This window comes from Micromonospora sp. WMMA1976 (assembly GCF_027497335.1).
GTDB lineage: Bacteria > Actinomycetota > Actinomycetes > Mycobacteriales > Micromonosporaceae > Micromonospora > Micromonospora aurantiaca.
On record NZ_CP114912.1, the window covers coordinates 2,727,769 to 2,784,291 of the forward strand.

The 56,523-nt window shown below is 74.4% G+C and carries 52 protein-coding genes (1 of these 52 only partly in view); 31 read left to right on the forward strand and 21 right to left on the reverse strand.

Translation table 11 applies throughout. The annotated features are described in order from the left end of the window. A protein-coding gene (locus tag O7546_RS12550) for an NAD(P)/FAD-dependent oxidoreductase (RefSeq protein WP_269696847.1) crosses the window boundary here: on the forward strand, positions 1–71 show its 3' end. Its footprint begins 1,228 nt before the window's first position; only the last 71 of its 1,299 coding nucleotides appear in the window; the start codon falls outside the window, past its left edge; its stop codon occupies positions 69–71. A 27-nt stretch (positions 72–98) separates the two neighbouring features. On the opposite strand, the gene O7546_RS12555 is transcribed toward O7546_RS12550, so the two are convergent. The 3 genes from O7546_RS12555 to O7546_RS12565 all read right to left on the reverse strand — a co-directional run bounded on the left by O7546_RS12555 (position 99) and on the right by O7546_RS12565 (position 3,111). Further along, entirely contained in the window at positions 99–1,241 is a 1,143-nt protein-coding gene (locus O7546_RS12555) for an AI-2E family transporter (RefSeq protein WP_281600943.1), read from the reverse strand. Between the two features lie 38 nt (positions 1,242–1,279). Continuing rightward, complete coding sequence (locus tag O7546_RS12560; RefSeq protein WP_194801688.1) at positions 1,280–2,068, reverse strand: fused MFS/spermidine synthase; 789 nt, start codon at positions 2,066–2,068, stop codon at positions 1,280–1,282. Between the two features lie 71 nt (positions 2,069–2,139). Further along, complete coding sequence (locus O7546_RS12565) at positions 2,140–3,111, reverse strand: DUF2267 domain-containing protein (RefSeq protein ID WP_194801687.1); 972 nt, start codon at positions 3,109–3,111, stop codon at positions 2,140–2,142. A gap of 184 nt (positions 3,112–3,295) precedes the next feature. Here O7546_RS12565 and O7546_RS12570 point away from each other — a divergent pair, with 184 nt between their 5' ends. After that, on the forward strand, positions 3,296–3,610 hold the full coding sequence (locus O7546_RS12570) for a hypothetical protein (protein WP_281600944.1): 315 nt from the start codon (positions 3,296–3,298) through the stop codon (positions 3,608–3,610). Positions 3,611–3,701: 91 nt separating this feature from the next. Here O7546_RS12570 and O7546_RS12575 read toward each other — a convergent pair whose 3' ends face one another. Beyond that, positions 3,702–4,049, reverse strand: coding sequence for an STAS domain-containing protein (locus O7546_RS12575; RefSeq protein ID WP_281600945.1), 348 nt, complete (start codon positions 4,047–4,049; stop codon positions 3,702–3,704). A 43-nt stretch (positions 4,050–4,092) separates the two neighbouring features. After that, complete coding sequence (locus O7546_RS12580) at positions 4,093–4,437, reverse strand: STAS domain-containing protein (RefSeq protein ID WP_281600946.1); 345 nt, start codon at positions 4,435–4,437, stop codon at positions 4,093–4,095. Between the two features lie 255 nt (positions 4,438–4,692). Between O7546_RS12580 and O7546_RS12585 the strand changes: the two genes are divergently transcribed. The 5 genes from O7546_RS12585 (at position 4,693) to O7546_RS12605 (ending at position 9,041) form a co-directional block, all read left to right on the forward strand. Further along, on the forward strand, positions 4,693–6,453 hold the full coding sequence (locus O7546_RS12585) for a PP2C family protein-serine/threonine phosphatase (RefSeq protein WP_281600947.1): 1,761 nt from the start codon (positions 4,693–4,695) through the stop codon (positions 6,451–6,453). Next, on the forward strand, positions 6,450–7,496 hold the full coding sequence (locus O7546_RS12590; RefSeq protein WP_281600948.1) for a cobalamin-dependent protein: 1,047 nt from the start codon (positions 6,450–6,452) through the stop codon (positions 7,494–7,496). Before O7546_RS12585 ends, O7546_RS12590 begins: the two co-directional genes overlap by 4 nt. Positions 7,497–7,571: 75 nt before the next feature. After that, positions 7,572–7,919: an STAS domain-containing protein gene (locus O7546_RS12595; RefSeq protein WP_194801682.1), complete on the forward strand. Its 348-nt coding sequence runs from the start codon at positions 7,572–7,574 to the stop codon at positions 7,917–7,919. A gap of 71 nt (positions 7,920–7,990) precedes the next feature. After that, positions 7,991–8,437: a response regulator gene (locus tag O7546_RS12600; protein ID WP_120570165.1), complete on the forward strand. Its 447-nt coding sequence runs from the start codon at positions 7,991–7,993 to the stop codon at positions 8,435–8,437. A 118-nt stretch (positions 8,438–8,555) separates the two neighbouring features. Then, on the forward strand, positions 8,556–9,041 hold the full coding sequence (locus tag O7546_RS12605; protein ID WP_194801681.1) for an ATPase: 486 nt from the start codon (positions 8,556–8,558) through the stop codon (positions 9,039–9,041). Between the two features lie 10 nt (positions 9,042–9,051). Here the strand turns inward: O7546_RS12605 and O7546_RS12610 are convergent, their stop codons facing one another. Continuing rightward, the gene (locus O7546_RS12610) at positions 9,052–9,798 is read right to left on the reverse strand and encodes a hypothetical protein (RefSeq protein WP_281600949.1); all 747 of its coding nucleotides are present in this window, start codon (positions 9,796–9,798) and stop codon (positions 9,052–9,054) included. A gap of 450 nt (positions 9,799–10,248) precedes the next feature. On the opposite strand from O7546_RS12610, the gene O7546_RS12615 reads away from it, so the two are divergent. Further along, positions 10,249–11,187, forward strand: coding sequence for an endonuclease/exonuclease/phosphatase family protein (locus O7546_RS12615; protein ID WP_269696852.1), 939 nt, complete (start codon positions 10,249–10,251; stop codon positions 11,185–11,187). Positions 11,188–11,191: 4 nt separating this feature from the next. Here the strand turns inward: O7546_RS12615 and O7546_RS12620 are convergent, their stop codons facing one another. After that, positions 11,192–11,620, reverse strand: coding sequence for an OsmC family protein (locus tag O7546_RS12620; RefSeq protein ID WP_013285994.1), 429 nt, complete (start codon positions 11,618–11,620; stop codon positions 11,192–11,194). Between the two features lie 80 nt (positions 11,621–11,700). Beyond that, entirely contained in the window at positions 11,701–12,648 is a 948-nt protein-coding gene (locus tag O7546_RS12625) for a serine/threonine-protein kinase (RefSeq protein ID WP_269696853.1), read from the reverse strand. Positions 12,649–12,776: 128 nt separating this feature from the next. Between O7546_RS12625 and O7546_RS12630 the strand changes: the two genes are divergently transcribed. After that, on the forward strand, positions 12,777–13,001 hold the full coding sequence (locus O7546_RS12630) for a hypothetical protein (protein WP_194801678.1): 225 nt from the start codon (positions 12,777–12,779) through the stop codon (positions 12,999–13,001). Between the two features lie 27 nt (positions 13,002–13,028). Here the strand turns inward: O7546_RS12630 and O7546_RS12635 are convergent, their stop codons facing one another. Next, positions 13,029–13,826, reverse strand: a complete 798-nt coding sequence (locus O7546_RS12635; protein WP_194801677.1) for an alpha/beta fold hydrolase — start codon at positions 13,824–13,826, stop codon at positions 13,029–13,031. Then, complete coding sequence (locus O7546_RS12640) at positions 13,823–14,716, reverse strand: SDR family oxidoreductase (protein ID WP_194801676.1); 894 nt, start codon at positions 14,714–14,716, stop codon at positions 13,823–13,825. Before O7546_RS12640 ends, O7546_RS12635 begins: the two co-directional genes overlap by 4 nt. A gap of 142 nt (positions 14,717–14,858) precedes the next feature. On the opposite strand from O7546_RS12640, the gene O7546_RS12645 reads away from it, so the two are divergent. The 5 genes from O7546_RS12645 (at position 14,859) to O7546_RS12665 (ending at position 21,530) form a co-directional block, all read left to right on the forward strand. Continuing rightward, entirely contained in the window at positions 14,859–15,599 is a 741-nt protein-coding gene (locus O7546_RS12645) for a response regulator transcription factor (RefSeq protein ID WP_194801790.1), read from the forward strand. Then, positions 15,577–17,109, forward strand: a complete 1,533-nt coding sequence (locus O7546_RS12650) for an ATP-binding protein (RefSeq protein WP_269696854.1) — start codon at positions 15,577–15,579, stop codon at positions 17,107–17,109. Before O7546_RS12645 ends, O7546_RS12650 begins: the two co-directional genes overlap by 23 nt. 45 nt (positions 17,110–17,154) lie before the next feature. Further along, positions 17,155–19,467 carry a glycosyltransferase family 39 protein gene (locus tag O7546_RS12655; RefSeq protein ID WP_281600950.1) on the forward strand — a complete coding sequence of 771 codons (2,313 nt, stop codon included), beginning with the start codon at positions 17,155–17,157 and terminating at the stop codon, positions 19,465–19,467. A 3-nt stretch (positions 19,468–19,470) separates the two neighbouring features. Further along, on the forward strand, positions 19,471–20,694 hold the full coding sequence (locus O7546_RS12660; RefSeq protein WP_269696856.1) for a dolichyl-phosphate beta-glucosyltransferase: 1,224 nt from the start codon (positions 19,471–19,473) through the stop codon (positions 20,692–20,694). Positions 20,695–20,798: 104 nt separating this feature from the next. Beyond that, positions 20,799–21,530 (forward strand): helix-turn-helix domain-containing protein, encoded by a 732-nt coding sequence (locus O7546_RS12665; RefSeq protein ID WP_281600951.1) that lies wholly within the window; start codon positions 20,799–20,801, stop codon positions 21,528–21,530. 64 nt (positions 21,531–21,594) lie between these two features. On the opposite strand, the gene O7546_RS12670 is transcribed toward O7546_RS12665, so the two are convergent. Next, positions 21,595–21,996 carry a VOC family protein gene (locus tag O7546_RS12670; protein ID WP_194801671.1) on the reverse strand — a complete coding sequence of 134 codons (402 nt, stop codon included), beginning with the start codon at positions 21,994–21,996 and terminating at the stop codon, positions 21,595–21,597. A gap of 181 nt (positions 21,997–22,177) precedes the next feature. On the opposite strand from O7546_RS12670, the gene O7546_RS12675 reads away from it, so the two are divergent. The 4 genes from O7546_RS12675 to O7546_RS12690 all read left to right on the forward strand — a co-directional run bounded on the left by O7546_RS12675 (position 22,178) and on the right by O7546_RS12690 (position 27,246). After that, positions 22,178–22,336 carry a hypothetical protein gene (locus O7546_RS12675; RefSeq protein ID WP_013286005.1) on the forward strand — a complete coding sequence of 53 codons (159 nt, stop codon included), beginning with the start codon at positions 22,178–22,180 and terminating at the stop codon, positions 22,334–22,336. Then, the gene (locus tag O7546_RS12680) at positions 22,333–23,748 is read left to right on the forward strand and encodes a methyltransferase domain-containing protein (protein WP_281600952.1); all 1,416 of its coding nucleotides are present in this window, start codon (positions 22,333–22,335) and stop codon (positions 23,746–23,748) included. Before O7546_RS12675 ends, O7546_RS12680 begins: the two co-directional genes overlap by 4 nt. Further along, positions 23,741–25,786 (forward strand): sulfatase-like hydrolase/transferase, encoded by a 2,046-nt coding sequence (locus O7546_RS12685; protein WP_281600953.1) that lies wholly within the window; start codon positions 23,741–23,743, stop codon positions 25,784–25,786. Before O7546_RS12680 ends, O7546_RS12685 begins: the two co-directional genes overlap by 8 nt. Before the next feature lie 176 nt (positions 25,787–25,962). Next, complete coding sequence (locus O7546_RS12690; RefSeq protein ID WP_194801668.1) at positions 25,963–27,246, forward strand: citrate synthase; 1,284 nt, start codon at positions 25,963–25,965, stop codon at positions 27,244–27,246. A 178-nt stretch (positions 27,247–27,424) separates the two neighbouring features. Here the strand turns inward: O7546_RS12690 and O7546_RS12695 are convergent, their stop codons facing one another. Next, complete coding sequence (locus O7546_RS12695) at positions 27,425–28,822, reverse strand: glycosyltransferase family 4 protein (RefSeq protein WP_269696858.1); 1,398 nt, start codon at positions 28,820–28,822, stop codon at positions 27,425–27,427. A 320-nt stretch (positions 28,823–29,142) separates the two neighbouring features. Between O7546_RS12695 and glgX the strand changes: the two genes are divergently transcribed. Genes glgX through treZ form a run of 3 tightly spaced genes read left to right on the forward strand, consistent with a single transcriptional unit; the run spans position 29,143 to position 35,297 of the window. After that, on the forward strand, positions 29,143–31,263 hold the full coding sequence (gene glgX / locus O7546_RS12700) for a glycogen debranching protein GlgX (protein WP_281600954.1): 2,121 nt from the start codon (positions 29,143–29,145) through the stop codon (positions 31,261–31,263). A gap of 3 nt (positions 31,264–31,266) precedes the next feature. Beyond that, complete coding sequence (gene treY / locus O7546_RS12705; protein ID WP_281600955.1) at positions 31,267–33,567, forward strand: malto-oligosyltrehalose synthase; 2,301 nt, start codon at positions 31,267–31,269, stop codon at positions 33,565–33,567. Beyond that, complete coding sequence (gene treZ, locus O7546_RS12710; protein WP_281600956.1) at positions 33,564–35,297, forward strand: malto-oligosyltrehalose trehalohydrolase; 1,734 nt, start codon at positions 33,564–33,566, stop codon at positions 35,295–35,297. The genes treY and treZ overlap by 4 nt, the downstream gene beginning before the upstream one ends. 4 nt (positions 35,298–35,301) lie before the next feature. Here treZ and O7546_RS12715 read toward each other — a convergent pair whose 3' ends face one another. Further along, positions 35,302–38,130 (reverse strand): AfsR/SARP family transcriptional regulator, encoded by a 2,829-nt coding sequence (locus tag O7546_RS12715; protein ID WP_281600957.1) that lies wholly within the window; start codon positions 38,128–38,130, stop codon positions 35,302–35,304. Positions 38,131–38,251: 121 nt separating this feature from the next. Further along, positions 38,252–38,866: a hemolysin gene (locus tag O7546_RS12720; RefSeq protein WP_194801662.1), complete on the reverse strand. Its 615-nt coding sequence runs from the start codon at positions 38,864–38,866 to the stop codon at positions 38,252–38,254. A gap of 235 nt (positions 38,867–39,101) precedes the next feature. On the opposite strand from O7546_RS12720, the gene O7546_RS12725 reads away from it, so the two are divergent. Further along, positions 39,102–39,749 (forward strand): maleylpyruvate isomerase family mycothiol-dependent enzyme, encoded by a 648-nt coding sequence (locus O7546_RS12725; RefSeq protein ID WP_194801661.1) that lies wholly within the window; start codon positions 39,102–39,104, stop codon positions 39,747–39,749. Positions 39,750–39,779: 30 nt separating this feature from the next. Here O7546_RS12725 and map read toward each other — a convergent pair whose 3' ends face one another. Continuing rightward, positions 39,780–40,553 (reverse strand): type I methionyl aminopeptidase, encoded by a 774-nt coding sequence (map, locus tag O7546_RS12730; protein ID WP_281600958.1) that lies wholly within the window; start codon positions 40,551–40,553, stop codon positions 39,780–39,782. Positions 40,554–40,619: 66 nt separating this feature from the next. On the opposite strand from map, the gene O7546_RS12735 reads away from it, so the two are divergent. From O7546_RS12735 to bla, 3 genes are all read left to right on the forward strand, one after another. Further along, on the forward strand, positions 40,620–40,910 hold the full coding sequence (locus tag O7546_RS12735) for a helix-turn-helix transcriptional regulator (RefSeq protein WP_194801659.1): 291 nt from the start codon (positions 40,620–40,622) through the stop codon (positions 40,908–40,910). A gap of 48 nt (positions 40,911–40,958) precedes the next feature. Beyond that, positions 40,959–41,567 carry a DUF6518 family protein gene (locus O7546_RS12740; RefSeq protein ID WP_269696863.1) on the forward strand — a complete coding sequence of 203 codons (609 nt, stop codon included), beginning with the start codon at positions 40,959–40,961 and terminating at the stop codon, positions 41,565–41,567. A gap of 157 nt (positions 41,568–41,724) precedes the next feature. Further along, positions 41,725–42,663 (forward strand): class A beta-lactamase, encoded by a 939-nt coding sequence (bla, locus tag O7546_RS12745; protein ID WP_281600959.1) that lies wholly within the window; start codon positions 41,725–41,727, stop codon positions 42,661–42,663. A 13-nt stretch (positions 42,664–42,676) separates the two neighbouring features. On the opposite strand, the gene O7546_RS12750 is transcribed toward bla, so the two are convergent. Beyond that, positions 42,677–44,155: a glutamate--cysteine ligase gene (locus O7546_RS12750; protein WP_194801656.1), complete on the reverse strand. Its 1,479-nt coding sequence runs from the start codon at positions 44,153–44,155 to the stop codon at positions 42,677–42,679. A gap of 187 nt (positions 44,156–44,342) precedes the next feature. Between O7546_RS12750 and O7546_RS12755 the strand changes: the two genes are divergently transcribed. Further along, on the forward strand, positions 44,343–44,684 hold the full coding sequence (locus tag O7546_RS12755) for a DUF3817 domain-containing protein (RefSeq protein WP_194801655.1): 342 nt from the start codon (positions 44,343–44,345) through the stop codon (positions 44,682–44,684). Here the strand turns inward: O7546_RS12755 and O7546_RS12760 are convergent. Both O7546_RS12760 and O7546_RS12765 read right to left on the reverse strand, forming a co-directional pair. After that, positions 44,665–45,555, reverse strand: a complete 891-nt coding sequence (locus O7546_RS12760; RefSeq protein ID WP_194801654.1) for an alpha/beta hydrolase — start codon at positions 45,553–45,555, stop codon at positions 44,665–44,667. The genes O7546_RS12755 and O7546_RS12760 overlap by 20 nt on opposite strands. A gap of 36 nt (positions 45,556–45,591) precedes the next feature. Continuing rightward, the gene (locus tag O7546_RS12765; protein ID WP_281600960.1) at positions 45,592–46,140 is read right to left on the reverse strand and encodes a hypothetical protein; all 549 of its coding nucleotides are present in this window, start codon (positions 46,138–46,140) and stop codon (positions 45,592–45,594) included. 142 nt (positions 46,141–46,282) lie between these two features. Here O7546_RS12765 and O7546_RS12770 point away from each other — a divergent pair, with 142 nt between their 5' ends. The 3 genes from O7546_RS12770 to O7546_RS12780 are packed head-to-tail and all read left to right on the forward strand — an operon-like array spanning position 46,283 to position 50,247. Then, the gene (locus tag O7546_RS12770; protein ID WP_135239893.1) at positions 46,283–47,407 is read left to right on the forward strand and encodes a Vms1/Ankzf1 family peptidyl-tRNA hydrolase; all 1,125 of its coding nucleotides are present in this window, start codon (positions 46,283–46,285) and stop codon (positions 47,405–47,407) included. After that, positions 47,400–49,148: a thiamine pyrophosphate-binding protein gene (locus O7546_RS12775; RefSeq protein WP_194801652.1), complete on the forward strand. Its 1,749-nt coding sequence runs from the start codon at positions 47,400–47,402 to the stop codon at positions 49,146–49,148. Before O7546_RS12770 ends, O7546_RS12775 begins: the two co-directional genes overlap by 8 nt. A gap of 52 nt (positions 49,149–49,200) precedes the next feature. Beyond that, positions 49,201–50,247 (forward strand): iron-containing redox enzyme family protein, encoded by a 1,047-nt coding sequence (locus O7546_RS12780; RefSeq protein ID WP_269696865.1) that lies wholly within the window; start codon positions 49,201–49,203, stop codon positions 50,245–50,247. Between the two features lie 120 nt (positions 50,248–50,367). Here O7546_RS12780 and O7546_RS12785 read toward each other — a convergent pair whose 3' ends face one another. Then, positions 50,368–50,592 (reverse strand): CDGSH iron-sulfur domain-containing protein, encoded by a 225-nt coding sequence (locus tag O7546_RS12785; protein WP_194801650.1) that lies wholly within the window; start codon positions 50,590–50,592, stop codon positions 50,368–50,370. 170 nt (positions 50,593–50,762) lie between these two features. Here O7546_RS12785 and O7546_RS12790 point away from each other — a divergent pair, with 170 nt between their 5' ends. Together O7546_RS12790 and O7546_RS12795 are read left to right on the forward strand one after the other, a co-directional pair. Beyond that, complete coding sequence (locus tag O7546_RS12790) at positions 50,763–52,172, forward strand: hypothetical protein (protein WP_194801649.1); 1,410 nt, start codon at positions 50,763–50,765, stop codon at positions 52,170–52,172. A 243-nt stretch (positions 52,173–52,415) separates the two neighbouring features. Then, a complete protein-coding gene (locus O7546_RS12795) occupies positions 52,416–53,549 on the forward strand; it encodes a SigB/SigF/SigG family RNA polymerase sigma factor (protein ID WP_194801648.1) in 1,134 nt (377 codons plus the stop codon). A gap of 99 nt (positions 53,550–53,648) precedes the next feature. On the opposite strand, the gene ctaD is transcribed toward O7546_RS12795, so the two are convergent. Both ctaD and O7546_RS12805 read right to left on the reverse strand, forming a co-directional pair. Then, positions 53,649–55,652: a cytochrome c oxidase subunit I gene (gene ctaD / locus O7546_RS12800; RefSeq protein ID WP_194801647.1), complete on the reverse strand. Its 2,004-nt coding sequence runs from the start codon at positions 55,650–55,652 to the stop codon at positions 53,649–53,651. Positions 55,653–55,739: 87 nt separating this feature from the next. Continuing rightward, a complete protein-coding gene (locus tag O7546_RS12805) occupies positions 55,740–56,471 on the reverse strand; it encodes an ATP-binding protein (RefSeq protein WP_194801646.1) in 732 nt (243 codons plus the stop codon). Between the last annotated feature and the right edge of the window lie 52 nt (positions 56,472–56,523).

A 56,523-nucleotide genomic window follows, 5' to 3' on the forward strand; every position in this document is an offset into this window, starting at 1 on the left:
AGCTCGGGCTGGTCCCGGCGAACGCGGTGCCGCTGGAGAGCGAGTCACCGGAGCTGGCCCGCCGCCGCTGAACCGCACACGCACCCGCCGGCCGGCCCTCACCCGCCGGCCGGCGGCCGTTCCGGCGTCTCCAGCAGCTGCGGGACAGTCGCGCCGTCGGCCGAGCCCGTGTCGGGCGGACCCGCCGGACCACCGTCGGCGGGCTGCGGCAGCGCCTGCCGCCCGGCCGGCGCGAACTCGCGCAGCAGCACCTGCACGATGCCGGCGGCCGGGATCGCCAGCAGCGCCCCCACCAGCCCGGCCAGCTCGACCGACAGCAGCACGCTGACCAGCACGGTCAACGGGTTCAACCGCACCGCGCGGCCCATGATGACCGGTTGCAACAGGTGGTTCTCCACCTGCTGGTAGACCACGAAGAAGACGAGCACCACGAGGCCGGCGGTGGGGGAGTGCAGGAACGCCGCGCCGGCCGCGGCGAGCGCGCCGAGCGTGGCGCCGACGAGCGGGATCAGGTCGAACACGGCGACCGTCAGCGCGATCACCGCGGCGAACGGCACACCGAGCAGGAACAGCACGACGAAGGTCAGACCGCCGCAGATCACGCTGATCAGCAGGTTGCCGCTCAGGTAGCCGGTGACGATCCGGGACGAGCCACGCCCGATGCGCCGCAACCGCGCCGCCGCGCCGTCGCCGGTGAGCCGCAGCGTGGCGGCCACGATCTTCGGCGCCTCCAGGACCATCAGGTACGCCAGCACCACCACTGTGACCAGCGCGGCGACCGCCTGGGCCACGCTGCGGACCACCCCTACGGTCGGGTCGCCGAGCCGGGCGCCGTACCGGCGCAGCTGGCCGGGTTCGGCGTACCGGAGCAGGTGGAAGCGGTCCAGCAGCCGCCCGAGCGGCCCCTGCCCGGCCTGCGCCTCGCGTACCAGCTCCGGTGCCCGGTCGGCGAAGCGGCCGACCTCGTCCACCAGCGGCACCACGATCAGCGCGCCCACGGCGGCGAACAGCGCGAACGCGGCCAGGAACACCAGGAGCGTGGCGAGCGCACGGCGGCGTACCCGGCGTTCGAGACGGTCCACGAGCGGTTTGAGGGCGACCGCGAAGAACACCGCCACCAGCCCCCACACCAGCACCCGCCGGGTCGCCCAGACCAGCGCCAGCCCGACCCCGGTGGCGAGGACCAGACCGATCACGATCAGCGTCCGGCGCGCGATGGACCGATCGTCGGCGGCGCTCATCCGGCGCGGCTACCCGCGCTGGGGGTACGAAAACCGGCTCAGCCCAGGTCGGCGTCGGTGACCGGGTGGGCGCCCGCGGCGAACGCGTCGAGCGTCGTGCCGTGCAGCACCGTTCCGGGCACCGGGTCGGCGGCGACGCGGGTGGCGAGCCGGATCACCGGGATCCGGCCCGCCGTGGGCGTGGCGGCGAGCACCACGTTGCCGTAGCGGCGTCCGCGCAGCATCCGCCGGTCGGCGACCAGGCAGACGTCGGCGAACACGGCACGCAGCGTGGCCACCTGGGCCCGGGTGTGCGCCAGCGGCGGCAGATCGGTGAGGTTGATCAGGTAGAGGCCGTCCGGGCGCAGCACCCGGGCCACCTGCGCCGCGAACTCGACCGCCGCCACCTGCGGCGGCATCCGGGCCGCCCGGTACACGTCGGCCACCACCACGTCGTACGTTCCGGACGGCTCCCCGGTGACGGCCTCCCGGGCGTCGCCGAGCGCCACCACCACCTCCGGCGGCAGCCGCGGCAGCCTCCGCCGGACCAGCTCGACCACGCCCGGATCGCGCTCGATCACCCGCTGCACCGAACCGGGCCGGGTGCTCGCGAGCCAGCGCGGCAGCGTGAGCGCGCCGCCGCCCAGGTGCAGGGCGGTCAGCGCCACGCCGCGCGGGGCGGCCAGGTCGATCGCGGCGGCGATCCGCCGCACGTACTCGAAGTGCAGGTACCGGGCGTCGGCCACGTCCACGTACGACTGCTCGACCCCGTCGGCCAGCAGCGTGCGCCCGGACGGGCGGGCCGGGTCCACCACGATCTCCAGCGTCTCGGTGTCGTCGTGATCCACGGCGGGACACGGTACCGCGCGGCCACGGGCGGCCCCGGCCCGCGTGGGACCGGGGCCGTTCCGCCGCCGGGTCAGCCGGCCGCCATCCCGGCGCCGGCCTCGTCGACCGCCGCGTCCACCCGGTGCGCGAGGTCCACGTCCGCCGCCGTCACGCCGTCGACCTGCTGGGTCCGGACCGTCAGCACGGCGTTGTCCGGGTCCGGCCGCCCGATCTGCGGCGACCGCCCGACGTCGGACTTGAGCCGGTCCAGCCGGTCGAGCACCCGGTCCAGGTTGCCGCCGGGCAGCTCGATCGTGCGCACGAGTGAGCGCCGGTCGCTGGACCAGTAGGGCAGCGTCGCGAGCGCGTCGCGCAGCTCGGCCTCGGTCAGCGGCGCGGTGGCCGAGGACGCGCCCACCAGGCCGCCGCCGAAGTCGGTCGGCCCGAGCAGGTCGCGCAACTCGTCGGGTACGTGCAGCGACTCGACCAGTTCCGCGTCGGCCTCGGCGAGCGCGGCGAGCGTCGCCTCGGCCTGGTAGCGGGCCTGCTCCGGGGTGAGGCGGCTGTACCGGCCGACCTCGGCCAGGAAGCCGGGCAGGTCGCGGCGGGGCTCCAGGCCGTACACCGGCACCACGTCGTGCAGGGTCAGCGGCACCGCCTCCAGCAGCCGCTCCCGTTCCGCCTCGTCCAGCGCCTGGGCCAGGGCCAGCACGGTGCCCTCGGCCGCGACCTTGGCCGTGGTGAAGTCCACCCCGGCGCGCCGGCTCACGTCGTCGACGAGATCCCGGTAAGCCATCGAGACCCCGGGTGACGGCGTCGGTTCCGGCAGCGGGCGCTGCTGCTCCGCGACGGCGACCGGCGGCGGCGCGGGACCACCCCGGGTGGTGTCCGGCTTGTGCCGTCCGGCCGGCGGCGGGCCGGACCGGTCGTGCTGGTCCAGCGAGGTGACCTGCTTGGACGCGCTCAGGCTGGCGCCGGTCTGGCTCGGCCGCAGCCCTCGTTCGCGGGCCTCGCGGGCCAGGGCCCGGCGGCGCTGGTTGTCGCCCTCCATCTGCTTGCGCATCGTCGCACCTCGTTCCTGGGTCGGTTGCGCTTGCGCCCACCGCGTTCCCGGCGCTGCCGGGAAGGTAACGGCGGACCGCCGGGGCGGACGCTTCATTCGCTGCGGGTGAGGAGCGCTCACCCCGGCGGGCGGCAGGCTCGGACGGACCGGACAACTTCCGACGCACGCGGAAGGGCAGGTCGACATGAAACGGATCGTGGAGATCGTCCCCGCCCGTCCCGGCTGGTACGCCCGTTGGCGCATCGGCCCGGACGACACCCGCTCCTACCCGGTGACCCTGTGGGCGCTGCTGGAACACCACGACGGCAGCGGACGCGAGGTGGTCGGTGTCGACTGTGTCGGGCAGTGGCCCGGCGCGGACGACGACGACATGAGTGGGGACTTCGTCCGTTATCTGTTCCAGACGCCTGATTCCGGCGCGCCGGAGGACGTCGAGCCTCCGCTCGCGGGGCAGTCGCACGACGAGACGCGGCACCGGCAGGCCGAGCCTGCCGCCTGAGCCATCCTCCCGGCCCCCGGCCCCTGGTCCCAGGGTCGGGGGCCACCCCTGTCCGCCTGTCGCTCAGCCCGCCCGACGGGGTCTGGCCGGGTCAGCCGACCTCGCGGACGCCGCCGGTCAGGTCACGCGGCGGAGCGGCGAGCAGTTCGGCCAGGCCGGTGCGGTCCAGCAGGTGCCTGATCTGCGGGTTCAGGTTGAACAGGCGGATCGCCCCGGTGCCGGCCCGGTGGATCACCACGAGCGCGCTCAGGCCGGAGGAGTCGCAGAGGTCGACCCCGGCGAAGTCGATTTCCAGCTCCTGGTGACCGTCGCGGCGCAGGCCGGCCACGGCGTCGACGAGTTCCGGCGCGGTGTCGAAGTCCAGCTCTCCGGCCAGCCGCACCCGGGCGGAACCGGCGTCGAGCCGGTCCACCTCGATGGTCAACATCTGGGAGGGCACGTTCCCATGTTCCCAGCCGGGCCCGGCCGGGAAACCTGCGGGGTCACGCGGACGCGGTCGAACCCGGCGCGGCGAGGCCCGGCGCGTCGTCGACCGGCGAGCGGTCGAGCAGACCGGTGACGCCGGTCAGGTCGAGGATGGTCTCCAGGAACCGGGGGACCGACCGCAGCTCGATGGCGGTGCCGGCGTGCTGGCCCTCCCGCCAGGCGTGCACGATCACGGACAGGCCGGTGCTGTCCATGAACTGCAGGTCGCCGAAGTCGAACACCAGTGTCGCCGGACGTGCGGCGAGCAGCCGGTCGATCTCGGCGCGCAGCGGGGCCGCCGTGGCGTACGCCAGGTCGCCGCCGACGACCACCACCGGAACGGCCGGGTCGGAACGATCCACGGAGATGCTCAGCGGGCTCGCCTCGGGCCTTCTCCGTTGAGGAACCACGTCACGCCTTTCCGCGGGGCTGCCGGCCGGGACCGGGATGACAGGATCGTAACAACAGCGGCATCACCTCGCTGGACGCGCGAGCGGGCCTGGCAGCGCCGTGGGGTGGCGGTCCCGGCATACCGGCGTAGGGTGGGCGGGGAGACGTGACCACAGGCGCCGGGTCCGGCGCCCCCGGGTGTCGACGAGGAGAGTGGGGCTCAGCTGGTGACTGCTGCCGACGTCAGGGGTGCCGACCCGGGCGACGGACGGATCTCCACGCCGAGCGCCGCACGGGCTCCGGCGTGGCCCGCCGCCGCGCCCGCGCCGTCCGCCCTGCCGCCGCTGGCCGCCGACCGCGACCTCACCGTCCCGAACTGGTCCGAGGTGGTCGAGCACTTCCGTGAGGGCCTGGTCGTCTGCGACGCCGACGGTGTCGTCCAGCACGTGAGCCCGGTCGCGGAGCGCCTGGTCCCCGAGGTGACGCCCGGCGAGCTGCTGGCCGCCGCCGGTCCGGCCCCGCTGCGTGGCGACGGGCCGGCCGAGTTCACCCACCACGGGCGGCGGCTGCGCGTACGCCCGGTCGCACTGTCCCACCGCCGGCGCTGCTGGTACGTCGACGACGTCACCGAGATCGTCAGCCGGGCCGACGCGCTGCTGGCCGAGCGGGCCCGCTCGGCGTTCCTCGCCGTGGTGGGCGAGAAGCTCGGCAACCCGCTGCACCCGGACCGGGCCGCCGCCGCGGTGGTGCGCCTGGCCGTGCCCACGGCGGCCGACGTGGCGGTCCTGGTCCTCGCCCCCCGCTCCGGCCGGGCCCGCTGGTGGCGGGCGGTACGCGCCGACGACCGGCCGCCGGTGGTGGACAGCGGGGTGCTGCCGGCCACGGCGCTTCCCGCGGCGATCGAGGCCGGCCTGGCCGGCACCGAGCCGCACGAGCTGGACTGGCTGGTCGAGCAGGCCGCCGATGCCGGCTGGCTGCCCGGCCTGGGTGCCTCCGGCGCCACCGCGCGGGTGGTGCCGCTGCCCGGCCGGGAGGCGCCTGCCGGTGCGCTGCTGGTGGCCCGGCGCGCCGACCGCTGGTACGACGAGGCCGACATGGACCTGGTCCGCGCGTTCGCGGCCCGGGCCGGTGCGGCGCTGACCACCGCCACGCTCTACCGCGACCAGGCTGAGGTCGCCGACACGTTGCAGGCCAGCCTGCTGCCGGTCGAGCCGGCCGCCGCGACGGGCGTGCAGTGGGGCACCGCGTACCGGCCGGCGCAGGCCGGGCTGCGCATCGGCGGTGACTTCTACGGCTCGCACCGGCTCGCCGACGGCGGCTCGGTCTTCTTCCTCGGTGACGTGTCCGGCAAGGGCGTGGAGGCGGCCGTGTTCACCGGCCAGCTGCGCCAGTGCCTGCAGGCGCTGCACCGGGTCGAGACGCAGCCGGGGCGGCTGCTGAAGCTGCTCAACGACGCGTTGCTGGAGACCACGCAGGCGCACGGGCAGGGCCGGTTCGCCACCCTGGTGCTCGGCGTGGCCCGGCCGCACCGTGACGGCGGCCTGACGCTGAGCCTGGCCGGCGGCGGGCACCTGCCGCCGCTGGTGCTGCGGGAGTCCGGCGAGGTCGAGGTGGTGCCGCTGCGCGGCATGCTGATCGGCGTGGTGCCCGATCCCCGCATCGGCGAGGTGACAGTGCACCTGGCGCCGGGGGAGACCTGCCTGTTCTACAGCGACGGGGTGACCGAGGCGCGCGGCGGCCGGCGCGGCGACGAGCAGTTCGGCCCCGAGCGGCTGCTCCACGCGGTGACCGGCTGCCACCGGATGCCCGCGCCGGCGCTCGCCGAGCGGGTCGAGCAGGTGACCTGCGACTGGCTCGCGCACGGTGACCACGACGACATCGCGGTGCTGGCGCTGCGCGCCACCGGACCGGCTGGGCGGGCGCCGCGGCACCTGCACGCGGTGCCGGACCCGGCCGTGACCGAACCGACGAGGGAGTTGTCCGCGTGACCGTGCCGACCGTCGAGGCCGATCCGGGCAAGGCCTTCCCCCGCTACCTGGAGTGCCTGGCCGACGCCGACGAGTCCGCCGCCGTGGCGGTGGCCCGGGGGCTGCTGGAAGCGGGTGTGCCGGCCGAGCGGGTGCTGCTGGACCTGGTCGCACCGGCCCAGGCCGAGGTGGGAGAACGCTGGGCCCGCAACGAGTGGAGCGTCGCCCAGGAGCACGCCGCCACCCACATCAGCGAGCGGGTGGTGGCGGCGGTGGCCGGGTACGCCGATCCCCGCCCGACGCGCGGGCGGATCGTGATGGCCTGCATGGACGGCGAGTGGCACGCGCTGCCGGCCCGGCTGGTGGCCGAGGTGCTGCGGCTGCGCGGCTGGCAGGTGGTCTTCCTCGGGGCCAGTGTCCCGGCCGCGCACCTGGTGTCCTACCTGCACCGCTACGACGCGGAGGCGGTGGCGCTGGCCTGCGCGCTGCCGATGCGGCTGCCGCACGCGCACCGGATGGTGGAGGCGTGCCGCCGCTCCGACGTGCCGGTGGTGGTCGGTGGCCGGGGCTTCGGCGACGACGGCCGCTGGGCGCGTGTGCTCGGCGTGCCGTGGGCGCCCGACGCGCCGGCCGCGGCGGACCTGGTGGCCGACGAGCGGGTGTTGCGCGAGACGCCGCCCGCGCGGCTGGACCACCTGGCCGACGACGAGTACGCCAGCCTGGTGAAGCGGCGTGGCGAGCTGATCGACAGCGCCCTGGCCGATCTGCGGGAGCGGGTGCCGTCGACCGCGGACTACACGCCCGCGCAGCTCGACTCCACGATCAGCGACCTCGGCTACATCGTGGACTTCCTGGCCGCCGCGCTCTACGTGGACGACGCGACGCTGTTCACCGGGTTCGTCGAGTGGCTGGTGGAGATCCTGGTCAGCCGCGGGGTGCCGGCGGGCGCGGTCGGGCTGACGCTGGAGCACTATGGACAGCAGCTGCGGGACTTCCCGCGCGCGGCCGCCTTCCTCGACCGGGGCCGCGCTCTGGTGGGCGGGCTGTCGGCGGCGGGCCGCTGACGGGCACCGGGGCGACCGTCGCATATACTTGCACCACTGCAAGTGTTTCCTGTGGTGGGAGCGAGGGGGGCCACTGTGACGTTCACCGTCACGTACGCCCAGCGGGACGGGGGCGGCGCCCGCCTCCGGCTGGCCGGCGAGCTCGACCTCGGCACGGCCGGAGAGCTGAACTCGGCGATCGACCGGCTGATCGCCGAGGGGCACCGTAAGCTGCTGCTCGATCTCACCGACCTGACGTTCTGCGACTCCACCGGCATCGCGGCGTTCGTCCGGGGGGACAACGTCGCCGCCGCCGACGGCGGCTGGCTGCGGCTCACCGGGGCGACCGGGCGGGTCGCCCGGGTGCTCCAGGTGACCGGGCTGGCCGAGGTGCTCCACCACGACCGCGACACCGTCGACCCGACCGCGCCGGCCGCCTCCTGATCCGATACATTTCCCCGCCAGCAGCCGGCCGTGCGGCCGGACGCCCTCCTCACCGAGAAACAGGTAACCCCATGGGTCAGACCAGTCCCAGCCCCGTTCGCATCCTGGTGGTGGACGACGACCCGGGCGACGTCCTGATGATCGAGGAGGCGCTCGCCGACTCCGACGTCGACAAGGTCATCGACGTGGTCGCCGACGGCCAGGAGGCGATGGAGTTCCTCCGCCGCGAGGGCCGGCACACCGAGGCGCAGCGCCCGGACGTGATCCTGCTCGACCTGAACATGCCCCGGATGGACGGGCGGCAGGTGCTCGGCGAGGTCAAGGGTGACGAGAGCCTGCGGACCATCCCGATCGTCGTGCTCACCACCTCCAACGCCGACACCGACGTGGTCAGCAGCTACACGCTGCAGGCCAACGCGTACGTGACGAAGCCGATCGACCTGGACGACTTCAACGACGTGGTGCGCCGGATCGACGAGTTCTTCGGACGGGTGGTCGTGCTCCCGAAGCACCAGTAGGGGCGGGAAGTCCGGGCCCCCGCATCCTGCACATTTTGTGGGAACGGCCGCGCCCGGGAGCGCCCGGACCGCAGGATCGGCTGGTGGGGACGCACACCGGCTGCCTGGGGGGCGAAGCATGAGGTTCTCGGTGGTGGAGACCGGCTACGACAGGCGGCAGGTGGACGCCTGCCTGGACGAGCTGAGCCTGCGGCTGGGACGGCTGGCGGCGCGTGCGGAGGGTGCCGCCGGGGCCGGCCGGGAGTGGGACCAGATCCGGTCGGACGCCCTGCACCTGTGCGATTTCCTGCATCGCCGTACCGCTCCGGTCGAGGGCGGCACGTCCCGCCCGCCGGCCGCCGAACGGGAGGCGGCCGTGCTGCTCGCGCAGGCCCGCGCCGAGCTGGAGGCCGCCCGCGAGGAGGCCCGCCGGTTGCGGGAGGAGGCGTACGCCGAGGCCGTGCGGGCCCGCCGCGAGTTCGAGGCGGCCCTGCTGGCCCGCCGCCGCCGGGAGTCCCGGGTCGACGAGATCCTGGCCGGTGCGCGGGGCGATCGGGTGGCGGTGGACACCCCCACCGCCGCGGCGGGCGTGCGCCCCGGTGGCGACGGGCGCAGCGCCGCGTGACCCGCGCCGGTCAGACCAGCGTCGCCACCACGGTCGTGGCGCGCTTCTCGTGCCGGGCGTACGCGTCGGGGTAGGCGGACACCTGCACCGCCTGGGCCGCGGCGGTGACGCTCATGTCCGCCCAGCCGGGCACCTCGCGCAGCGCGGCGTAGAAGGCCCGGGCCGCGTACGCCGGCCGCATGAGCTGGGCGACGGTGCCCCAGCCGCTGCTGGGCCGCTGCTGGAACAGCCCGACCGAGTCGTGGTCGGAGCCGCTGCCCTGGTGCGGGTAGTCGAAGGACTCCGGCAGTACGTCGCTGGCCAGGTTGTAGAGGTCGCTCTCCTGCATGGCGGTGGCGACGGCGACGACCAGGGCCCGGCGGGGCATCTTCATCTCCCGCCCCACGTCGACGATGGCCTTGGCGTTGTCCATCTGCCGCTGGTCCAGGCCGGCGACCGGCCGGGGGCGCTTGGGCGGCGCGGGCTTGCGCGGCGGCTTCTTCGTCGCCGGGGTGGCGCTGGGCGTGGGAACCGGCGGCGGCAGGGCCGCGGCGGCGGGCGGCGCGATCCGGGTGAAGTCGCGGGAGGCGCGCTGGTCGGCGGCGGCCCGGTCGGCGACCGCCTCGCGTACCTCCAGGTGCGCCGGGCCGGTCTCGCCGACGCCTGCCACGCCGATCAGGCCGAGGCAGCAGGTGACGCCGGTGGCGACAGCGATCCGGCCGGGTACGGTCCGGGCCGGGCCGCGTCGCGGCGGTTCCGGGGCGCGGTGACGCCCCACTCTCCGTTCGGCTGATGCCGGGTCAATCGTTCGGCGAACCGGGCGGTTGGCGGGCAGCGGCTGATGATCGGAGTCGTCGGGATGCACCCGCCGAGGCTAGAAAGCTTCCGGGCCTTTGCCATCGGGGTGATTGGTGGCATGCGCCACAATCTGCCGGATTCGCGGGCCGCATTAGGGGTGTTGGATCATGAAAACCACCAACCTCGCCTACCCGGAAGAATGCCTATGTCGGTTTCGACGGTGCGAAACGGACGTCAGACCGAGCCGGTGGAGGCGTACTCCGGGATCCTCCGTTCGGCGGAGGGTGCCCTGGTCGGAAAGCCTGCGCGGGGCGGCGGTCCACCGACCCGCCGGGATCGACGCCTCGCTATCGGACACTCCGCGCCTGCGCCCTGTGGATCATGGCGAGGCCGCCGCGCGGCGGCCCGGGCGCTCGATACGATTCCCACGGTGACGGAGCGGATGGTCGACGAGCGCCCGAGCGGCCCCCGCAGCCGGCGCGGCACGCTCGTCGTCGTCTGCGCCGTGCTGCTCGCGCTGCTGCTCGCCGGGCACCGGCTGGTGCCCAACGTCCACGGCCTGGGCAGCCTGGTGGACAGCGTCACCCCGCTGCTCGGGATCGCCGTACCGCTGCTCGCGCTGGCGGCGCTGCTGCGCCGCTCCCGGCCCGCGCTGCTGGCGGTGCTGCTACCGGCCCTGATCTGGGCCGGACTGTACGGACGCGCCTGGCTGCCCCCGGCCGCCGGCGCGGACGGCGCCACGGTCCGGGTGGTCAGCCAGAACCTGCGCGTGAGCAACCCCGACCCGGCCGCCACCGTCGGCGCGCTGACCGGCGACGCCCCGGACCTGATCGGCCTTCAGGAGGTCGCCGACGGCGGCCGGGTGGCGCCGGTGCTGGCCGAGCGCTACCCGCACCGGGCGGTCGTGTCGACAGTCGCGCTGTGGAGCCGGTGGCCGATCCGCGAGGCGCACGGCGTGGACACCGGGCTGGGCTGGGACCGCGCGCTGCGGGCCGTGGTGGCCGCGCCCCGGGGCGACCTGACCGTGTACGTGGTCCACCTCGGCTCCGCCCGGGCCGGCCACACCGCCACCCGGGACCAGACCGTGGCCGCGCTGGCCGACGCCGTGCGCGCCGACCCGGCCGACCGGCTGGTGGTGCTCGGCGACCTGAACACCGCCACCACCGACCGCGTCTTCGACCCGCTGACCCGGCTGCTCGGCGACGCGCAGGCCGAGGCCGGGCAGGGATTCGGCTTCACCTGGCCGGCGGAGCTACCGGTCACCCGCCCGGACCACGTCCTCTACCGGGGCCTCACGCCGACCACCGCCGGGGTGCTGCACACCCCGGACAGCGACCACCGCGCGGTGACGGCCGGCTTCCGCTGGTGAACGCTCAGTGCCGGCCGTTCTCCGCCGGGGTCACGGTGAGCCGGTGCCGGCTCGGGTCGCCGCTGGAGAACGGCCACAACCGGTCGGCGTACGCGACCAGGTCGGCCAGCTGATCCCGGGTCAGTCCCGCCGAGGAGATCTCGGCGTGCACGTCGGCCCGGTAGCGGCCGTCGTCGTCGCGGCCCAGTTTCGCCTCGGCGGTCACCTGCACGGTGTGCGCCTCGTCGGTGATCTCCCCGGCCGCCTCCACCGCCGCGTGGTGCAGGCAGGAGGCGAACGCCGCGGCCAGGAGCTGCTCCGGCGTCAGGCCGGTGCAGTGCGGCGCCAGCGGGGACGCCAGGGCGGAGGAGAGCCCGCCGTCGTCGGTGCGTACGTGACCGCCCGCCGCGGTCGCCGTGGCCGTCTCGGCCAGCCAGGAACTCGGATCCGGCATCGCGTTCCTCCCGTCACTCACCGGACCGCGTTCCCGGACCCGCAGCGGCGAAACCGTGCCCGGGCGGGCAGTAGGAGCGCTCAGCCGACCCGGCCGCTGGTCGCGGCGTCGACGGCCATCGCCTCGGTGGCCTCGGCGGCGGCCCGGCTGGTCCACGGCGACACCTGCGGTTCGCGCTGCCGGGGCAGCGTCGCGGTCATCGGTACGTAGACCCGGGCGTCCACCGCCTCGGCCAGCAGCAGCGCGGCCATCGGGCTGGTCGGCCGGGCGGACGGGTCGGCGTCGAGGCAGCGCCGGCACAGCTCGGCCACCTCGGCGGGCAGCCCGGGCACCTCGGGCAGGGGGCGGGGCGGCCGGCGGCGGCGCGACCCGAGCAGCTGGGTGGTGCTGCCGGCCTCGTACGGCAGCTCGCCGGTGAGGCAGTAGAACAGCAGCACGCCGAGCGCGTACATGTCGGCGGCCGGCGTGACCGGCCGCCGGTCGAGCTGCTCCGGCGCCAGGTACGCCGGGGTGCCCACCACCACGCCGTCCGGAGTGTGGTCCGGTGCCCCGGCCGGGGTGGCGATGCCGAAGTCGAGCACCTTCACCCCGCACGGGGTGAGGATCACGTTCGCGGGCTTCACGTCCCGGTGCACGATGCCGTGCGCGTGCGCGGCGGCGAGCGCGGCGCACACCTCGGCGCAGACCCGGACCGCGATCCGCCAGTCCAGCGGCCCGCTGCGCAGGTGCGCGGCGAGCGTCTCGCCCTCGGCCAGCTCCATCACGATGTACGGCACCGGCCGCCCGTCCGGCAGCGTCGCGGTGCCGAAGTCGTGCACGCTGGCGACGTTCGGGTGCACCAGCCGCGCCGCCGAGCGCGCCTCGGCCCGGATCCGGTCCACCGAGCCGGCGTCGCCGTCGAGCGCGGGGGAGATGAGCTTCACCGCGACGGTCCGGTCCAGCACGCGGTCGTGCGCGCGCCACACCTCCGACATGCCGCCCAGGCCGGCTCGCTGTTCGAGCTCGTACCGCCCGCCCAGCGTCCGCATCACCCACTCCTCGCCTCGTCCGGTGCCCTCCGGTCCCGCTACCCGGCCCCGGAGCTGTGCAAACCGCCGAGGGGCGGCGCCGCGGCGGGGTAGCTTCGCGGCGGGGGCGTCGAGGAACGGGGGCAGTGGTGACCGTGGTGCGCGTACGGTTCGTCGGCGGACCGGCCGACGAGCTGACCCGGGAGCTGCCGGCCGGGCCGGACGGCGCGCCGCCGCTCCGGTGGGTGCTGCGTCATCCGGAGGAACCGGCCGAGGGCATCGCCGACCACCTCTACGAGCGCGACGACCACGCGTCGCCCGGTGGCTGGACGATGCGGTACGTGCACACGTTCCCGTTCGGCGCGACCGAGTGAGGCCCGGGAGCGGCCGGGCGCGCCGCGTCAGGCCGGCCGGACGCCGGTGGTGCCGAGGATGACCGAGGCGACCAGCTCCGGGTCGTCGTGCATCGGCACGTGCCCGCAGCCGGGCAGGTCCAGGTGCCGTGCGGCGGGCAGCCGGGTACGCGCCAGCGCCGCCTGCCGGTAGGGCAGGATCCGGTCCCGCGTACCCCAGGCCACTGTGACCGGCACCGTCGGCGCGCCCGCGTAGGCGTACCCCCGTCCGGCGCGGGCGACGGCGCGGAACGCCCGCGCCTGGCGCAGCGCGCGGGCGTCGGCGAGCGCGTCGTCGAGGGCCATCCGGTTGGGCCGGGCCAGGATCATGCCCATCGCCAGCATCCGCAGCGCGGGCGCGGCGAACAGGCGGCGCAGCACCGGTTCGGGCAGCCGGGCCGCGTTGCGGTGCAGGGACAGCACGGTCAGCGCCCAGCGCAGCTCACGCGCGGTGCAGAACCCGGCCGGCGACAGCGCGGTGGCCGACGAGACCGCGCCGAGCGCGGCCAGCTCCAGCGCGATCGCCCCGCCCAGGCTGTTGCCCGCGACGTGCGGGCGTTCCAGCCCGAACGCGGCGAACAGCTCGACCATGGCCACGGCCAGGCCGGGCATGTCGGCGGGCAGCCCGGCGGCGGGCACCGGGGAGCGGCCGAAGCCGGGCAGGTCGACGGCTATCACGTCGTGCGCCTCGGCGAGGCGGTCCAGCACCGGCCGCCAGGCGCCGCCGTGGTGGCCGATGCCGTGCAGCAGCACCAGCGTGGGCCCGGCGCCCCGCCGCTCGTAGACGACGTCCACCGGCGCGGTCACGGTCGCCCCTGCGGCGTGCTGGCGCCGAAGCCCCGGCCCAGCGCCCGGGACTGCTCCTCGATCAGCGGGACGGTGGCCCGTGCGGTGCGCCCCACCAGCCGGTCGGCCAGCGGGCTGACCAGCACCGATCGCATCGCTTGCACGCCGGCCACGGCGCGCGGCACGTACACCCGGCGGCTGCGGCGCTCGATCGCCCGGACGAACGCCTCGGCGCACTCGGCCACCGTGGTGGTGCGCCGCAGCGGCCAGGGCAGCTTCGCCAGCGCCGTGGAGAAAGCCGGCAGGTCGGCGCGCGCCTCGCGAACCAGGTCGGTGTCCACCCACGACGGATGTGCGGTGCCCACCGCCACGCCCCGGTGCGCCAGTTCGAGGCGGATCGCGTTGCCGAACTGCTCGACGCCCGCCTTCGACGCGCAGTAGGCGGCCATGCCGGGCAGCGCGGCGAACGCCGCGGCCGAGGAGACGATCAGCAGGTAGCCGCCCCGGTCCACGAGCGCCGGCACGGTCGCCGCCGCCGTGCGCATGACCCCGATCAGGTTGACCTCGACGGTACGCACCAGCGCCTCGACGTCGCCGACGGCGATCGTGCCGCGGTTGGCGACCCCGGCGTTCGCGACCACCGCGTCGATCCCGCCCAGCGCTGCCACGGTGCCGTCGACCGCCTCGGCCAGCGCCTGCTGGTCGGTGACGTCGGCGGCGAACCAGGCGTGCCCCGGGCCCAGCTCGGCGGCGAGCGCGGCGAGCCGGTCGGGTTCCAGCCCGACGAGGGACAACCGGGCGCCGCGTGCGGCGGCGAGGCGGGCGGTGTGCTCGCCGATGCCCCGGGCCGCGCCGGTCACCAGCACCACCTTGCCGGCCAGCCGGCCGGAAAAACGACCGTCGATGGACATGCCGGGAAGTTACCACCGGGTAGCCCGGGTGCGGAAGACCTCGCCGGACCTGCCCGGAACGGCACCGTACGGCGCGCACAGCTGGTACACAGGATCGGGACAGCCCGGCGACAGCGGGCCCGCCCACGATGGGGGCATGGTCATGAACGCGCAGTCCGCGCAGGGCCGCATCGAGCTGCGCCGCCCGGACGGCGAACCGGTGCGGGTGCTCGTCGTCGACGACGAGCCGACGCTCACCGACCTGCTCTCGATGGCCCTGCGGTACGAGGGCTGGCAGGTCGCCACCGCCGGCAGCGGCATGGCGGCGGTCACCACCGCCCGCCAGTTCCGCCCGGACGCCGTGGTGCTCGACGTGATGCTGCCCGACCTGGACGGCTTCCAGGTGCTGCGCCGCCTGCGCGAGGAGTCCCCGAGCGTGCCGGTGCTGTTCCTCACCGCCCGCGACGCCGTGGAGGAACGCGTCGCCGGGCTCACCGTCGGCGGCGACGACTACGTCACCAAGCCGTTCAGCCTGGAGGAGGTGATCGCCCGGCTGCGCGCGCTGCTGCGCCGCTCCGGCTTCGCGGTCGCCGCCCGCCAGGAGGCGGTGCTCACCGTCGGCGACCTCACCCTCGACGAGGACAGTCACGAGGTACGCCGCGGCAACGACCTGATCACGCTCACCGCCACCGAGTTCGAGCTGCTGCGCTACCTCATGCGCAACCCGCGCCGCGTGCTCAGCAAGGCGCAGATCCTCGACCGGGTGTGGAACTACGACTTCGGCGGCCAGGCCAACGTGGTCGAGCTGTACATCTCGTACCTGCGCAAGAAGATCGACGCGGGCCGCGCGCCCATGATCCACACATTGCGCGGGGCGGGTTATGTCCTCAAGCCCGCCGAGTGACAGCCGTGGCCGGCTGCGCCGCCGCCTGGCCGGCTGGTCGCTGCGCCGCCGGCTCGTGCTCTCCGTGGTGGCGCTGCTCGCGCTGGTCAGCCTCGGCATCGGCGGCCTGACCACAGTGGCGCTGCGGCACTTCCTGACCGACCAGATCGACAACCAGCTCACCTTCGGCGACCGTCGGCCCGCCGACTTCGAACGCTGGGCCCGGCGCGGCATCGACCCGCCGCGCCCGGATCAGCGGCCCACCCCGCCGGACTCCGACGAGGTCGCGCCGGACCCCCCGGGCGGCTTCCCGCCCGGCTCCATCGCGGTCCGGGTGCCCGCCGCCGCCGAACCCGTCGGCCGGGTCCGGTCCGAGAGCGGCGGCAGCGAAGAGGTGCCCGCCGCCGACCTGACCGCGCTGGCCCGCGTACCCGTCGGCGACCGCCCGCGCACCGTCGTCGTCGGGGACCGGGGGGACTACCGCGCGATCGCGCTGCCCTCGCCGCGCGGCGACGGCGACGTGCTGGTCCTCGCGATCCCGCTGGCCCAGGTGGACGACACAGTCATGTGGATGATCGTCGCGCAGGCCGGGGTGATCGGCGCCGGCCTGGTCATCGCCGGCGCCCTCGGTCTGCTCATCGTCCGGGTCACGCTGCGCCCGCTCAACCGCGTCGCGGCCACCGCCGCCCGGGTCACCGAACTGCCGCTCGACCGTGGCGAGGTCGCCCTGTCCGTGCGGGTACCGGCCGCCGACACCGACCCCCGCACCGAGGTCGGGCAGGTCGGCGGCGCGCTCAACCGGATGCTCGGCCACGTCGCCGCCGCGCTCGCCGCCCGGCAGGCCAGCGAGACCCGGGTACGCCAGTTCGTCGCCGACGCCAGCCACGAGCTGCGCACCCCCCTCGCGGCCATCCGCGGGTACGCCGAGGTGGCCCGCCGGGGCCGCCAGGAGGTGCCGCCCGACGTGGCGCACGCGCTGCGCCGCGTCGAGTCGGAGAGCACCCGGATGACCAGCCTCGTCGACGACCTGCTGCTGCTGGCCCGGCTGGACTCCGGCCGCCCGCTCACCGCCGAGCCGGTCGATCTGACCGCCATGTCGGTGAACGCGGTCAGCGACGCGCACGTCGCCGGTCCGGACCACCGCTGGCAACTCGACCTGCCCGACGAGCCGCTCACCGTCACCGGTGACGCCCACCGGCTGCACCAGGTGCTGGCGAACCTGCTGGCGAACGCACGGGTGCACACCCCGGCCGGCACCACAGTCACGGTCCGGCTCGCACCGGCGCCCGACGGCGTCGAACTGCGCGTCACCGACGACGGGCCGGGCATCCCGGAGCAGTTGCAGCCGGAGGTCTTCGAGCGGTTCGCGCGCGGCGACACCTCCCGCTCCCGCGCCCAGGGCAGCACCGGCCTGGGACTGGCCATCGTCGCCGCCGTGGTGGAGGCACACCACGGCCGGGTCGACGTGATCAGCCGGCCCGGCCGTACCGCGTTCACGGTCTGGCTGCCCGGATCCACAGCCGACGCATAGGCCGTTCACGGGAGCGGGCCAGCGGGCCCGCCGAGTCTTGCCGGCATGAACCGAACCGACAGCCTGCCGACCGTGCCCACGGCCGCGTCACCCGGCACCGAGCCGGCCCCCGCGTCCGTACCTCTGGAGATCCGCACCGGCCGCGATCCGCGCTGGGCCCGGCCCGCCCTGCTCGGCCTGCTGGCCGTGACCGCGCTGCTCTACCTGTGGGGTCTGGGCGCCTCCGGCTGGGCCAACGCGTTCTACTCGGCCGCCGTGCAGGCCGGGTCGCAGAGCTGGACGGCGTTCTTCTACGGCTCGTCCGACGCGGCCAACTCGATCACGGTGGACAAGACCCCCGCCTCGCTGTGGCTGATGGCGCTCTCGGTGCGCATCTTCGGCCTGAGCGGCTGGTCGATCCTCGTGCCGCAGGCGCTGCTCGGCGTCGCCTCCGTCGGCGTGCTGTACGCGACGGTCCGCCGCTGGTACGGCCCGGCCGCCGGACTGCTCGCCGGTGCGGTGCTCGCGCTCACCCCGGTGGCGACGCTGATGTTCCGGTTCAACAACCCGGACGCGCTGCTGGTGTTCCTGCTCGTCGCCGCCGCGTACGCCACGGTGCGCGCGGTCGAGACGGCGAGCACCCGGTGGATCGCGCTGACCGGCGTGCTCGTCGGCTTCGGTTTCCTCACCAAGATGCTCCAGGCGTTCCTGGTGATCCCGGTCTTCGCCGGGGTCTACCTGCTGGCCGCGCCGACCGGTCTCGGGCGGCGGATCCGCCGGCTGCTGCTCGCCGGGCTCGCAGTGGTCGTCTCCGCCGGCTGGTGGGTGGCGATCGTCGAGCTGATGCCGGCGAGTGCCCGCCCCTACATCGGCGGCTCGCAGAACAACAGCATCCTGGAGCTGACGCTCGGCTACAACGGCCTGGGCCGCATCACCGGCGACGAGGTGGGCAGCGTCGGCGGCGGCGGGCGGCCCGGCGGGGGAGGCGGCGGACCGTTCTCCGGCCAGACCGGGCTGCTGCGGATGTTCGACACCGAGGTCGGCGGGCAGATCTCCTGGCTGCTGCCGGCCGCGCTGATCCTGCTGGTCGCGGGGCTGTGGCTGGCCGGGCGGGCGCCGCGTACCGACCGCACCCGGGCCGGTCTGCTGCTCTGGGGCGGCTGGCTGCTGGTCACCGGACTGATCTTCAGCTTCATGTCCGGGATCTTCCACGCGTACTACACGGTCGCCCTGGCCCCGGCGGTCGGCGCGCTGGTCGGCATCGGGACCACCCTGCTGTGGCGCGCCCGCTCCGCGGCGGTCCGGTGGCGCCGGCTGGCCGCCACGCTGGTCCTGGCCGGCACTTTGGCGGTCACCGCCTGGTGGTCCTGGCACCTGCTCGGCCGCACCCCCGACTGGCACCCCTGGCTGCGCCCCACAGTCCTGGCCGTCGGCCTGACCACCGCCGTCCTCCTGGCCGTCTCGGCGGTGATCAAGGAGTTCGTGTCCGGGAACGGCTTTCAGGGTGACGCGAACTCCTTGGTCAACTCCGAGGCGGGGGCGGGGCACCGGACCGGGTTCGCCGGGCGGGTCGTGCGGTGGGTCGCGCCGGTGGTGTCCGTCGCCGGGATCGCGGTGGCGCTGGCCGGGCCGGCCGCGTACGCGATGCAGACCGCTGCCACCCCGCACAGCGGCGCCATTCCGAGCGCCGGGCCGGCCGGAGCGGGTGGCTTCGGTGGCCCGGGTGGACCGGGCGGGCGGATGCCCGGGAACGGGCAGTTCCCGGGTGGCCCCCCGGGCGGGACCGGGCAGTTCCCCGGCTTCCCGGGCGGACCGAACGGCACCGGCCGGGACGGCGGGGCGAACGCCGGCGGATTCCCCGGCTTCCCGGGGGGCGGCCAGGCTCCGGGCGCACCCGGCGGCACCGGGCAGGACGGCACCACGCCGGGTGGCATCCCCGGTCAGGGTGGCTTCCCCGGACAGGACGGCGGGACCGGGCAGGAGGGGCGGGGGCAGCGCGGCGGTGGCATGGGCGGGCTGCTCGACGCCCGCGAGCCGAGCGCCGAGATGACCGCTCTGCTCACCGCCGACGCCGACGACTACACCTGGGTCGCCGCGACTGTCGGCTCGAACAACGCCTCCGGTTACCAGCTGGCGACCGGCCGGCCGGTCATGCCGATCGGCGGGTTCAACGGCAGTGACCCGTCGCCGACGCTCGCCCAGTTCCAGCGGTACGTCGCGGACGGGCGGATCCACTACTTCCTCGGCGGCGGCGGGTTCCGGGCCAACGGCGGCAGCAACGCCTCGGCCGAGATCGCCGCCTGGGTCGCGGAGAACTTCACCGCGACCACCGTCGACGGCGTGACCGTGTACGACCTGAGCAGCGGAAAGCAGGGCTGAGCGATGACTGACACGTACGCGCCCCGGGCCGCCGTGCAGGCCCGGCCCGCCGCAGACAGCGCGGTGCTCGACGTGGTGGTGCCGGTCTACAACGAGGAGGCCGACCTCGGGCCCTGCGTCCGGCGGCTGCACGCGCACCTGACCGCGCACTTCCCGTACCCGTTCCGGATCACGGTGGCCGACAACGCCAGCGTGGACGGCACCCCGGCGGTGGCCCGGGCACTCGCCGACGAGTTGCCCGAGGTGGGGGTGCTGCGCCTGGACGAGAAGGGCCGCGGGCGGGCGTTGCGGGCGGCGTGGTCGGCGTCGCCGGCGCCGGTGCTCGCGTACATGGACGTGGACCTGTCCACCGACCTGGCCGCGCTGCTGCCGCTTGTCGCGCCGCTCATCTCCGGGCACTCGGACCTGGCCATCGGCACCCGGCTGGCCCGCACCAGCCGGGTGGTCCGGGGCACCAAGCGGGAGGTCATCTCGCGCGGCTACAACCTGCTGCTGCGCGGTGCGCTGGCGGCGCGTTTCTCCGACGCCCAGTGCGGGTTCAAGGCGATCCGCGCCGACGTGGCCGCCGAACTGCTGCCGCTGGTGCGCGACACCGGCTGGTTCTTCGACACCGAGCTGCTGGTGCTGGCGCAGCGGGCCGGGCTGCGCATCCACGAGGTGCCGGTGGACTGGGTGGACGACCCGGACAGCCGGGTCGACATCGTCGCCACCGCGCTGGCCGACCTGCGCGGTATCGGGCGGCTGGGCCGGGCGCTGGTGACCGGGGCGCTGCCGCTGGCGCAGTTGCGCGCCCAGCTCGGCCGGGGGCCGTTGCCGGCACCGCCGGCGCAGGTGCCGATCGGGTTGCCGCGCCAGCTCGCCCGGTTCGCCGCGGTGGGCGTGGCGAGCACGCTCGCGTACCTGCTGTTGTTCCTGCTGGCCCGCGGCCCGCTCGGGGCGCAACCGGCGAACCTGCTGGCGCTGCTACTCACCGCGGTGGCCAACACGGCGGCCAACCGGCGGCTCACATTCGGGGTCAGCGGGCGCCGGCACGCCGGCCGGCACCACCTCCAGGGGCTGCTCGCGTTCGCGCTCGGTCTGGCCCTGACCAGCGGCTCCCTCGCCGTGTTGCACGCCACCACCACCCCGAACCGCGCCCTGGAGCTGACCGTCCTGGTCGCGGCCAACCTGGCCGCGACCGCCCTGCGCTTCCTCCTGCTCCGCCTGGCCATGCACCACCGCCCCTGACCCGGCCCCCGAACACCCCGTCGATCATGAGGTTGGCGGTGCGACACGCCGGGCGCCGGTGCCGTCAACTTCATGATCGACGGGGAGGGTGGCAGGGTTGTGGTGTGTACCGGGAGTGGGAGGCAGCGGGGGTTCCGGGCGCGGTTCTGTGGAGCAGCGTCTCCGGTGAGGGCGAGACGCGGGTGCTGCCGGACGGGTGCCTCGACCTGCTCTGGTCCAGCCGGTCCGGGCTGCTGGTGGCGGGTCCGGACCGCACCGCCCACCTGTCGCGGTCCGCGCCGGGGGACCGGTGGATCGGGCTGCGCCTGCCGCCGGGGACCGGCCCGGCCGTGTTCGGGGTACCGGCCGAGGAACTGCGGGACTGCCGCGTACCGCTGGCCGACCTGTGGGGCCGCGCCGCCGCCGAGGTGACCGAGCGGGTCGAGGCGGCGCTGGCCGCGCCGATCCGCGGCGACGCACCCGACGCCGTCAGCGCCGCCGATGCCCACGCCGCCTCGGTGCTCACCCGGGTCGCCCGGGACCGGCTGCGCGCGGCCGGCGGCCCCGACCCGGTCGGCGCGCGGGTCGCCGCCCGCCTGGCCGCCGGGGCCACCGTCGCCGCGACCGCCGCCGAGGTCGGCCTCGGCCCGCGCGCCCTGCACCGCCGCAGCCGGGTCCTCTTCGGGTACGGCCCGAAGACGCTGGCCCGCATCCTGCGGATGCGCCGCGCGCTGGACCTGGCCCGCGCCGGTGCGCCGCTCGCCGAGGTGGCGGTGCGCAGCGGGTACGCCGACCAGGCCCACCTGACCCGCGAGGTACGGGATCTGGCCGGGGTGCCGCCGACCCGGCTGCTCTGACCGGTCCGGAGCCGCCCGCAGGCGAGCTGACCGGTCCGGAAGCCGCGCGCGAGCCGGCCCGCGCCTACTCGGCCGCGGGCAGCGGGGCGAACAGATCCACGCCGTTGCCGTCGGGATCGTGCAGGACCGCGTACCGCTGGCCCCAGAAGGCGTCCCACGGCGGCATCTCGCCGTGGTGCCCGGCGCCGGTCAGCTCGGCGTACCAGCGGTCCACCTCGGCCGGGTCGGCGCACCGGAAGGCCAGGCTCATCCGGTTGTTGCCGCCGGACGGGTCGAACCCGGGATGGAAACTGCGGATCACCTCGACCGTGTCCCAGGCCAGCCGTACCCCGTTCGGCAGGGTGACCTCGACGTGCCCTTCCGTCTCGGCGCCGGGCGGGATCGGCAGCCCCAGCCGCCGGTAGAAGTCGAGCGTGCGGGCCATGTCGGTGACCACGGCCCCGACCAGATCGAACTGCGGTGTCATGCCGGCCACGGTAGGCGCGACCGGCCCGGCCCGTCTTGAACGGATCGGACGGGGGACGAGTGGCCGGTGTGGCCGCGCACCCGGACGTCGAGACGTTACGGTGGGGGACAAGTCCGGCGTGTAGCAATAAAGGTCGCATTCCGGGCGTGCTCCGATGGCCGGCGAGGGAAGGAAAGCAGCCGTGACGCATCTGGCCTACCTGGACGCGGGATCCGGCAGTCTCATCGTGCAGGCGGTGGTCGGCGGGGTGGCCGGGGTGGCGGTGGCCGCCAAGCTCTACTGGCGCCGTCTGGTGTCCCGGTTCCGGCGTCAGCCCTCCGACCAGGGTCCGGCGGCGTGACGATCCCCGACACCGGCGTACGCGTCGAGCCCGGCTCCTTCCGCGACCCCGGCAACCGGGTGTTCCACCGGGGCGAGGAGGTGCTGCGCGGACTCGACGAGCGGTCCGCCCGCGACTGGCGGGCGCTGGCCGTCACGGACTTCTTCCGGCAGGCCACCAGGGCCGGGCAGATCGTCGGCACCGAGGAGCTGACCCCGACCCCCGTCGACGCGCCCTGGACCACGGTGCTGCGGCACGAGCGGATCCCGTTCGTCTCGCACCCCTACGAGTGGTCGTACGCCATGCTGCGCGACGCGGCGCTGCTGCACCTGGACGTGCTGCGCGCCGCGCTGGAAGCCGGCTTCACCACCAAGGACGGCTCGGCGTACAACGTGCAGTGGCGCGGCGCCCGGCCGGTCTTCATCGACGTCGGCTCGTTCGAGGCGCTGCGCGACGGCGAACCCTGGGCCGGCTACCGGCAGTTCTGCCAGACGCTGCTCTATCCGCTGCTCATCCAGGCCCACCTCGGGCTGGACTTCCAGCCGTTCCTGCGCGCCCGCGTCGACGGCGTCGAGCCGGACCAGATGCGCCGGCTGTTCGGCGGCACCCGGCGCTGGCGGGCCGGCGTGCCCACCCACGTGCACCTGCACGGCGCCATGCAGGCCCGCAACTCCGCCGCGAGCACCACCGACGTCCGCGCCCAGTTGCGCGCCGCCGGATTCTCCCGCGAGCTGGCGCTGGCCACGGTACGCGGGCTGGCGAAGCTGGTCCGCCGCCTCGACCACCGGCCCGGCGACAGCCACTGGTCGGACTACCAGCGCACCTGCGCGTACTCGGTGCCGGACCGGCAGGCCAAGGAGGAGTTCGTCGACCGGGCGGTGGCCGCCGTCGGTGGCGGCTCGGCGCTGGACCTGGGCGCCAACGACGGCCGGTACGCCCGCATCGCTGCCCGGCACGCCGCGCACGTCGTCGCCGTCGAGCAGGACCCGGCGGTGGTCGACACGCTCTACCGCGCGCTGCGCGACGAGAGCGAGACACGGATCCTGCCGCTGGTGATGGACCTGGCCGACCCGTCCCCGGGTGGCGGCTGGCGCGGCGTCGAGCGGGCCGCGTTCGCCGACCGGGCCCGAGCGGACATCGTCCTGGCCCTGGCCGTGGTGCACCACCTCGCGATCGGGCGCAACGTGCCGCTGCCCGAGGTGCTCGACCAGCTCACCGCGCTCACCGCCACCGGCGGCAGCCTGGTGGTGGAGTTCGTCCACCCGGACGACCCGATGGCCCGCCGGCTCCTGGCGAACAAGCCCGACGGCCTGTTCCCGGACTACCGGCGCGACGCCTTCGAGGCGTTGCTCGCCCGCCGGGGCCGGGTGGTCGCCCGCACCGAGCTGCCGTCCGGCACCCGCACGCTCTACCAGGTGGTGGTGGGTGGCTGAGGAGACCCTCGCGCCACCCCGGGACCACGCCGCCGTCCCGGTCCGGCGGGAACGCCGGCAGTGGTGGCGGGCCGAGGCGGCCCGGCTGGCCGAGGTGGTGGCGCTGGTCGGGCTGGTGGTCACCCAGCCGCTGCTCGACGTGCTCGGCCGCAGCCCCGACTTCTTCCTGTTCCACCGCGCCTCCCGGGCCGACGTGCTGCTGCTTGTCGCCCTGATCGCGCTCACCCCGACAGTGCCGTTCGCACTGCTGGGCGCGCTCACGCTGCCCGCCGGACGCCTCACCCGGGCCGCCGTGCACACCGCGTTCGTGGGCCTGCTGCTCGCCGCGCTGGCGGTCCAGGTCGGCCGGCACCTGACACCGCTTCGGGGCGTACCCCTGCTCGTCGTCGCCGGTGTGGCCGGAGCCGCCGGCACGGCCGCCCACCGGCGGTGGCGGGCGCCCCGGCGGGTGCTGCGGGTCGCCGCCGCCGGGCCGCTGGTGTTCGTCGGGCTGTTCCTGTTCGCCTCGCCCGCCTCGGCGGTGGTGCTGCCGCGCGGCGAGGGCGGCGCGGCCGGTGTGGCCGGCGCGGGCGCGCACCCGCCGGTGGTCATGATCGTGCTGGACGAGCTGCCGCTGGTCTCCCTGCTCGGGCCGGACGGCCGCATCGACGCCGAGCGCTACCCGAACTTCGCGGCGCTGGCCGGCGGGTCGACGTGGTACCGCAACGCCACCGGCGTCAGCGGCTGGACGCCCTACGCGCTTCCCGCGATGCTCACCGGGCGCTACCCGGAGCGGGGGGTGGCACCGCACTACTCGCAGTACCCGGACAACCTGTTCACCGCACTCGGCGGCCTCTACCGCATCAAGGCCGAGGAGAGCATCACCCGGCTCTGCCCGCCGAGCCGCTGCGAACAGGCCACCACCCCGGAACAGGGGCTCGGCGTGCTGGTCCGGGAGAGCGGCAAGCTGCTCGGCCGGATCGCCGCGCCGATGGACAGCCGGATCGACCCGGAGGACTCCTACCGCGAGCGGACCGCCGCCGAGGCCGGGCTGGACGCCGCCGAGCCGGTGCCGGACGACCCGAAGTTCCGCTGGGACACCCTCGACGACAACCAGCCGGCCCGGTTCACCTCGTTCCTGGCCGGGCTGCGCCCCGACACCCGGCCCACGCTGCACTTCCTGCACCTGCTGATGCCCCACTCGCCGTGGGCGTACCTGCCGTCCGGGGCGCACTACGCGGCCCCGGAGGACCTGCCGAACGACGGCGCCGGCTGGGTCGACCTGGCCCGCGCCCGGCACCTGGCGCAGCTCGGCTACACCGACCGGCTGATCGGCGAGACGCTGCGGACGCTGCGCGCCACCGGCCTCTACGACAAGGCGCTGGTGGTGGTCACCGCCGACCACGGCGTCAGCTTCCGCCGCGACTGGCAGGGCCGGGGGATGGACGCCATCGACCACGCCGCGAACGAGGTGGCCTGGGTGCCGATGTTCGTCAAGGAACCCGGCCAGCGCGCCGGACGTGTGGACGACCGCAACTGGGAGCACGTCGACCTGCTGCCCACGATCGCCGACGAGACGCACATGCGGGTGCCCTGGCCGATGGACGGCCGGTCGGCGAAGGCCGCGCCGCGCGAGCGGGCCGACAAACGCTTCTACGACCGCCCCGGCCAGCCGGTCACCGTCACCGGCGGCGTGCCCGCCCCGCTCCCACCGCTCCCGGTCGACCGGCTCGTCGGCACCCGCGTCGGTGACGTGCCGGTCGGCGGGACCGCCACGGTGTCGAACCGGGACGCGTTCGACGCGGTCGACCCGGCCGGCGGCGGGCTGCCCGCGATGGTCTGGGGCACCGTGCCGGACGGCGTACCCGACGGTACCCGGCTCGCCGTGGCGGTCAACGGCACCGTCGGCGCGGTGGTGCCCGTGGTGCCGCCGGACGCCGGTGGGCGGCGGTTCGCCGCGCTGCTCGCCGACGACCGTCTGTTCGCCGCCGGCGCCAATCGCCTCGGCCTCTACCGGGTGGGCGACGACGGGACGCTGCGGCGGCTCACGCTGTCGTGACGGACCTCCCGAACATGCCCGTGGCCGCGCTCCCATCCGGTTTCCGGACCGGCTGGCCGGGAAACAGGTGACGCACACCTCACCCTCAAACCATGACGAGCGGTGTTCTCCGCGCCGTGATTACGGTAGAAGCGAAGGCAATTCAACGAAGATCTTGCCGGCGAAGCGAGGAACAGATGACGGAAGTCAAGCTCGACCACCCCGGTGGGCAGCTGTCGATGCCGGTGCAGTCCGCGGTTGAGGGCCCCGCCGGGATCGGGGTGAGCAAGCTGCTCAAGGAAACCGGGATGACCACGTACGACCCCGGTTTCGTGAACACCGCGTCCTGCTCGTCCGCCATCACCTACATCGACGGTGATGCCGGCATCCTGCGGTACCGGGGTTACCCGATCGACCAGCTGGCCGAGAAGTCCTCCTTCCTGGAGGTCTCCTACCTGCTGATCTACGGCGAGCTGCCGACCCAGACGCAGCTCACCGAGTTCAGCGAGCGGATCCGGCGGCACTCGCTGCTGCACGAGGAGATGCGCCGCTTCTTCGACGGCTTCCCCCGCGAAGCGCACCCGATGGCCGTGCTCTCCTCGGCCGTCAGCGCCATCTCGACCTTCTACCAGGACAGCCTGGACCCGTTCGACTCCGAGCACGTGGAGATGTCCACGGTGCGGCTGATGGCGAAGGTCCCCACCATCGCCTCGTACGCGTACAAGAAGTCGATCGGGCAGCCGCTGCTGTACCCGGACAACTCGCTGGGCTACGTCGAGAACTTTCTGCGGATGACGTTCGGCGTACCGGCCGAGCCGTACGAGGTCGACCCGGTCGTCGCCCGGGTGCTGGACATGCTGTTCATCCTGCACGCCGACCACGAGCAGAACTGCTCCACCTCGACCGTGCGGCTGGTCGGCTCCAGCAACGCCAACCTGTTCGCCTCGGTCTCGGCCGGCGTGAACGCGCTGTTCGGCCCGCTGCACGGCGGCGCCAACCAGGCCGTGCTGGAGATGCTCCAGAAGATCCAGGCCGACGGCGGCGACGTCCGCTCCTTCGTGCAGAAGGTGAAGGACAAGCAGGACGGCGTGAAGCTGATGGGCTTCGGGCACCGGGTCTACAAGAACTACGACCCGCGCGCCGCCATCGTGAAGAAGGCCGCCCAGGACGTGCTCGGCCGGATGGCCAAGCCGGACCCGCTGCTGGACCTCGCGGTGCAGCTCGAGGAGATCGCGCTCGCCGACGACTTCTTCGTGTCCCGGCGGCTCTACCCGAACGTGGACTTCTACACCGGCCTGATCTACAAGGCCATGGGCTTCCCGACGAAGATGTTCACTGTGCTGTTCGCGCTCGGCCGGCTGCCCGGCTGGATCGCGCAGTGGCGCGAGATGATCAACGACCCGGAGACCAAGATCGGTCGGCCGCGGCAGATCTACACCGGCGCCACCGAGCGGGACTACGTCCCCGCCGCCCAGCGCTGACGCAACCCCGGCGAAAGGCCGCCGCCCCCCACCCGGGGGCCGGCGGCCTTTCCCCTGTCCCGGCGCGCCGCCCTCGCTCCCGCCGATCTTGCACTCGATGCCCGGGTATTCCGGGCACTCCGGACCTCCTGCGGGCACCAAGTGCAAGATCGCGGGGGAGAGGGGCGGGGGAGAGGGGCTAGCGGAGGCCGGCGGCGGTGAGGAGGTTGCCCTCGGGGACGCGCGGGGTGGTGTGGCCGTGTGCCATGCGGTGCTGGGCGCGGGCGGCCGTGAAGGCCGGGTCGCCGGCGATGGCGGCGGCGTACGCGGCGGCCGTACGGGACGCGATCGCCGCCCAGCCGTACTGCTCGTGCACCATCGCGCGGGCCCGCCGGGCGAGCGCACGCGCCCGGTCCCGGTCGGACAGCAGCGTGTGCACCGCCTCGGCGAGGCCGTCCGGGTCGTGCGGGGCGAACGTCATCCCCGTGACGCCCGGTTCGACGATCTCGGCCAGCCCGCCGGTACGGGCCACGGCGAGCGGCGCGCCCGCGGCGGCCCCCTCCAGCGCCACCATGCCGAACGGCTCATAGATGCTCGGCACCGCGAAGCAGTCCGAGGCGGCCATCACGGCCGGCAGGTCGGTGCCGCCGAGGAACCCGGGCATGCTCACCGTGGCGCCGAGCCCGAGGCGGTGCACCTCGGCCTCCAGGTCCGCCTTGTACGGCCCGTCGCCGACGATCACCGCGCGCAGCCCGGGGTGCCGGTCGCGCAGCCGGGGCAGCCCGGCCAGCAGGTGCTGCACGCCCTTCTCGTACACCAGGCGGCCGGCGAACGTGACCAGCGGGCCGTCGGCGGCGAACCGGGCCCGGGCGGCGGCGACCGCCGACGCGGGCACCCGCCAGCGGTGCGGCTCGACGCCGTTGGGCACCACGTCGACCCGGGCGGCGTCCACACCGAACAGCGCGCCCACCTCGTCGCGCATGTAGCCGGAGCAGACGATCACCCGGCCGGACTCGCCGGCGAGCCAGTGTTCGACGCCGTGGATGGTGCGGTTCATCTCCTCGGGCAGCCAGCCCTGGTGCCGGCCCGCCTCGGTGGCGTGGATGGTGCTGACCAGCGGCACGTCCAGGTGCTCGCGCAGCGTCATCGCGGTGTGCGCGACGAGCCAGTCGTGGGCGTGGATCACGTCGTACGAGCCGGCGGAGGCGGCGCGCAGCGCGGCCCGGGTCAGTGTGTGGTTGAACGCCATCGTCCAGGCCAGCAGCGAGCCGGTGGCGAGGGGAAAGGTGACCGGGTCCTCGGCGGCGCGGACGACGCGCACGCCGTCGGCGTACTCCTCCAGGGGAGCGCCCTCGGCGTGGCGGGTGACGACTGTGACCTCGTGCCCGGCGGCGGCCAGGGCGACGGACAGCGCGTGCACGTGGCGGCCGAGCCCGCCGACGAGCACCGGCGGGTACTCCCACGACAGCATCAGGATGCGCCGGGTCCGGGGCGCGGACCCGGCCGGCGACGGGGGCGCCGGGCGGGAGGTGAGGGTGGGCCGGTGGAGCCGGTCCGTCGCGGTGGCGGGCTGAGCGCCGACCCGCAGAGTGGTCACGTGGATCTCCGTCCATGCATGGTGAGGCACGCCGGCATCGGTGGCGGCGACGAGCGGTGGTGGTGAGGGGTGGCCGAACGGCCGGGCGGGCCCGCGCGCGCGTGGGCCCGGATCCAGGAAAGTCCATCCGCCGCCGGTCCGCATCTCGAAAAGGGCGATCGTGACGGATGACACCCGAACGTCTATCCGTTCGCACGAGGGCGGATTCGGTTACGGTCCGAACGGGTGGATTGACGGCGGGTACGACTGGGCATCACCGGCGTGCGCATCGGCGGTTCCCCCTGTCCGGTGCGCTCACGATCATGGGCCGAAGGAGCGACATGCAGGTCTGGCCGGGCGAGAGCTACCCCCTCGGCGCCACGTACGACGGGATGGGCACCAACTTCGCGATCTTCTCCGAGGTGGCGGAGAAGATCGAGCTGTGCCTGTTCGACGAGTGGGACATCGGCACCGAGCGCCGGGCGGAGCTGCGCGAGGTCGACGCGTACGTCTGGCACGCCTACATCCCCGGCGTCGAGCCCGGCCAGCGCTACGGCTACCGGGTGCACGGGCCGTGGAACCCGGCCGAGGGGCTGCGCTGCAACCCGCACAAGCTGCTGCTCGACCCGTACGCGAAGGCGGTCGACGGGGAGGTCACCTGGCACCCGTCGGTCTACGACTACGAGGTCGGCGGCGACCCGGACCGGATGAACACCGAGGACTCGGCGCCGTACATGCCGAAGTCGGTGGTGGTGAACCCGTACTTCGACTGGGGCAACGACCGGCCGCCGCGCACCCCGTACCACCATTCGGTGATCTACGAGGCGCACGTGCGGGGCCTGACCATGCGCCACCCGGGCATCCCGGAGGAACTGCGCGGCACGTACGCGGCGATCGCCTCACCGGTGATGATCGAGCACTTCAAGCGCCTCGGCGTGACGGCGGTGGAGCTGATGCCGGTGCACGAGTTCGTGCACGACCACCGCCTGGCCGACCTGGGGCTGCGCAACTACTGGGGCTACAACACCATCGGGTTCTTCGCCCCGCACCACGGCTACTCCGCGCTGGGCCGCCTGGGCCAGCAGGTGCAGGAGTTCCGGGGCATGGTCAAGGCGCTGCACGCCGCCGGCATCGAGGTCATCCTCGACGTGGTCTACAACCACACCGCCGAGGGCAACCACCTCGGCCCGTCGCTGAGCTTCAAGGGCATCGACACCCCGAGCTACTACCGGCTCTCCGAGGACGACAGGCGCTACTTCGTCGACTACACCGGCACCGGCAACAGCCTCAACGTGCGCAGCCCGCACTCCCTGCAACTGATCATGGATTCGCTGCGCTACTGGGTGACCGAGATGCACGTCGACGGCTTCCGGTTCGACCTGGCCGCCACGCTGGCCCGCGAGTTCTACGAGGTGGACCGGCTGTCCACGTTCTTCGAGGTGGTGCAGCAGGATCCGGTGGTCGGCCGGGTCAAGCTCATCGCCGAACCGTGGGACGTCGGCCCCGGCGGCTACCAGGTCGGCAACTTCCCGCCGCAGTGGACCGAGTGGAACGGCAAGTACCGCGACACCGTCCGCGACTTCTGGCGCGGCGAGCCGGCCACGCTCGCCGAGTTCGCCTCCCGCATCTCCGGCTCCGCCGACCTCTACCAGGACGACGGCCGCCGCCCGTTCCACAGCATCAACTTCGTCACCTGCCACGACGGGTTCACGCTCACCGACCTGGTCTCCTACAACGACAAGCACAACGAGGCGAACGGCGAGGACAACCGGGACGGGGAGAGCCACAACCGGTCCTGGAACTGCGGCGTCGAGGGGGAGACCGACGATCCCGGTGTACGCGCGCTGCGCGCCCGGCAGCGGCGCAACTTCCTGGCCACGCTGATGCTGTCCCAGGGCGTGCCGATGCTCGGCCACGGCGACGAGCTGGGCCGCACCCAGCGCGGCAACAACAACGCCTACTGCCAGGACAGCGAGATCGCCTGGGTGGACTGGGACCGGGCCGACGACGAGCTGCTGGACTTCGTCCGCCGGCTCACCGAGTTCCGCAACCGGCATCAGGTGTTCCGCCGCCGCCGGTTCTTCACCGGCCTGCCGGTGGGCGGCCGGGCCGCCGGTTCCGGGCTGCCCGACCTGGCCTGGTACACCCCGGACGGCCGGGAGATGACCGGCGAGGACTGGGGCAACGACTTCGGCCGCTCGGTGGCCCTGTTCGTCAACGGCGACGGCATCGGCGAGCGCGGCCAGTACGGCCAGCGCCACCGGGACGACTCGTTCCTGCTGCTGTTCAACGCGCACGACGCGCCGCTGGACTTCACGCTGCCCGGCGAGGAGTTCGGCACCCGGTGGGAGCTGGTGATCAGCACCGCGGAACCCGATCCGGAGAAGACGATGCTCGTCGAGGCGGGCGGCACGGTCTGCGTGCCGGACCGCTCGCTGCTGGTCCTGGAGAGGACGGCCTGACCGATGCCCGCCACCCCCCGCTCGACGTACCGGGTCCAGGTGCGTCCCGGCTTCGACCTGGACGCCACGGCCGAGCTGGCGGGCTACCTCGCCGCGCTCGGCGTCACCCACCTCTACACCGCGCCCCTGCTCACCGCCACCCCCGGCTCCACGCACGGCTACGACGTCGTCGACCACCGCGAAGTCAACCCGCAGCTCGGCGGCGAGGCCGCCCGGGCGCGGCTGGTCCGGGCGTTGCGCGCGGCCGGGCTGGGTTTGGTCGTGGACATCGTGCCCAACCACGCCGGGGTGGCCCGGCCGGAGGCCAACCCGGCCTGGTGGGACGTGCTGCGGCGGGGACGCGAATCGGTGTACGCGCGCTGGTTCGACATCGACTGGGACCGCGGGCGGCTGCTGCTGCCGGTGCTCGCCGACACCGCCGACGCGCTCGACGACCTGAAGCTCGTCGACGGGGAACTCCGCTACCACGAGCACCGCTTCCCGGTCGCCGACGGCACCGGCGACGGCACGCCCCGCCAGGTGCACGACCGGCAGCACTACGAGCTGGTGAACTGGCGGCGCGGCGACGCCGAGCTGACGTACCGCCGGTTCTTCGCCGTGTCCGACCTGGCCGGCCTGCGGGTGGAGGACCCGGAGGTCTTCGACGCCACCCACGCGGAGATCCTGCGCTGGGTCGACGCCGGGGTGGTCGACGGCATCCGCGTCGACCACCCGGACGGGCTGCGCGACCCGGCCGGCTACCTGGCCCGGTTGCGCGCCGCCGCACCGGCGAGCTGGCTGGTGGTGGAGAAGATCCTGGAGTACGGCGAGGACCTGCCGGACTGGCCGGTCGACGGCACCACCGGCTACGACGCGCTGGCCGCCGTGTCCGGGCTGTTCGTCGACCCGGACGCCGAACCGGAGTTCACCACGCTCGACGGCCGGCTGACCGGGCGGCACACCTCCTGGCCGGACCTGACGCACGCCACCAAGCTGGAGGCCGCCACCCGGCTGCTCGCCGCCGAGCTGACCCGGCTGACCGCGCTCGTGCCGGAGCTGCCGGGCGAGCAGGTCCGCGCGGCCCTGGCCGAGTTGGCCGCCTGCTTCCCGGTCTACCGTGGCTATCCGCCCTCCGGCGCCCGGCACCTGGCCGCCGCCCGCAGCGAGGCGGGCCGCCGCCGCCCCGACCTGACCGGCGTACTCGACCAGGTCACCGCCCGGCTGCGCGACCCCGGCCACGAGCTGGCCGCCCGGTTCCCGCAGCTGACCGGCGCGGTGATGGCCAAGGGCGTGGAGGACACCGCGTACTACAGGTGGAGCCGGTTCGTCGCCCTCAACGAGGTCGGCGGCAGCCCGGCCCACTTCGGTGTGCCCCCGGCCGAGCTGCACCGGTTCGCCGCCAGCCGGCACGTGCGCTGGCCGGCGAGCATGACCGCGCTGTCCACCCACGACACCAAGCGCGGCGAGGACGTCCGCGCCCGCCTCGCGGTGCTGTCCGAGCTGCCCGGCCGCTGGGCCGAGCGGGTCGCCGACTGGATGTCGCGCGCGCCGCTGGCCGACCCCGCGCTGGCCCACCTGCTCTGGCAGACCGCCGTCGGGGCGTGGCCGATCGAACGGGAGAGACTGCACGGGTACGCCGGGAAGGCCGCCCGGGAGGCGTCGGTCACCACGAGCTGGGCCGATCCGGACCCGGCCTTCGAGCACGAGATGCACGCCCTGGTCGACCGGATGTACGACGACCCGGAACTGCACGCCCAGATCACCGCGTTCGCCGCCGAGATCACCCCGCCCGGCTGGTCGAACGCGCTGGGGCAGAAGCTGGTGCAGCTCGCCATGCCCGGCGTGCCCGACGTCTACCAGGGCACCGAGCTGTGGGAGAACTCGCTCGTCGACCCGGACAACAGGCGGCCTGTCGACTTCGCCGTACGCCGGGACCTGCTGGCCCGGCTCGACGCCGGCTGGCGGCCCGCGGTGGCCGCCGACGGCGCGGCCAAGCTGCTGGTGGTGTCCCGGACGCTGCGGCTGCGCCGCGACCGCCCGGACCTGTTCGGCGGCTACCGGCCGGTGCCGGCGCGCGGCCCGGCCGCCGCGCACGCGGTGGCCTTCGACCGTGGCGGCGCGGTCGCGGTGGCGACCCGGCTGCCGCTGCGGCTGGCCCGTTCCGGCGGCTGGCGGGACACGACCCTGTCACTTCCCGTTCACGAGTGCACCGACTTGTTCACCGGGCGGGTCTACAGTGGTTCTGAGCTGCTCCTTCATGATCTGCTGAGCACCTATCCCGTCGCCCTCCTCGCACCCACCGACTCTGTGGAGGCCGCCGCATGACCGAGTTCACGGTGTGGGCGCCCGAGGCCGCCCGGGTGCGGCTGCGCCTTTCCGGTGCGGCCGACCACGCGATGCGCCAGGGGCCGGACGGCTGGTGGCGGGTCGAGGTGCCCGACGCCGGGCCCGGCACCGACTACGCGTTCCTGCTCGACGACGACGAGCAGGCCCTGCCCGACCCCCGCTCGGCCTGGCAGCCGGCCGGGGTGCACGGGCCCAGCCGGCTCTACGACCACGCCGCGTTCGGCTGGACCGACTCCGCCTGGACCGGCCGGCAACTGCCCGGCAGCGTGCTGTACGAGCTGCACATCGGCACGTTCACCCTCCAGGGCACGTTCGACGCGGCGATCGCCAAGCTCGACCACCTCGTCGACCTCGGCGTGGACATGGTCGAGCTGCTGCCGGTCAACGCGTTCAACGGCGAGTGCAACTGGGGCTACGACGGTGTCTGCTGGTACGCCCCGCACGAGCCGTACGGCGGCCCGGACGGCCTGAAACGGTTCGTCGACGCCGCCCACGCCAAGGGCCTGGGGGTGATCCTCGACGTCGTCTACAACCATTTCGGGCCCTCCGGGGCCTACGCGCCGCGGTTCGCGCCGTACCTCACCGAGCAGAGCAACACCTGGGGCCGCACCGTCAACCTGGACGGCCCGCACTCCGACGGGGTACGCCGCTACATCGCCGACAGCGTGCTGGGCTGGCTGCGCGACTACCACGTCGACGGGCTGCGGCTGGACGCCGTGCACGCCATGCCCGACGGCCGGGCCGTGCACTGGCTGGAGGAGGTCGCCGCCGAGGTCGAGGCGCTGTCCACGCACCTCGGGCGGCCGCTGTCACTGGTCGCCGAGAGCGACCTCAACGACCCGCGCCTGATCACGCCCCGCGAGGCGGGCGGCTACGGCCTGCACGCCCAGTGGAACGACGACGCCCACCACGCGCTGCACACGCTGCTCACCGGCGAACGGCAGGGCTACTACGGCGACTTCGGCTCCCTGGAGTGCCTCACCGACGTGCTGACCGGCGGGTTCTTCCACGCCGGCACCTGGTCCAGCTTCCGGGGCCGCAGCCACGGCCGCCCGGTCGACAGGCAGCGCACACCCGGCCACCGCTTCGTGGCGTACCTGCAGAACCACGACCAGATCGGCAACCGGGCCACCGGCGACCGGATCTCCGCCACCCTGTCGTCCGGCCTGCTGCGCGTCGGCGCGACGCTGCTGATGACCGCGCCGTTCACGCCGATGCTGTTCATGGGGGAGGAGTGGGCGGCCTCCACGCCGTGGCAGTTCTTCACCAGCCACCCCGAGCCGGAACTCGCCGTGGCGGTCGCCACCGGCCGCAGACGCGAGTTCGCCGACCACGGCTGGGCCACCGAGGACGTGCCCGACCCGCAGGACCCGCAGACGTTCCTGCGGTCCCGGCTGGACTGGGCCGAGCTGGACAAGCCGGAACACCGCGAGACGTACGACCTCTACCGGCGGCTGATCGCGCTGCGCCGTTCCCGGGCCGACCTGTCCGACCCCCGGCTGGACCGGGTCGACGTCCGCCACGGCGACCGGTTCCTGGTGATGCGGCGCGGCGACACGCTCGTGGTGGCGAACCTGGCCGGCCGGGCGCAGCGGATCAACCTGCCCGGCGTGGTACGCCGGGTGCTGCTCGCCACCTCCGAGGGCGTCACCGTGATGCGCGACGGCATCGAGCTGCCGCCGGAGAGCGCGGCGATCGTGGCGCTCTGAGCGCTCACCGGTGAAGTTTGCGCCGTACCGCCTCGGCGTCGGCGTGACCGAGTTCCTCGTACAACGCGAGTGACCGCCGCCAGGCGTCCCGGGCCGCGTCCGGCCGCCCGGCCGCGGCCCACGTGTCGCCGAGGTGGTCCAGCACGATGCCCTCGGCATGCCGGTCGCCGATCTCGGCGAACAGGGCGAGGGCCTGGTGGAAACAGTCGACCGCCTGGCCGTACTCGCCGAGGTGGTGGTGGGCGAAGCCGATGCTGTCCCACGTGTTCGCCTGCCCGTACGCGCTCCCGGCCTGCTCGGACAGGGCGAGCGCGCGGCGGCAGAACGTGATCGCGTCGTGGTGCTCGCCGAGCTGCGAGTGGTACCAGCCGATCGCGTTGAGCGCGACCGCCTGCTTGAGCGGGCTCCCGACCCGTTCGTAGAGGGCGAGGCTCCGCCGGGCGTGCGGCAGGGCCTCGCGGGGTTGCCGCTGCCGGTCGTGGAGCATGCTGAGGTCGAAGTGGGTGTGCGCCCGTCCCTCGTCGTCGCCCAGGGCGGCGAACAGGTCCAGCGCGGCGAGCAGGTTGCGCTGCGCCTCGGCGTACCGGCCCAGGTTGGAGCAGGCCCCGGCGAGGAGCCGGTGCGCCTGCGCCTGCGCCGGGCGGTCACCCGAGCGTCCGGTCGCCTCGACCGCCCGGCGGGCCACAGTGGCCCAGTCGTGCCAGTGGCCCTGCCTGTCGAAGTACGTGGCCAGGGTCCACGAGAGCTGCCCGGCCGCGGCGTCGAGGCCGTTGCCGGCCGCGTACTCGATGGTCGCCATGAGCACGTGGTGCTCGCGGGTGAACCAGGCCAGCGCCGCCGCCAGGTCGTCGAGCCGTTCGACGGTCACCCCCGGCGCGGCGGGGGCCAGGGTCAGCGGGTCGCGCTGCGGTGACAGCAGCAGCGCGGCCGCGTGTGCCGTGTGCAGGTGGTGGTCGACCAGCCGGCACAGCGCGGGCCGGGGACCGGCGCGGTCACCTGTCGCCCGCTCGACCGCGAAACTCCGGACCAGGTCGTGCATGCGGTACCGGCCCGCGACGTGCTCCTGCACGAGATGCGCGTCGACCAGCTCGCGCAGCGACGGGCGCAGCTCGTCCGGCGTACGGGCGGTCAGGCTTGCCACCGCGTCCCGGCTGATGTCCGGGCCGGGGGCGAGGCCGAGCAGCGTGAACACGTCCGCCGCGGCCGGCGTGAGTGCCGCGAGCGAGCGGGACAGCACCACGCGCAGGTTCGTCGTCGGCTCGTCGCCGGCCAGCGCGTCCAGCGGGTGGACCGCCGTGGTCAGCTCCGCCGCGACCGACGACAGCGGGAGGTCTGGGTGAAGCGCCGCACGGGCCGCCACGATCCCGAGCGCCAGCGGCAGACCCCCGCAGAAGCGCAGGATGTCCGCGACGGCGTCCGGGTGTCCCGCCACCCGTGCGGCACCCACCTGCCGGACGATCAGCTCGTGGGCCTCGTCGTCGGGCAGCACGTCCAGCGGCAGCGGTCGCGCGCCGTGGGTGGTGACGAGGCCGGCCAGCTGCCGGCGGCTGGTCACCAGGACGGCGCTCGTGGGCGTGCCGGGCAGCAGCGGGACCACGGTGGCGGCGTCGCGGGCGTCGTCGAGGACGATCAGCAGCCGGCGGCCGGCGACGAGCGTCCGGTACAGCGACGCCTGGGCCTCCGGATCGGCCGGGACGCGTGCCGGTTCGACGCCGAGCGCCTCGAGGAAGCCGCGCACCGCCACCGGCCAACCGACCGGCTCCCCGGTCGGGTCGAAGCCGCGCAGGTTGACGTAGAGCTGCCCGTCGGGGAAGCGGCCGGCGTTGGCGTGCGCCCAGCGCAGCGCCAGCCAGGTCTTGCCGACGCCCCCGCCGCCGCCGATGGACGAGATCACCACCGGCGATCCGGCGCCGTCCGGGTGGCCCGCGTCGGCGAGTTGTTCGTCGAGGCGCGCGAGCTGGGCGGTACGGCCGGCGAAGACCCCTGGTGACGCGGGTAGCTGCCGGGGCGCGGTGCCCGCATCCCGTGCCGTGCCGGGCGACCGGTCGGTGGCCGGCGTGCCCGGTTCCCCGTCTGCCGGGAGGTCCGGCGGCGCGATCGCCGCGTCGGCGGTGAGGATCTGCTGATAGAGCTGTGCCAGCGGCGGGCTGGGGTCGGCGCCGATCTCGGCGGCCAGCCTCCGGCGCAGCCGGTGGAAGTGCTCCAGCGCGTCGGCCTGCCGCCCGCACCGGTAGAGCGCGAGCATCGCCTGCGCCGCCAGGCGCTCGTCCCACGGGTACCGGCCGCTCAGATCCAGGACGTCGGGGAGGAGACGGGCATGTGTGCCCCGGCGCAGCGCGATGTCGTTGCGGTCCAGTGCGGCCGCGAGTCGCTGCCGGTCGAGGGTCTGCCGGTAGGCCGCCAGCCACGGCGTGGCCAGCCCGTCGAACGCCTCGCCGCGCCAAAGTCCGAGCGCCCGCTCCAGAGCGCTGATCGCCGTCGCGTCGTCCTCGGCGCGCCGGGCCTGCTCGGTCAGCGCGCGGAAGCGGTGCAGGTCGACGCGGTCCGGGTCGACGGCGAGCAGGTAGCCGGGATGACGCCGGACGATGCGGACGTCGTCCGTGCCGGCCAGCGCGTGCCGCAGCCGCGACAGGTAGCCACGCAGGGTTGCGGTGGCCCCGTCCGGCACCTCGTCGCCCCAGACCCGGCTGATGAGCTGTCCGGTCGCGACGACCCGGTTGGGCTCGACCAGCAGGGCGGCGAGGACGCACTGCTGACGGGCGTGACCGACCCGGACCGCCCGGCCGTCGACCCGGACGTCCAGGTCGCCGAGCACCCGGAACTCCACCGCCACGGACTGTCACGCTAGCCCCGGGTGGTGCTGGCCGGACCGGGCGTGACGACGATCCGACAGGTGGCGGCGCGACGGTCCGCGCTCCCGGTCTCCCGGTGCGCGGACCGCCGTGCCGGCGGGATCACGGGCAGTTGAGCGGGAGATCCAGTGTGGGCCGGGGATCGTCGATCACCGCGTCCGGGCCGCAGTCACCCTCGTCCCAGCCGGGGCCGCCGACCAGGGTGTCCACGCCCTTGTCGCCGAAGAGGTAGTCGTCGTTGCTGCCGCCGTCCACGCGGTCGTTGCCGTCCAGCGCGCTGGGCCCGATGAAGCGGTCCCCGTGGATGGTGTCGGCGCCACCGTCGCCGTGGAGGTTGTCGTTGCCCAGGTCGCCCCAGATGTCGTCGCCGTGAAAGCCGCCGTAGACGATGTCGTCGCCGGTGTTGGCCTTGATGTCGTCGTTGCCGGCGAGGCCGCAGATGATGTCGTCGTAGACGCTTCCGACGATGACCTCGCGAGCGGGCGTGCCGATGATGAACTCCCGGTTGTTGCTGCTGGTGCTGACGTAGACCCCGACGGCGTCCATCCTGGTGTATCCGGCCGGCACCGGAAACCCGGAGTAGGGGCCGCAGTCGGGGGGGACGATGTAGGCCGCCGACGCCGGGGTGGCGCCGCCGGCCAGGCCCGCGGCGGCCAGGACGAGCGCCCCGGCCACCGAGGCGGCGGTACGGGCGGTGGAGAGGTACCGGTGTGACATGACGCTTCTCCCTTGCGGTTGATGTGTACGAGAAGCGTCACCGGCGAGCGTTCAGCGGACGTGCAGCAAACGTGCAGCCCGCCCGCCTCAGCGTCGATCTTGGAGTTGTGGCGCCTCGAAGGTCGCACATGTCCGGTTCGCGAACCACCACAACTCCAAGATCGGCGGAGCGGGGAGCGGTGAGTTCGCCGAGGGGGCGCGGTCCTACCTCTGACGGCCCGACTCTGGAGGTTTCATGTCCGACACGCTGACCCGCCGCGAGCTGTGGGCGCTCGCGCACGCCGAGCGCGCCGCCCTGGCCGACGACCTCGCCGATCTCGACCCGGCGCACTGGGCCCGGCCCTCGCTGTGCGGCAGGTGGACGGTGCAGGAGACGCTCGCGCACATGACGGCGGCGGCGAGCGTCGGCCGCGTCCGGTGGCTCGCCAGCGTGCTCGGCGCCCGGTTCGACTTCGACCTGCACAACGACCGCCGGCTGGCCGAGCACCGCGGCGCCGGCCCGGGGGAGACGCTGGACCGGTTCCGCCGGATCATCGGCAGCACCACGTCGACGTTCGGGCCGACCGAGGCGTGGCTCGGTGAGGTGGTCGTGCACGCCCAGGACATCCGGCGTCCGCTCGGCCTGACGCGGACGCCGTCGGTCGAGGCCGTCACGCCGGTCGCCCGGTTCTACGCCGGGCGGGACTTCACGGTGGCCGGGCGCAGCGCGATCGAGGGCCTGCGGGTGGAGGCCACCGACGGGCCGTTCACCGCCGGCGCCGGCCCGCTGGTCAGCGGCACCACTGTCGCGCTGATGATGGCGATGGCCGGGCGGGCCGCGTACTGCGACGACCTCACCGGCCCCGGCGTGCAGACGCTGCGGGAGCGGTGCGCGCCCGCCTGACCGAGGCCGATGACCCGGGGGCGGGCCCGGTCACGACCGCGGCAGCGTCAGGATCTCCGCGCCGCCGTCGGTGATGGCGATGGTGTGCTCGCTGTGCGCGGTGCGGCAGCCGGTCGCGCTGCGCAGCGTCCACCCGTCGGCGTCGGTGACCAGCGTGGCGGTGTCCGCCATGATCCACGGCTCCAGCGCCAGCAGCAGCCCGGGCCGCAGTGTGTAGCCGCGACCGGGCCGCCCGGTGTTCGACACGTGCGGGTCCTGGTGCATCGTCGACCCGACGCCGTGGCCGCCGAACTCGGTGTTGACCGTGTAACCGGCTCCGGCGAGGACCGAGCCGATGGCGTACGAGAGGTCGCCGACGCGGGCGCCGGGGCGGGCCGCGGCGATCCCGGCCTGCAACGCCCGTTCGGTCGCTTCGATGAGCGCGACGCTCTCCGCGGGCCGGGTGTCACCGACGACGAAACTGATCGCGGAGTCGGCCACCACCCCGCCCAGGGAGACGGCCAGGTCGAGGCTCAGCAGGTCGCCGTCGGCGAGCGTGTAGTCGTGCGGCAGCCCGTGCAGCACCGCGTCGTTGACCGAGGTGCAGATGTAGTGGCCGAACGGGCCGCGCCCGAACGACGGCTCGTAGTCGACGTAGCAGGACTGCGCCCCGGCCTCGGCGATCATGCGCTGGGCCTGCCTGTCGATGTCGAGCAGGTTGGTGCCGACGGTGGTGCTGCCGCGCAACGTCTGCAGGATGTGGGCGACCAGGGCGCCGGTGTCCCGCGCCCGCCGGACGTCGGTGCGGCTCAGGATCTCGATCATGCAGGCGCCTTCCTCGCAGAACCAATAAGTATCCCGGCCATGTTATCCCGGTATTAGAATCCTGGCATGGTCCGGTTGCCCCTCACCCCCGCCGAGGTCGAGCGCGGGCAACGCCTCGGCGCGCTTCTGCGCCGCGCCCGGGGTGAGCGTTCGATGCTGCTCACCGCGCTCGACGCCGGAGTCTCCCCGGAGACCCTCCGGAAGATCGAGTCCGGCCGCGTCGCCACGCCGGCGTTCCCCACCATCGCCGCCATCGCCGACGTCCTCGGCCTCTCCCTCGACGAGGTGTGGGCCGAGATCAACCGCTCCGACACCGCGGTGCGTCTCGCGCCGTCGGAGCAGCGCCTGGCCTCGTAGCGCGCCCTGTCGGCGAGGAGAACATACCGAGTATGTAAGCTCCGTCGCATGCCGCCCTCGCGTCGCGCCGTCGCGCTTGTCGTACCCGTCGCCGGTTTCCTGCTCGGTTTCCTGGACTTCGTCTGGATCAAGTGGGTGCCGTTCCCCTTCGCCGAACTCGGCAACTCCACCGCCACCTGGGCGGTGGCCGCGTTCGCGCTCGGCTGGTGGATCCGGGCGGGCGCGGTGCGCGCCGCCGTGGCCGCCGGCGTCCTGCTGATCGTCGCGGTGCCCAGCTACTACCTGGCGGCGACGCTGCTCCAGGGCGACGACATCGCCGTGATCTGGGCGCTCACCTCGTTCGTCTGGATGGCGTTCGGCGTGGTGGCGGGCGTGGTGTTCGGCGTCGCCGGAATCTGGGCGCGGACGCAGGGATGGCGGCGCGTCGTCGGGGTCGCGCTGCCGGTGGCCGTGTTCGTCGAGGAGGCGCTGCGGTTCGCGCTGAAGTCACGGTCCGGTTATCCCGGAGCGTGGTGGAACGTGGCGATCGACCTCGCACTCGCCGCGCTGCTCGTGGTGCTGATCGGCCGGTCCGCCCGGGTGCGGCTGCTGGCCGCCGCGGTGGCGCTGCCGCTGGCCGCGGCGGGCGCGGTCACGTTCGCCGCCGTCGCGGGCTGACCTGTCCCGTCGGCCGGCGGGCCATCGCCGGCCGAGGACACGGGCCGACCAGGGCAGCGGGCCACCGCGCCGGCCGAGGCGGCGAGCGGCCGGCCCGACCGGGGTCGGCGACAATGACCCGAGTAAGGCGTGGTCCGGACGACGGGGGAGGAAACGGATGATCCGACGACAGGTGCTCGCGGCGGCGATGCTCACGGCGACGGCTCTGGTGGCCGGCTGCACGAAGGACCGGCCCGAAGCCGCACCGCCCACCAGCGCCCCGGCCGCATCCACCGCCACGGCCACGCCGAGCGCCACACCGAGCGCCGAGCCGGTGCCCGCGCCGGCCGAGCTGGCGGCACTGGAGCGGCGCTTCGGCGCCCGGATCGGCGTCTTCGCCCTCGACACCGGCACCGGCCGTACCCTCGCGCACCGGGCCGACGAGCGGTTCGCGTACGCCTCGACCTGCAAGGCCCTCGCCGCCGGCGCGATGCTGGCCGCCACGTCCGACGCCGACCGGGACCGGGTCGTCCGCTACCGGCGCGCCGACCTGGTGGCGCACTCCCCGGTGACCGAACGGCACGTGGAGACCGGCATGACGCTGCGGGACGCGGCCGAGGCAGCGGTGCGGTACAGCGACAACACCGCCGGCAACCTGCTGTTCGACGCGCTCGGCGGCCCGGCCGGCTTCGCACGGGCACTCCGGGACGTGGGCGACCAGGTCACCCGGCCCGCCCGCACCGAGCCGGAACTCAACGCGGCCACGCCCGGCGACGAGCGCGACACCAGCACGCCCCGCGCGCTGGCCGGCTCGCTGCGGGCGTACACGCTGGGGGAGACCCTGCCGCCCGCGGACCGCGACCTGCTGCTGGGCTGGATGCGGGCCAGCACCACCGGCAGCGGGCTGGTCCGGGCCGGCGTGCCGGCCGGCTGGCAGGTGGCGGACAAGTCCGGCACCGGCGGGTACGGCACCCGCAACGACATCGCCGTGGTGTGGCCGCCGGACCGGGCGCCGATCGTGCTGGCGGTCATGACCAGTCACGACAGCCGCGACGCGAAGCCCGACGACACCCTGGTCGACCAGGCCGCGCGGGCGACAGTGACCGCGTTGCGCTGACCGGAGGCCCGGCTCAGGGGATCGGCCACTCGTGCACGGGCCGGTTGCTGTGCATCAGGTCGACGTAGTGGCGGACCACCTCGCGCAGCGCCGCCGGCCGGTCCAAGTGGTCGGCCGACTCCAGCCGGTGCAGCGTCTCCACCTGCCACGTCGCGCCGTTGCGGCCGGTCAGGCAGCGCTGCTCGACGATGCCGAGCAGCCGGTCCCGCTCGGCCGGGTCCAGGCCCCACCGGTCCAGCCCGTGGTGGGCCATCGGCAGCAGCCGGCGCAGCACCAGCTCGGTCACCGGCAGATAGCCCAGCCCCGGCCAGTACACCTGGGCATCGATGCCGTGCCGGGCGCAGGCGTTGAAGTTCTCCTCGGCCGCGCTGAACGACATCTGCGACCACAGCGGACGGTCCGACTCGGCGAGCGCCCGCACCAGGCCGAAGTAGAACGCGCCGTTCGCGACCGTGTCCAGCACCGTCGGCCCGGCCGGCAGCACCCGGTTCTCCACCCGCAGGTGCGGCCGGCCCTTGAGCACGTCGTAGACCGGCCGGTTCCACCGGTAGATGGTGCCGTTGTGCAGCCGCAGCTCGGCCAGCTTCGGCACGCCGCCGCTGTGCAGTGTGGCCGCCGGGTCCTCCGGGTCGCACACCGGCAGCAGCGCCGGGAAGTAGCGGACGTTCTCCTCGAACAGGTCGAACACCGAGGTGATCCAGCGTTCGCCGAACCACACCCGGGGGCGTACGCCCTGGGCCTTGATCTCCTCCGCCCGGGTGTCGGTGGCCTGCTGGAACAGCGGCACCCGGGTCTCGCGCCACAACTCCCGGCCGAAGAACAGCGGGGAGTTCGCGCCGAGCGCCACCTGGATGCCGGCGATCGCCTGCGCGGCGTTCCAGTAGTCGGCGAACTGCGCCGGGCTGACCTGGAGGTGGAACTGGGTGCTGGTGCACGCCGCCTCGGGGGTGATCGTGTCGGCGGTGGTGGCCAGCCGCTCCACCCCGCTGATCGCGATCGGCAGGTCCTCGCCGCGGGCGGCGAAGATCTGCTCGTTGAGCAGCGCGTACCGGGGATTGGCCGACAGCGTCTCGGCGGTCAGGTGCTCCGGGCGCAGCGTCGGCAGGATCCCGACCATCACCATGTGCGCGCCCACCGTGCGGGCCTTCTCCTCCGCGGCGTTCAGGCTGGCCCGGACGTGCTCCTCGAACGCCGCGGTGCCGGTGCCGGCGAGCCGCCGCGGCTCGACGTTGATCTCCACGTTGAACTGGCCCAGCTCGGTCTGGAACGCCGGGTCGGCGATCGCCTCCAGCACGTCGGCGTTGCGCATGGCCGGGTCGAAGCCGTCGTCGACCAGGTTCAGCTCGATCTCCAGGCCGGTCATCGGCCGCTCCACGTCGAACCGGGACTCGCGCAGCATCTCGGCGAACACGTCCAGGCACCGCCGGACCTTCTCGCGATAGCGGGCCCGGTCCTCCCGGCTGAAGGTACGCACGCCGACGTCCTCGCCCATGGTCACCACCCTGTCACCGTTGGTTCTCCCCAACCTCGCACGGAGTGGCGGGTCAGGAAAGGCCCGGAGGCCCTTTTCTGTACCCCGTGGTGGCCCCGGTGATCCCCGTCGCGGGGCTGCGGGTTCCGTCCGGGCGGCCCGGCCCGGACGGCTAGCATGGCCGCCGACGGCGAAGGGGAGTGGCGGAATGCGCGACGGGTGGATCCGGGCGTTCGTGGTGGCGGCGTTCGCCGAGGGATGCTCGTGGGCGGCGCTGCTGGCCGGCATGGCGGTCAAGTACGGCCCGCCGGGCAACGAGATCGGCGTGAAGATCTTCGGCCCCATCCACGGCGCGTTGTTCGTGATCTACGGCCTGCTGGCGCTCGTGGTGGCCCGGCGGCGCCGCTGGACGCTCGTGCAGACCGGGCTGGCCCTGGTCAGCGCGGTGCCCCCGTTCGCCACAGTGCTGTTCGAGCGCTGGGCGAGCCGCCGGGGCCTGCTCGACGCGCCGGCGCCGGTGGGAAAGCCGCTCACCCCCGCCGGTCGCTGACCGCGGCGACGTCCTCCGCGAGGAAGCCGGCCAGCACGTCGGTCAGCTCCCGCGGCGCCTCCTCGGCCATGTGGTGCCCGGACGGGATCGACGCGGTCCGCACGTCGTCGGCCCAGTCGCGCCAGATCGCGGCCGGGTCGCCGTAGAGGTCGACCATGTCGTCGCGCTCGGACCAGGCGAACAGCACCGGGCAGCCGATCCGGCGCCCGGCGGCCCGGTCGGCGTCGTCCGCCGCCCGGTCCGGCCCGAGCCCGGCCCGGTAGTCCTCGCACATGGCGTGCACAGTCGCCGGGTCACCGATGGCCCGCCGGTAGTCGGCGTACGCCTGCTCGCCCATCTCCTCCGGTGACCCGCCGTACCAGGCGTCCGGGTCGGCGTTTATGACCCGCTCGGCCGGCTTGGCGAGCTGGCCGAGGAAGAACCAGTGCCACCAGCGGGCGGCGAACCGGGCGTCGCAGCGGGCCAGCGCCTCACCGATCGGCACCCCGTCCAGCACACCGAGGCGGCTCACCCGGTCCGGGTGGTCCAGGGCGGTCCGCATCGCCACGTACGCGCCGCGGTCATGACCGATCACTGCGGCCCGGCGGTGGCCGAGCGCGTCGAGCAGCCCGACCACGTCGGCGGCCATCGCCCGCTTGGAGTAGACGGTGTGCTCCGGGTCGCTCGGCGGCTTCGACGAGCCGCCGTAACCGCGCAGGTCCGGGCAGATCACCGTGTGTCGCGCGGCCAGCCGCGGCGCCACCCGGTGCCAGGTCGCATGGGTACGCGGGTGCCCGTGCAGCAGCACCACCGGTGGCCCGGAGCCGCCGTGGCGTACGCGCAGGCGGACCGCGCCGACGTCGATCTCGGTGAGTGTGAAACCGGGGAACATGGCCGCAGCGGTGCCCGCCACCGGCGGCCGGGAAACCTAGGTGAGCGCCGAGCAGGCGGCCACGCCGAACAGCAGCACGGCGCCCAGCATCGCCTGGAGCAGCAGCGCCGGACCCAGGTGCGACCAGAGCGTGGCCGTACGCGGGGTGAGCAGCTGCCCGGTGGTCAGGTTGACGATCCGCTCGATCCGCGGCGGCAGGTCCTCGTCGCGTTGCGCCCGCAGCGTGAGCTGGACGTGGTCGCCGGGGTGCAGCGCGCTCTGCGGCAGGTGGCCGTGCAACTCGACCTCGACCAGCCGGCCGGTGGCGTCGCGGACCCGGACCGGGGTGACCAGGAACTCCGGCCCCTTCTTCAGCTCCTTGAAGCTGCGCCGGGCCCCGCCGCCGCCACTGCTGAGCAACGCGCGCACCACCTTCAGCAGCAGCCCCACCACCCCCGCGGCGGTGAGCACCGCGACCAGCGCGGGCTGCCCGACCCGGACCTCCCGGGCGTAACCCTCCATCAACCGGACCAGACGCCCGGTGACGACGCGTTCCGTCGGGTGGACGACGCGTCGGATGTACAACTCCGTATCCATGTTCACCACCGAGAGTCCCGTGCCGTGCACAGATGGTATCGGCCCTTCGGGTTGAACGACGTGAATGAACGGTGGTCACGCCCGGGCGGCCGGCAGGTGAACTCCGCCGGGGCGCGGGTATGCGTGCGGCCGAGCCGGAAAGGGGTCGAGCATGCAGCTGTCCTTCCTGCGCCCGCTCTACGACCGTCCCGGGCCGTGGTGCTCGGTGTACATGGACGCCTCCCGCGACACCCAGGACGCGCGAGCGCAGGTCGACCTGCGCTGGCGGGCCCTCAAGGGCGACCTGCTGGGGCAGGGCGCCGACCCGGTCACCGTCGAGGCGGTGGAGGAGGTCGTCCGCCGGCACCAGCCGATGCCCGGCGACTACGGCATCGCCGTGTTCGCCAGCCGGGGCCGCGTGGTGCTCACCGAGTACCTGTCCGCACCGCCGCTGCGTGACCTGGCGAGCTGGTCGGCGCTGCCGCACACCATGCCGCTCGTGGCCCAGCGGGGCGAGCAGGTGGCCTGGGTGCGGGTGCTGGCCGACCGTACCGGCGCGGACGCGATGGCGGTCAGCGCCGGCGGGGTGCCCCGGCGGGCCCAGGTGCAGGGCGGGCAGAGCCGCCAGCTGCGCCGGGTGCAGCCGGGCGGCTGGTCGCAGTCCCGCTACCAGCGCGCCGCGATGGAGGCGTGGCACCAGAACGCCGGTGACGCCGCCGCGGCCACCGCCGACCTGGCCGAGCGCGTCGGCGCGGACGTCGTCGTGGTGGCCGGGGACGTCCGGGCCACCGGCATGATCGCCGCCCAGCTCCCCGCCCGCTGGCAGGACGTGCTGGTGCGCACCGACGCGGGTGCCCGCGACGTGGGCGCCGACGACACGCTGATGGACGACATCACCGTGCAGACCGTCGCCGAGGTCGCCGACCGGCGGATCGCCGCCGCGCTGGACCGCTTCGGCGTCCAGGAGGACGTCGGCGCCGGGCTCGACGCCGTGGTCTCCGCGCTGCAACGCAACCAGGTCGACACCATGCTCATCGTGGACGACCCGTCGGCCGACGGCGAGCTGTGGGTGGGCCCCGAGCCGACCGAGATCGCCACCGACCCGGGGCAGCTGGCCGGCATGTCGGTGGCCGACCCCCAGCGGGTACGCGCCGACGCGGCACTGTTGCGCGCGCTGATCGGTACCGACGCGGACCTGACGGTGCTCGCGCCCGAGGAGGCGCCGGAGCTGACCGACGGGGTCGGCGCGGTGCTGCGCTACGTCGACGCGAGCACGCCGGGGCGGGGTAATGGCTGAGCGCATCGTCGCCGACCTGGTGGTCGAACGCCTGCGGGCCTGGCGGGTGCCGCGGGTGTTCGGCTGTCCGGGCGCGGCGATCGCCCCGCTGGTGGGCGCGCTCGACGACGCGGGCGGGGATCCGGTCTTCGTCCCCGCCCGGCACGAGGAGACCGCCTCGTACATGGCCACCGGGCACGCGAAGTTCACCGGCGGCGTCGGGGTGTGCCTGGCGACCCAGGGTCCGAGCGCGGTGCACCTGCTCAACGGGCTCTACGACGCCAAGCTCGACAGCAAGCCGGTGGTCGCGATCATCGGCGAGGACGTCACCGGCCCGCTCGGCGGCGCGCACGAGGAGATCGGGTTGAGCCGCCTCTTCGGCGACGTGTGCAACCAGTTCGTCCGCTACGGCCGCAGCCCGGAACAGGTGCCCGCGCTGCTCGACCAGGCGTTCCGTACCGCTGCGGCGACCCGCAGCCCGACCTGCGTGGTGCTGCCGCGCGCGTTGCAGGTCACCGCCGTACCGGACCTGCTGCCGCAGACCGCCGGGGTGGTCACCGCGACGCCCGGCGAGCCGCTGGCCCGGGTGCTGCCGCACGACGCCGACCTGGACGCCGCCGCCTCGCTGCTCGGCAACGGGCGGCGGGTGGCGATGCTCGTCGGCCAGGGCGCGCACGGCGCGGCCGAGGAGATCGTCGCGCTCGCCGACCGGCTCGGCGCGGGCGTGGCCACGTCGCTGCTGGGCAAGCCGGTGCTCGACGAGCGGCTGCCGTTCCACACCGGCGTGCTCGGCGAGGTCGGCACCACCGCCGCCGCGCAGCTCATGGGCTCCTGCGACACGCTGCTGATGATCGGCACCAACGATCCGTGGACCGACTGGTTCCCGATGCCGGGCCAGGTACGCACCATCCAGATCGACATCGACGGCCGGCGCATCGGCACCCGCTACCCGGTGGACGTGCCGCTGGTCGGCGACGCCGCCGAGACGCTGCGGGCGCTGCTGGCCCGGGTGTCGGAGAATCCCCACCGCGAGTGGCGCGGCATGGTGGAGAAGATGGTGGACCGGTGGCGTGAGGCCGCCGCCGAACGCGCCGCCACGCCCGCCGATCCGGTCGACCCGCGGCTCGTGCTGCGTGAGCTGTCCACCCGGCTGCCCCGGCACGCCGGCGTCGCCGTCGACGTCGGTTCGGTCGTCTACTGGTACGCCCGGCACCTGGAACTGCCGCCGGGGGTGCAGGCCCGGCTGTGCGGCACGCTCGGCTCGATGGGCTGCGCCCTGCCGTACGCGGTGGCGGCCAAGCTGGCCCGCCCGGACGAGCCGGTGCTCGCGCTGCTCGGTGACGGCGCGATGCAGCTCAACGGCCTGGCCGAGCTGATCACTGTGGCGCACCACTGGACGCGGTGGCGCGATCCGCGGCTGATCGTGCTGGTGCTGAACAACAGGGACCAGTCCGGCGTCGGCGGCGGCCGGTCACCGGGGGAGCGGGGGCCCGAGGTGCCGTACGCCGGGTGGGCCCGCCTGCTCGGGCTGCACGGCGTCCGGGTGGACCGGCCGGACCTGGTCGGACCCGCCTGGGACGAGGTGCTGGCGGCCGACCGGCCCGCCGTCCTGGAGGCGGTGGTGGACCCGGCCGTGCCGCTGGACGCGCCCGAACCGGCGCTGGCCGACCTGCGCGGCCTGGTGGCCGACGGGGACGCGGCCCGCCGGGTGCGGGAGCGGGTGATCCAGACCGAGGCCATCGCGGCCGACGAAGTCGTTTAGCGGCATCGGGGCGGGGCACTGCGACCGGGCGCAACCGTCCCGGGAGGTCACCATGTCCGTCGCCGCCGACAGCCGTTACGGCCCCGCTCCGCTGCCCGCGGCGCGCGGGCCGGTCTCCGCCGCGCTGCTGGCCGCGCTGCGCGGCGCTCCGCGCGAGCTGCCGGGCGGGCTGGGCGCGGGGTTCGGCGCGCTGGCCGCGCCGCTGACCGACGACGACCTCCAGCTCACTCTGTTCCTCTGCTACGAGCTGCACTACCGGGGCTGGGCCGGCGTGGACGAGGCGTGGGAGTGGGAGCCGTCGCTGCTGGCGCTGCGCGTCCGCGCCGAGCGGCCGTTCGAGGCGGCGCTGCGGGAGCTGGCCGGCCCGCCGCCGGCGGTGCTGCCGGCCGGCGTGCCTGGTGCACTGGCCGATTTGGTGGCGGCCGACGACGGCCCGCCGCTGGCCGCCACGCTGCAACGCCGCGCGGATCTCGACCGGTTCCGCGAGTTCGTCGTCCACCGTTCGATCTACCACCTGCGCGAGGCCGACCCGCACAGCTGGGCGCTGCCCCGGCTCGGCGGCCCGGCGAAGGCGGCGCTCGTGGAGATCCAGACCGACGAGTACGGCAACGGCCGGCTGGACCTGATGCACGCCGAGCTGTTCCGCACCACGATGGACCGGCTCGGCCTGGACACCGGCTACGCCGCCCACCTGGACCGGGTGCCGGCGGTGACGCTGGCGACGAACAACCTGATGTCGCTGTTCGGCCTGCACCGACGGCTGCGCGGCGCGCTGCTGGGGCACCTGGCCGCGTACGAGATGACCTCGTCGCTGCCGAACCGCCGCTACGGCAACGGACTGCGCCGGCTCGGCTTCGACGCGGTCGCCACGCGCTTCTACGACGAGCACGTCGAGGCCGACGCCGTGCACGAGCAGATCGCCGCGTACGACATGTGCGGCGGGCTGGTCCGGGCGGAGCCGGCGCTCGCGTCCGACGTCCTGTTCGGGGCCGCCGCCGCGCTGGCGCTGGACGCCCTGTTCGCCGCGCACCTGCTCACCGCCTGGTCCGCCGGCGAGTCGTCCCTGCGCCCGCGAGCCGAGACCCTGGCCGCAGCCTGACCCGCCCCGCCCCGCCCCGCCCCGCCCCTCGCGATCTTGCAGTTCGGGCCCTCAGGATGCCCGTTTCGCTACGTTTGCCGGGTCGCAAAGTGCAAGATCGCGGGGGAAGGGGCGCGGGGGTCAGGGTGAGCGGTCGCTGCCGGCCCGGAAACCGGCCACCTTGTGCGTGCCGTCGCAGAACGGCTTGATCGCGCTCTTACCGCACCGGCACAGCGCCACCGTGCCCCGGCGCGTCTCGATCGGCTTGCCCTCGGGCGTGACGAGCGCGAAGTCGCCGCGTACCAGCAGGGGTCCGTCCCGGTACGGGGTGATGGTCGCCGCCGGGGTGCTCTCGTCGTCGGGCATGCGCCGTGCAGTGCCCGTCCCGGTCCGGCCCAAACCCGCCCGCGACGGCGGGCACGCGGCGCGACGGCGTACCTGGGTGTGGCGGGCGGTGCCGGTACCGGGCGGGCCTTGGTCCTGACCCGTGGGGAGATGCCCCGTTTAGACCCCAGAGGGACGGGAAGCCGGGCCGCGTGGTGAGCGAACGAGTCGAACGGGCCGGCGGCGCGGGCCTGCCCGTGGAGCGGGTGGTGGCGGCCGGCAGTGCAGCCCGGATCCTGGTCGCCGCGACCGCCCGGGCGCTGCGCGGCGACGACTGCGGCGACCTCGGCCACCCGGGCGCGCTGTCCCGCCTCACCGGCGCGCCCGAGCCGGTACGCCGCGCCGCCACCCTCCGGGCCGCCGGGCGGGCGGCGCTCACCGCCGGCCAGATCGCCGCCGTGGACGCCGAGCGGGTCGCCGGATGGTTCGCCGATCAGTACCCGGAGCGGCGCTTCCCCGGCGTGGTGCTCGGGTCGCCGCACGGCGCCGCCGTCCACCTCGCGGCGGCGCTCGGCGTGCCCTGGCTCCCGGCCGGGTTCGAACTGGCCGGGCAATGGGCCCGGGGGGCGGTGGACCGCCCCGACGCCGCGTACGCGCACGGCGCCACGCTGGCCGCCCGGCTGCTCGACGGCAACCCGCGCGTGCACGTCCGCCAGGTGCACTGCCCGGCCAGCCGGGGCGCGGTGGCCGGCGCGGCGGTGACGTTCGCGGTGCGCTGGCGCACCCTGCCGGAGGCGTACGCGCGCTTCCTGGCCGACCGGCTGGAACCGGCCGCGCCGGTGCTGCTGCTGCACGACGCCCGCACCTGGCCGGTCCGCGACGGCGGCGACGGGCACAGCTTCCAGGCCGGCTGCCCGGCCGGCGGCCTCGACCCGGTCGACTTCCACCCGGACGCCCGCGCGCTCGGCCAGGTGCTGCGCGCCGCCGGCGGCGACGAGACGCGCTGGGCGGCGCCGGAGGTCACGGTGGCGGGCGCGTTCGCCGAACACGGCGTGGAGTCCGGTTTCGAGCACGACGCCCGCTGTCTCGGCGACCGGTACGGGCATCCGCTGCACCGGGTGGTCGTGCCGCAGCCGGACGCGCTGAGCGCGGTGACCGCCGACCTGTACCGGCGCTGGCTGCGACGGGCCGGCAAGACCGGCAACCGGCTGGTGGTGGAGTGCGGCCGGCTGCTCGACCCGGCGCAGGTGCTGCGGGCCGGCCTGGTGCCGTACTGGTGCGAGAACGCCACCGCGCGGCGGGTCGCCGGCGTCGAGTGGTGGCTGGCCGGCAGCGAGCCGTTCACCTCGGTGGATGTGCTGCCCGAGCCGCCCGGCCTGCGCTCGCCCGCGTCCGCGGGGCTGCCCCAGTGGCTGGCGGTGGCCGGCTTCGGGCGCAAGCGGCGGGCCCTCGACCGGGGCGCCGCGCGCGGCTACCCGGTCGCCTCGGTACCCACCCGACGTGCCACGGAGGTGTTGCGCAACCAGCCCTGCGACCTGCCCGCACCACCGCCGCTGCGGATGGCCGAGGCCCTCACCGCGCTGCGGGACGCGGGCGCACACCAGGGCCTGCTGGTCTCCTGAACCGCCGCCGGGACCGGCTGCCGGCCAACCTGGCGAAACTTCCTCGCGATCCTGCGGTCCGTGATTGAGTACCTACGGAGCGGGAAGACCGCTCGCCGCGAAACGGCCCACGACGCCGTGCGGCGGGCAGCCACCGCTTTCGACGTATCCGTCACGTAACCCAACTTCCTCACCCGGTGCGTGGTCCGACCACGCGCACGACCGGTTCCGACCGGGCGGGGGCTCTTCGGCGAGGGGGCGCGGATGTTCGGACAGACCACCACACCCACACCACCGACCACCGACCGGGGTCTGGAGGACCTGGACGCGGCGGCGCTCGCGTACGCGGCCCGGATCGAGGGCCTGCCACCGGAGCGGCGGCAGGAGGCGCGGGACGACCTGGTCCGGTTCGCCCTGCCGTTCGCCGGCCGGCTCGCCCGCCGCTACCGCGGGCGCGGTGAGCCGCTGGAGGACCTGGAACAGGTGGCCCGTCTCGGCCTGGTGAACGCCGTCGACAGGTACGACCCGGAACGCGGTTCGTTCACCGCGTACGCGGCCATCACCATCGTCGGCGAGATCAAACGGCACTTCCGCGACCGCACCTGGGGCGTGCACGTGCCGCGCCGGTTGCGGGACCTGATCCTCGAGGTGGGACAGGCGACGGCGACGCTGACCAGCGAGCTGTCCCGCGCGCCCACGGTGGCCGAGCTGTCCGCCCGGCTGGAGACGCCGGAGGAGGAGATCCTCGCCGCGCTGGAGTCGGCCGCCGGCTACAGCCCGGCGTCGCTGAACGCGCCGGTGGGCGGGGAGAGCTCGGCCGAGTTCGGCGATCTGGTCGGTGAGTCCGACCACGCGCTGGAGTCCGTCGACGACCGGGTCACCGTCAGCGGCCTGCTGCACCGGCTGCCCTGGCGGGAGCGCCGCATCCTGGCGATGCGCTTCTACGGCAACCAGACCCAGGCGGAGATCGCCGCCCGGTTCGGCATCTCGCAGATGCACGTGTCCCGGCTGCTGTCGCGGGCGCTGACCTGGCTGCGTCAGGCGATGCTGGCCGAGGCGCCGCCGCCCTGGCAGAACGGCGCGGCCGAGGCCGAACCGGGCAAGGCGCGGATCTCGGTGAAGCAGAACGGCGACCGGGTGGTCGTCGAGGTCGGCGGCGAGGTGGACCGGGCCGGCGCGGACCAGTTGCGCCGGGCCGTGCTCCAGGCGGTCACCGGGCAACCCCGCGAGGTGGTGGTCGACCTGGTGGGTGCCGGTGGCTTCGACGCCGGCGGGATCGCCGCGCTGATGGCCGGCCGGGAGGCCGCCGCGCGTACCGGGGTGCCGCTGCGGCTGACCCGGGTGCAGCCGGCGGTGCGCCGATCGCTGGCCGCGGCCGGACTGCCGGCCGCCGACTGACCCACCGCACGTACCGCGCCGGCCCCCCACCACGGGAGCCGGCGCGAGGCGTACGACGAGCGGGCCGGCGCCCGACGGCGCCGGCCCTCCTGCGATGTCTCAGTTCTCCGGGGTGTCCCCGTGCCCGCGCGGGTGCCGCCACCTGTCGTTCGGCTGCTCGTCGCGCTCGGCGTTGAGCGCGCTGCCCTCGGGCTCGTCGGTCTCCTCGAAGCTGGGCCGGCGCACCTCCTCCGGCTCCGGCACCTCCACCGGACGGGCGCCGGACTGCGGCGCGGGCTGGTAGTCCACCGCCTCGCGCGCGCCGTACGCGCCGCCGGCCGATGGCGACTCCGGCACGTGCCGCTCGTGGTGCAACTCCTCGCTGAAGCTCTGCGGCGGTTTCGTGGTGCGCTGCGGCAGGTCCCGGCCCAGGTCGGACACGAGCGGGCCGTACTTGAGGTCGAACGCGGGCCGCTCGGAGCGGATGCGCGGCATCCGGTCGAAGTTGCGCAGCGGCGGCGGGCAGGTGGTGGCCCACTCCAGCGAGTTGCCGAAGCCCCAAGGATCGTCCACGGTGACCATCGCGCCGTACCGCCACGACTTCCAGATGTTCCAGATCACGAACAGGGTGGACGCGCCGAGGACGAACGAGCCGATGCTGGAGATCGTGTTCAGCGTGGTGAAGCCGTCGCCGGGCAGGTAGTCGGCGTACCGGCGGGGCATGCCCTCGTTGCCCAGCCAGTGCTGCACCAGGAAGGTGGCGTGGAATCCGATGAACATGGTCCAGAAGTGCATCTTGCCGAGCCGCTCGTCGAGCAGCCGCCCGGTCATCTTCGGGAACCAGAAGTAGAGCCCGCCGAACGCGGCGAACACGATCGTCCCGAACATCACGTAGTGGAAGTGCGCCACCACGAAGTAGGTGTCGGTGACGTGCCAGTCCACCGGCGGGCTGGCCAGCAGCACCCCGGTCAGGCCACCGAGCAGGAACGTCACCAGGAAGCCGACGGCGAACAGCATCGGCGTCTCGAACGTGATCTGTCCCTTCCACATGGTGCCGATCCAGTTGAAGAACTTCACCCCGGTCGGCACCGCGATCAGGAAGCTCAGGATGCTGAAGAACGGCAGCAGCACCTGACCGGTGGCGAACATGTGGTGCGCCCAGACCGTCATCGACAGCACCGTGATGGCGATGGTGGCGAGCACCAGGCCGGTGTAGCCGAAGATCGGCTTGCGGGAGAACACCGGGATGATCTCGGTGATGATGCCGAAGAACGGCAGCGCGATGATGTACACCTCGGGGTGACCGAAGAACCAGAACAGGTGCTGCCAGAGCATCGGCCCGCCGGTCGTCGAGTCGTACACGTGCGAGTGCAGCAGCCGGTCCGAGGCCAGCGCCATCAGCGCGGCCGCCAGCAGCGGGAACACGAAGATCACCAGGACGCTGGTGAGCAGCGCGTTCCAGGTGAAGATCGGCATCCGGAACATGGTCATGCCCGGGGCGCGCAGCGTCACGATCGTGGTGATCAGGTTGACCGCGCCGAGGATCGTGCCCAGGCCGGACACGGCCAGGCCGACCACCCACAGGTTTCCGCCGACGCCGGGGGAGTGCTGCGAGGTGCTCAGCGGCGTGTACGCGGTCCAGCCGAAGTCCGCCGCGCCGGCCGGGGTGGCGAACCCGCCCACGACCATCAGCGCGCCCAGGAAGTAGAGCCAGTACGCGAACGCGTTCAGCCTGGGGAACGCCACGTCGGCGGCGCCGATCTGCAGCGGCACCAGGTAGTTGGCGAACCCGAAGAACAGCGGGGTGGCGAACAGCAGCAGCATCACCGTGCCGTGCATGGTGAACATCTGGTTGTACTGCTCCGGGGAGACGATCTGCATCCCCGGCCGGGCCAGCTCCGCCCGGATGATCAACGCCAGGATCCCGCCGACGATGAAGTATCCGAACGACGTGACCAGGTACAACAGGCCGATCTGCTTGGCGTCGGTGGTGCGCAGCAACCGCCACAGCGCGTTGCCCTTCACCGCCTCCCGTACGGGCCCGGGGAATCCCCCGAACCGGGCCGGCGCGAGGATCGCGGGCCCCCGGTCTCGTGCCGGTTCCGTGACTACCCGCTTGGGCATGGCTTCTCACCCCGTGTGACGACAGACAGGACGGGCGGGCGTACCCGGCCCTCTGCCCATGTAACCAGGCGAGAGCGGAGAATTCGGTCAATTAGCCGGGAGCATGGCCCAGACGACCTTGCCGGCGCCGACCGGCGTGCTGCCCCAGCGCTGGGTCAGCTCGCGGACCAGCATCAGCCCGCGGCCGCCCTCGGCACGCGGGTCACGGCTGCTCGCGGCGCGCGCGTCGGCCGGGCTGCCGTCCATCACCGCCACCCGCAGGTACGGCCGGCGCAGCGTCAGCGTCACCTGCATCGGGGTGCCGGCGTGCCGCACCACGTTGCCGACCAGCTCGCTGAGCACCAGCGATGCCGGGCCGGCCAGCTCCGGCACGTTCCACCTGCCGCACGCCTCGGTGACCAGCTCCCGGGCCCGCCGGCAGGCGCCGGCGACCGGCTCCAGCCGGGCCCGCAGCCGGGGTGCCGCATCCGCGCCGGCCAGCGCGGTGGCCTCGGCGCAGTCCCGGCGCACCGGCACCACCCGGCAGGCGGTGGTCTCGTTCAGCCACGCTGCCGTCTCGGCGCAGGGAGCGGCGAGCACCATCGGCACCGCCGGCCAGTCGGCGGCCCGGCGGGCGGCGGCGGCGAAGACGGACAGCGCCAGCGGCTCGCCGACCTCGATCTCCTCCAGGTCGACCACCAGGGCGTCCGGCTGCGCGGCGAGGCAGCTGTCGAGCACCTCGTGCACCGCGCGCATCGTGCCCAGGTCGAGCGCTCCGGCCAGCCGTACGACAGTGACCGGCGACTCGTCGCGGACCTCGCACCTGATCCGGGTCACCATCGCCGCCTCGTTTCCTTCTCGTCGGGGAGGGTCGCCCTCGTCGGGGGAGGGC

Coding starts and splice junctions, on each gene's coding strand:
- O7546_RS12555 (WP_281600943.1), bottom strand. CDS start 1,241: ATGAGCGCCGCCGACGATCGGTCCATCGCGCGCCGGACGCTGATCGTG.
- O7546_RS12565 (WP_194801687.1), bottom strand. CDS start 3,111: ATGCGCAAGCAGATGGAGGGCGACAACCAGCGCCGCCGGGCCCTGGCC.
- O7546_RS12570 (WP_281600944.1), top strand. CDS start 3,296: ATGAAACGGATCGTGGAGATCGTCCCCGCCCGTCCCGGCTGGTACGCC.
- O7546_RS12600 (WP_120570165.1), top strand. CDS start 7,991: ATGGGTCAGACCAGTCCCAGCCCCGTTCGCATCCTGGTGGTGGACGAC.
- O7546_RS12605 (WP_194801681.1), top strand. CDS start 8,556: ATGAGGTTCTCGGTGGTGGAGACCGGCTACGACAGGCGGCAGGTGGAC.
- O7546_RS12620 (WP_013285994.1), bottom strand. CDS start 11,620: ATGCCGGATCCGAGTTCCTGGCTGGCCGAGACGGCCACGGCGACCGCG.
- O7546_RS12625 (WP_269696853.1), bottom strand. CDS start 12,648: ATGCGGACGCTGGGCGGGCGGTACGAGCTCGAACAGCGAGCCGGCCTG.
- O7546_RS12640 (WP_194801676.1), bottom strand. CDS start 14,716: ATGTCCATCGACGGTCGTTTTTCCGGCCGGCTGGCCGGCAAGGTGGTG.
- O7546_RS12645 (WP_194801790.1), top strand. CDS start 14,859: ATGAACGCGCAGTCCGCGCAGGGCCGCATCGAGCTGCGCCGCCCGGAC.
- O7546_RS12650 (WP_269696854.1), top strand. CDS start 15,577: ATGTCCTCAAGCCCGCCGAGTGACAGCCGTGGCCGGCTGCGCCGCCGC.
- O7546_RS12655 (WP_281600950.1), top strand. CDS start 17,155: ATGAACCGAACCGACAGCCTGCCGACCGTGCCCACGGCCGCGTCACCC.
- O7546_RS12660 (WP_269696856.1), top strand. CDS start 19,471: ATGACTGACACGTACGCGCCCCGGGCCGCCGTGCAGGCCCGGCCCGCC.
- O7546_RS12670 (WP_194801671.1), bottom strand. CDS start 21,996: ATGACACCGCAGTTCGATCTGGTCGGGGCCGTGGTCACCGACATGGCC.
- O7546_RS12690 (WP_194801668.1), top strand. CDS start 25,963: ATGACGGAAGTCAAGCTCGACCACCCCGGTGGGCAGCTGTCGATGCCG.
- glgX (WP_281600954.1), top strand. CDS start 29,143: ATGCAGGTCTGGCCGGGCGAGAGCTACCCCCTCGGCGCCACGTACGAC.
- treY (WP_281600955.1), top strand. CDS start 31,267: ATGCCCGCCACCCCCCGCTCGACGTACCGGGTCCAGGTGCGTCCCGGC.
- treZ (WP_281600956.1), top strand. CDS start 33,564: ATGACCGAGTTCACGGTGTGGGCGCCCGAGGCCGCCCGGGTGCGGCTG.
- O7546_RS12720 (WP_194801662.1), bottom strand. CDS start 38,866: ATGTCACACCGGTACCTCTCCACCGCCCGTACCGCCGCCTCGGTGGCC.
- O7546_RS12725 (WP_194801661.1), top strand. CDS start 39,102: ATGTCCGACACGCTGACCCGCCGCGAGCTGTGGGCGCTCGCGCACGCC.
- map (WP_281600958.1), bottom strand. CDS start 40,553: ATGATCGAGATCCTGAGCCGCACCGACGTCCGGCGGGCGCGGGACACC.
- O7546_RS12735 (WP_194801659.1), top strand. CDS start 40,620: ATGGTCCGGTTGCCCCTCACCCCCGCCGAGGTCGAGCGCGGGCAACGC.
- O7546_RS12740 (WP_269696863.1), top strand. CDS start 40,959: ATGCCGCCCTCGCGTCGCGCCGTCGCGCTTGTCGTACCCGTCGCCGGT.
- bla (WP_281600959.1), top strand. CDS start 41,725: ATGATCCGACGACAGGTGCTCGCGGCGGCGATGCTCACGGCGACGGCT.
- O7546_RS12750 (WP_194801656.1), bottom strand. CDS start 44,155: ATGGGCGAGGACGTCGGCGTGCGTACCTTCAGCCGGGAGGACCGGGCC.
- O7546_RS12755 (WP_194801655.1), top strand. CDS start 44,343: ATGCGCGACGGGTGGATCCGGGCGTTCGTGGTGGCGGCGTTCGCCGAG.
- O7546_RS12760 (WP_194801654.1), bottom strand. CDS start 45,555: ATGTTCCCCGGTTTCACACTCACCGAGATCGACGTCGGCGCGGTCCGC.
- O7546_RS12770 (WP_135239893.1), top strand. CDS start 46,283: ATGCAGCTGTCCTTCCTGCGCCCGCTCTACGACCGTCCCGGGCCGTGG.
- O7546_RS12775 (WP_194801652.1), top strand. CDS start 47,400: ATGGCTGAGCGCATCGTCGCCGACCTGGTGGTCGAACGCCTGCGGGCC.
- O7546_RS12780 (WP_269696865.1), top strand. CDS start 49,201: ATGTCCGTCGCCGCCGACAGCCGTTACGGCCCCGCTCCGCTGCCCGCG.
- O7546_RS12785 (WP_194801650.1), bottom strand. CDS start 50,592: ATGCCCGACGACGAGAGCACCCCGGCGGCGACCATCACCCCGTACCGG.
- O7546_RS12795 (WP_194801648.1), top strand. CDS start 52,416: ATGTTCGGACAGACCACCACACCCACACCACCGACCACCGACCGGGGT.
- ctaD (WP_194801647.1), bottom strand. CDS start 55,652: ATGCCCAAGCGGGTAGTCACGGAACCGGCACGAGACCGGGGGCCCGCG.
- O7546_RS12805 (WP_194801646.1), bottom strand. CDS start 56,471: ATGGTGACCCGGATCAGGTGCGAGGTCCGCGACGAGTCGCCGGTCACT.